The 57671-nt window shown below is 43.1% G+C and carries 43 protein-coding genes and 2 rRNA genes (1 of these 45 running past the window's edge); 20 read left to right on the forward strand and 25 right to left on the reverse strand.

Going from position 1 to position 57671, the window contains the following annotated elements:
* Together rrf and HQ39_RS02845 are read right to left on the reverse strand one after the other, a co-directional pair.
* Window positions 1–109: ribosomal RNA gene (rrf, locus tag HQ39_RS02840) — 5S ribosomal RNA — on the reverse strand.
* Window positions 110–300: 191 nt separating this feature from the next.
* Window positions 301–3172, reverse strand: a 23S ribosomal RNA gene (locus HQ39_RS02845).
* Between the two features lie 1129 nt (window positions 3173–4301).
* Here HQ39_RS02845 and HQ39_RS09150 point away from each other — a divergent pair.
* The 9 genes from HQ39_RS09150 (at window position 4302) to HQ39_RS02890 (ending at window position 15876) form a co-directional block, all read left to right on the forward strand.
* Window positions 4302–4778, forward strand: a complete 477-nt coding sequence (locus tag HQ39_RS09150) for a methylated-DNA--[protein]-cysteine S-methyltransferase (RefSeq protein WP_052079383.1) — start codon at window positions 4302–4304, stop codon at window positions 4776–4778.
* Window positions 4775–6463 carry an alpha-amylase family protein gene (locus HQ39_RS02855; protein WP_036863588.1) on the forward strand — a complete coding sequence of 563 codons (1689 nt, stop codon included), beginning with the start codon at window positions 4775–4777 and terminating at the stop codon, window positions 6461–6463. Before HQ39_RS09150 ends, HQ39_RS02855 begins: the two co-directional genes overlap by 4 nt.
* A 67-nt stretch (window positions 6464–6530) precedes the next feature.
* Window positions 6531–8033, forward strand: coding sequence for a cysteine--tRNA ligase (gene cysS, locus HQ39_RS02860; protein ID WP_036863590.1), 1503 nt, complete (start codon window positions 6531–6533; stop codon window positions 8031–8033).
* Window positions 8034–8042: 9 nt separating this feature from the next.
* Window positions 8043–9086 carry a Holliday junction branch migration DNA helicase RuvB gene (gene ruvB / locus HQ39_RS02865; protein ID WP_369793997.1) on the forward strand — a complete coding sequence of 348 codons (1044 nt, stop codon included), beginning with the start codon at window positions 8043–8045 and terminating at the stop codon, window positions 9084–9086.
* Window positions 9087–9099: 13 nt separating this feature from the next.
* On the forward strand, window positions 9100–10575 hold the full coding sequence (locus tag HQ39_RS02870; protein ID WP_036863593.1) for an oligosaccharide flippase family protein: 1476 nt from the start codon (window positions 9100–9102) through the stop codon (window positions 10573–10575).
* 11 nt (window positions 10576–10586) lie between these two features.
* Window positions 10587–11939: a TIGR00341 family protein gene (locus tag HQ39_RS02875; protein ID WP_036788997.1), complete on the forward strand. Its 1353-nt coding sequence runs from the start codon at window positions 10587–10589 to the stop codon at window positions 11937–11939.
* A 43-nt stretch (window positions 11940–11982) separates the two neighbouring features.
* The gene (locus tag HQ39_RS02880; protein ID WP_036863595.1) at window positions 11983–14079 is read left to right on the forward strand and encodes a S46 family peptidase; all 2097 of its coding nucleotides are present in this window, start codon (window positions 11983–11985) and stop codon (window positions 14077–14079) included.
* A 233-nt stretch (window positions 14080–14312) separates the two neighbouring features.
* Window positions 14313–15545 (forward strand): phosphoserine phosphatase SerB, encoded by a 1233-nt coding sequence (gene serB / locus HQ39_RS02885; protein WP_036863598.1) that lies wholly within the window; start codon window positions 14313–14315, stop codon window positions 15543–15545.
* A 25-nt stretch (window positions 15546–15570) separates the two neighbouring features.
* Entirely contained in the window at window positions 15571–15876 is a 306-nt protein-coding gene (locus tag HQ39_RS02890; RefSeq protein WP_036863599.1) for a Dabb family protein, read from the forward strand.
* 84 nt (window positions 15877–15960) lie between these two features.
* Here HQ39_RS02890 and HQ39_RS02895 read toward each other — a convergent pair whose 3' ends face one another.
* The 8 genes from HQ39_RS02895 to HQ39_RS02930 all read right to left on the reverse strand — a co-directional run bounded on the left by HQ39_RS02895 (window position 15961) and on the right by HQ39_RS02930 (window position 25977).
* Window positions 15961–16968: an ROK family protein gene (locus HQ39_RS02895; protein WP_036863601.1), complete on the reverse strand. Its 1008-nt coding sequence runs from the start codon at window positions 16966–16968 to the stop codon at window positions 15961–15963.
* Between the two features lie 23 nt (window positions 16969–16991).
* The gene (locus tag HQ39_RS02900) at window positions 16992–17765 is read right to left on the reverse strand and encodes an SDR family NAD(P)-dependent oxidoreductase (protein WP_036863602.1); all 774 of its coding nucleotides are present in this window, start codon (window positions 17763–17765) and stop codon (window positions 16992–16994) included.
* A 48-nt stretch (window positions 17766–17813) separates the two neighbouring features.
* Entirely contained in the window at window positions 17814–18557 is a 744-nt protein-coding gene (tsaB, locus tag HQ39_RS02905) for a tRNA (adenosine(37)-N6)-threonylcarbamoyltransferase complex dimerization subunit type 1 TsaB (RefSeq protein WP_052079384.1), read from the reverse strand.
* Window positions 18554–20893 (reverse strand): type I DNA topoisomerase, encoded by a 2340-nt coding sequence (gene topA, locus HQ39_RS02910; protein ID WP_036863604.1) that lies wholly within the window; start codon window positions 20891–20893, stop codon window positions 18554–18556. The genes tsaB and topA overlap by 4 nt, the downstream gene beginning before the upstream one ends.
* Window positions 20894–20988: 95 nt before the next feature.
* A complete protein-coding gene (locus tag HQ39_RS02915) occupies window positions 20989–21618 on the reverse strand; it encodes an HU family DNA-binding protein (RefSeq protein ID WP_036845093.1) in 630 nt (209 codons plus the stop codon).
* Window positions 21619–22514: 896 nt separating this feature from the next.
* Complete coding sequence (locus HQ39_RS02920; protein ID WP_036863606.1) at window positions 22515–23807, reverse strand: serine dehydratase subunit alpha family protein; 1293 nt, start codon at window positions 23805–23807, stop codon at window positions 22515–22517.
* A gap of 107 nt (window positions 23808–23914) precedes the next feature.
* The gene (locus tag HQ39_RS02925; protein WP_036863608.1) at window positions 23915–25411 is read right to left on the reverse strand and encodes an acetyl-CoA hydrolase/transferase family protein; all 1497 of its coding nucleotides are present in this window, start codon (window positions 25409–25411) and stop codon (window positions 23915–23917) included.
* Window positions 25412–25512: 101 nt separating this feature from the next.
* Window positions 25513–25977, reverse strand: coding sequence for a hypothetical protein (locus tag HQ39_RS02930; protein ID WP_036863611.1), 465 nt, complete (start codon window positions 25975–25977; stop codon window positions 25513–25515).
* 277 nt (window positions 25978–26254) lie between these two features.
* Here HQ39_RS02930 and miaB point away from each other — a divergent pair, with 277 nt between their 5' ends.
* The gene (gene miaB, locus HQ39_RS02935) at window positions 26255–27625 is read left to right on the forward strand and encodes a tRNA (N6-isopentenyl adenosine(37)-C2)-methylthiotransferase MiaB (RefSeq protein WP_036863614.1); all 1371 of its coding nucleotides are present in this window, start codon (window positions 26255–26257) and stop codon (window positions 27623–27625) included.
* Window positions 27626–27642: 17 nt separating this feature from the next.
* Window positions 27643–28647 carry a glucosaminidase domain-containing protein gene (locus HQ39_RS02940; protein ID WP_036863616.1) on the forward strand — a complete coding sequence of 335 codons (1005 nt, stop codon included), beginning with the start codon at window positions 27643–27645 and terminating at the stop codon, window positions 28645–28647.
* Window positions 28648–28649: 2 nt separating this feature from the next.
* On the opposite strand, the gene HQ39_RS02945 is transcribed toward HQ39_RS02940, so the two are convergent.
* Window positions 28650–29021, reverse strand: a complete 372-nt coding sequence (locus HQ39_RS02945; protein ID WP_052079385.1) for a YraN family protein — start codon at window positions 29019–29021, stop codon at window positions 28650–28652.
* A 51-nt stretch (window positions 29022–29072) separates the two neighbouring features.
* Between HQ39_RS02945 and HQ39_RS02950 the strand changes: the two genes are divergently transcribed.
* Window positions 29073–29519: a nucleoside deaminase gene (locus tag HQ39_RS02950; RefSeq protein WP_036788970.1), complete on the forward strand. Its 447-nt coding sequence runs from the start codon at window positions 29073–29075 to the stop codon at window positions 29517–29519.
* Window positions 29520–29891: 372 nt separating this feature from the next.
* On the opposite strand, the gene HQ39_RS02955 is transcribed toward HQ39_RS02950, so the two are convergent.
* The 5 genes from HQ39_RS02955 to HQ39_RS02975 form a co-directional block, all read right to left on the reverse strand.
* Window positions 29892–32108, reverse strand: coding sequence for a heavy metal translocating P-type ATPase (locus tag HQ39_RS02955; RefSeq protein WP_052079386.1), 2217 nt, complete (start codon window positions 32106–32108; stop codon window positions 29892–29894).
* Window positions 32109–32119: 11 nt separating this feature from the next.
* Window positions 32120–32401 (reverse strand): hypothetical protein, encoded by a 282-nt coding sequence (locus HQ39_RS02960; RefSeq protein WP_036863617.1) that lies wholly within the window; start codon window positions 32399–32401, stop codon window positions 32120–32122.
* 10 nt (window positions 32402–32411) lie between these two features.
* The gene (gene pssA, locus HQ39_RS02965; protein ID WP_036863618.1) at window positions 32412–33074 is read right to left on the reverse strand and encodes a CDP-diacylglycerol--serine O-phosphatidyltransferase; all 663 of its coding nucleotides are present in this window, start codon (window positions 33072–33074) and stop codon (window positions 32412–32414) included.
* A gap of 17 nt (window positions 33075–33091) precedes the next feature.
* Window positions 33092–33778 carry a phosphatidylserine decarboxylase family protein gene (locus HQ39_RS02970; protein WP_036788964.1) on the reverse strand — a complete coding sequence of 229 codons (687 nt, stop codon included), beginning with the start codon at window positions 33776–33778 and terminating at the stop codon, window positions 33092–33094.
* Window positions 33779–33995: 217 nt separating this feature from the next.
* Window positions 33996–35051 carry a helix-turn-helix transcriptional regulator gene (locus HQ39_RS02975; protein ID WP_152565493.1) on the reverse strand — a complete coding sequence of 352 codons (1056 nt, stop codon included), beginning with the start codon at window positions 35049–35051 and terminating at the stop codon, window positions 33996–33998.
* Window positions 35052–35276: 225 nt separating this feature from the next.
* Between HQ39_RS02975 and HQ39_RS02980 the strand changes: the two genes are divergently transcribed.
* From HQ39_RS02980 to HQ39_RS03015, 8 genes are all read left to right on the forward strand, one after another.
* Window positions 35277–35936 (forward strand): ABC transporter ATP-binding protein, encoded by a 660-nt coding sequence (locus HQ39_RS02980; protein WP_036788960.1) that lies wholly within the window; start codon window positions 35277–35279, stop codon window positions 35934–35936.
* Window positions 35937–35954: 18 nt separating this feature from the next.
* Window positions 35955–37241 carry an ABC transporter permease gene (locus HQ39_RS02985; RefSeq protein ID WP_036863621.1) on the forward strand — a complete coding sequence of 429 codons (1287 nt, stop codon included), beginning with the start codon at window positions 35955–35957 and terminating at the stop codon, window positions 37239–37241.
* A 27-nt stretch (window positions 37242–37268) separates the two neighbouring features.
* Window positions 37269–38540, forward strand: coding sequence for an ABC transporter permease (locus HQ39_RS02990; protein WP_052079387.1), 1272 nt, complete (start codon window positions 37269–37271; stop codon window positions 38538–38540).
* 56 nt (window positions 38541–38596) lie between these two features.
* On the forward strand, window positions 38597–39700 hold the full coding sequence (locus tag HQ39_RS02995) for an efflux RND transporter periplasmic adaptor subunit (RefSeq protein ID WP_036863624.1): 1104 nt from the start codon (window positions 38597–38599) through the stop codon (window positions 39698–39700).
* Between the two features lie 18 nt (window positions 39701–39718).
* Window positions 39719–41266 carry a TolC family protein gene (locus HQ39_RS03000; RefSeq protein WP_052079388.1) on the forward strand — a complete coding sequence of 516 codons (1548 nt, stop codon included), beginning with the start codon at window positions 39719–39721 and terminating at the stop codon, window positions 41264–41266.
* Between the two features lie 103 nt (window positions 41267–41369).
* Complete coding sequence (locus HQ39_RS03005; protein WP_036845060.1) at window positions 41370–41945, forward strand: 30S ribosomal protein S16; 576 nt, start codon at window positions 41370–41372, stop codon at window positions 41943–41945.
* Between the two features lie 492 nt (window positions 41946–42437).
* Window positions 42438–44318 (forward strand): hypothetical protein, encoded by a 1881-nt coding sequence (locus tag HQ39_RS03010; RefSeq protein WP_152565494.1) that lies wholly within the window; start codon window positions 42438–42440, stop codon window positions 44316–44318.
* 146 nt (window positions 44319–44464) lie between these two features.
* Window positions 44465–46021 carry a rhomboid family intramembrane serine protease gene (locus tag HQ39_RS03015; protein ID WP_036863630.1) on the forward strand — a complete coding sequence of 519 codons (1557 nt, stop codon included), beginning with the start codon at window positions 44465–44467 and terminating at the stop codon, window positions 46019–46021.
* A 307-nt stretch (window positions 46022–46328) separates the two neighbouring features.
* On the opposite strand, the gene HQ39_RS03020 is transcribed toward HQ39_RS03015, so the two are convergent.
* The 9 genes from HQ39_RS03020 to HQ39_RS03060 all read right to left on the reverse strand — a co-directional run.
* Window positions 46329–47315 (reverse strand): calcium/sodium antiporter, encoded by a 987-nt coding sequence (locus HQ39_RS03020; protein WP_036863853.1) that lies wholly within the window; start codon window positions 47313–47315, stop codon window positions 46329–46331.
* Between the two features lie 23 nt (window positions 47316–47338).
* A complete protein-coding gene (gene sufD, locus HQ39_RS03025) occupies window positions 47339–48748 on the reverse strand; it encodes a Fe-S cluster assembly protein SufD (protein ID WP_160216102.1) in 1410 nt (469 codons plus the stop codon).
* Window positions 48749–48779: 31 nt separating this feature from the next.
* The gene (sufC, locus tag HQ39_RS03030; RefSeq protein ID WP_036788947.1) at window positions 48780–49535 is read right to left on the reverse strand and encodes a Fe-S cluster assembly ATPase SufC; all 756 of its coding nucleotides are present in this window, start codon (window positions 49533–49535) and stop codon (window positions 48780–48782) included.
* A 62-nt stretch (window positions 49536–49597) separates the two neighbouring features.
* Window positions 49598–51055, reverse strand: a complete 1458-nt coding sequence (sufB, locus tag HQ39_RS03035) for a Fe-S cluster assembly protein SufB (protein ID WP_036788945.1) — start codon at window positions 51053–51055, stop codon at window positions 49598–49600.
* 59 nt (window positions 51056–51114) lie between these two features.
* The gene (locus tag HQ39_RS03040; RefSeq protein ID WP_036863636.1) at window positions 51115–51591 is read right to left on the reverse strand and encodes a CvpA family protein; all 477 of its coding nucleotides are present in this window, start codon (window positions 51589–51591) and stop codon (window positions 51115–51117) included.
* 41 nt (window positions 51592–51632) lie between these two features.
* On the reverse strand, window positions 51633–54638 hold the full coding sequence (infB, locus tag HQ39_RS03045; protein ID WP_036863639.1) for a translation initiation factor IF-2: 3006 nt from the start codon (window positions 54636–54638) through the stop codon (window positions 51633–51635).
* A gap of 101 nt (window positions 54639–54739) precedes the next feature.
* Entirely contained in the window at window positions 54740–56071 is a 1332-nt protein-coding gene (nusA, locus tag HQ39_RS03050; protein ID WP_036788939.1) for a transcription termination factor NusA, read from the reverse strand.
* A gap of 47 nt (window positions 56072–56118) precedes the next feature.
* A complete protein-coding gene (gene rimP, locus HQ39_RS03055; RefSeq protein WP_036863645.1) occupies window positions 56119–56592 on the reverse strand; it encodes a ribosome assembly cofactor RimP in 474 nt (157 codons plus the stop codon).
* A 472-nt stretch (window positions 56593–57064) separates the two neighbouring features.
* Window positions 57065–57671, reverse strand: the 3' portion of a protein-coding gene (locus tag HQ39_RS03060) for a diaminopimelate dehydrogenase (RefSeq protein ID WP_036788935.1). It continues 296 nt past the right edge of the window; 607 of the gene's 903 nt are visible here — the last part of the coding sequence; its start codon lies off the right edge, out of view; its stop codon occupies window positions 57065–57067.

Raw genomic sequence — 57671 nt, forward strand, 5'->3', positions numbered from 1 at the left:
AAGTGGCGGCTACCTACTCTCCCATTTGCATAGTACCATCGGCGTGATCGGGCTTAACTGCTCTGTTCGGAATGGTTAGAGGTGGATCCCCGATGCTATAGCCACCTTTATTGGCTTCGCAAATCCATCGGTTTCTTTGTTTCCCTTGTCTCGTTCGTTTCCCGCTCCGACTTCTTCGCTATCTCTTTTGCATGTCAGAAGTATATCCTCCAACACTTCTTCCACGCTGTATGTCTAACATATACGGAGAAAAGAACATAGTTCTAAAACTACAATACCCTTTGCCTGAGAAAATTCTCTAAATATAAGCGTTCGGGAGATTAGTACCACTCGGCTGAATACATTACTGCACTTGCACCTGTGGCCTATCTACGTCATCGTCTGTAACGTCCCTGATAACGGATATCTAATCTTGAGGTCGACTTCGTGCTTAGATGCTTTCAGCACTTATTCTTCCCGTACGTGGATACTCAGCTATGCACCTGGCGATACAACTGATGAACCAGTGGTACGTCCAACACGGTCCTCTCGTACTAGTGTCAGATCCTCGCAAATATCCTGCGCCCACAACAGATAGAGACCGAACTGTCTCACGACGTTCTGAACCCAGCTCGCGTGCCACTTTAATGGGCGAACAGCCCAACCCTTGGGACCTTCTCCAGCCCCAGGATGTGACGAGCCGACATCGAGGTGCCAAACCGCTCCGTCGATATGAGCTCTTGGGAGCGATCAGCCTGTTATCCCCGGAGTACCTTTTATCCTTTGAGCGATGGCCCTTCCACGCGGAACCACCGGATCACTATGCTCAAGTTTCCTTCCTGTGCGACTTGTTTGTCTCCCAGTCAAGCACCCTTATGCCATTACACTCACGGGCCGGTTACCAATCGGCCTGAGGGTACCTTTAGAAGCCTCCGTTACGCTTTTGGAGGCGACCACCCCAGTCAAACTACCCACCATACAGTGTCCTCTAATTCAAAAGAGTTAGTATCCAAATAACAAAAGGGCCGTATTTCAACAGCGACTCCATGAATACTGGCGTACCCATTTCTCAGTCTCCGGCCTATCCTACACATTCATTACCCAAATACAATGTAAAGCTATAGTAAAGGTTCACGGGGTCTTTTCGTCCCGTTGCGGGTAATCGGCATCTTCACCGATACTACAATTTCACCGAGTTCGCGATTGAGACAGTGCCCAGATCGTTACACCATTCGTGCAGGTCGGAACTTACCCGACAAGGAATTTCGCTACCTTAGGACCGTTATAGTTACGGCCGCCGTTTACTGGGGCTTCAATTCAATGCGTCTCTTGCGATGACATCTCCTCTTAACCTTCCAGCACCGGGCAGGTGTCAGACTATATACTTCAAATTTCTTTTTCGCATAGCCTTGTGTTTTTGTTAAACAGTCGCCTGGGCCTATTCTCTGCGACCGGTATGTCCCCATACCGGCGTCCTTTTTCCCGAAGTTACAGGACCAATTTGCCTAGTTCCTTAACCGCGAATCGCTCGAGCGCCTTAGTATACTCAACCCAACCACCTGTGTCGGTTTACGGTACGGGTGATACATCCTTTATAACGCTTAGAGGGTTTTCTTGGGAGCTTGATTACATCCATATTGGGGCGCCCCGAAGGGCTTCCCATTCTTTCCGGCTTCAACTCTCGAGGCGGATTTGCCTACCCCGATCTGCGTCTTTGCCGTTCAACCCGGTTTTCCGTCTCCGGGCAGGACTGTCACTTCTCCGTCACCTCATCACTGGAATATATCAGTACGGGAATATTAACCCGTTCGTCCATCGAGTGCCCCTTGTCCGGGTTCCTCTTAGGCCCCGACTAACCCTGATCCGATTAGCGTTGATCAGGAAACCTTAGTCTTTCGGCGAGGGGGTTTCTCGCCCCCTTTATCGTTACTTATACCTACATTTGCTCTTCCGGAATGTCCAACCGAAGTTGTCCCTCGATCTTCTGCCACGCCGGAATGCTCCCCTACCGATCACTACTGATCCCACGGCTTCGGTAAACTGCTTATGCCCGAGTATTATCCATGCCACGATCCTCGACTAGTGAGCTGTTACGCACTCTTTAAATGAATGGCTGCTTCCAAGCCAACATCCTAGCTGTCTTCGCATCATGACCGCGTTTGTTTCAACTTAGCAGTTATTTCGGGACCTTAGCCGATGGTCCGGATTCTTCTCCTCTCGGACATGGACCTTAGCACCCATGCCCTCACTCCTTGGTAAGCCTGTAAGCATTCGGAGTTTGTCTGGACTTGATAGGCGGCGAAGCCCTCGCATCCAATCAGTCGCTCTACCTCTTACAGCTCCGCCCAAAGGCTGCACCTAAATGCATTTCGGGGAGTACGAGCTATCTCCAAGTTTGATTAGCCTTTCACCCCTACCCTCAGCTCATCCGAAGACTTTTCAACGTCAACCGGTTCGGCCCTCTATGTGGTGTTACCCAAACTTCAGCCTGGCCAAGGGTAGATCACTTGGTTTCGCGTCTACTTCACGCAACTGTACGCCATTTAAAACTCGCTTTCGCTACGGATACAACTCTTATAAGTCTTATCCTCGCTGCGTAAAGTAACTCGTAGGTTCATTATGCAAAAGGCACGCCGTCACACCACGAAAGTGCTCCGACCGCTTGTAGGCAAACGGGTTCAGGATCTATTTCACTCCTCTGTTCGAGGTTCTTTTCACCTTTCCTTCACAGTACTTGTTCACTATCGGTCTCTAAGGAGTATTTAGCCTTGGGAGATGGGCCTCCCGGATTCACACAGGATTTCTCGTGTCCCGCGCTACTCAGGTCTCTCGTCACTCCAACTTCAAAGTTTCGTATAAGGGGCTGTCACCCGCTTTGGCGATCCTTTCCAGAATCTTCTACTACCTGTCTGTTGTAAAGCTTTATTCGAGATCCTACAACCCCGACACTGCCAAAACAGCATCGGTTTGGGCTCCTCCCCGTTCGCTCGCCACTACTGAGGGAATCACTTTTGTTTTCTTCTCCTATGGGTAATGAGATGTTTTGACATGCTGTCGCATGCCGGGTTGCCCCATTCGGATATCTGTGGATCTTTTCGTATTTGCCGATCCCCACAGCTTTTCGCAGCTTATCACGTCCTTCGTCGCCTCTTAGAGCCAAGGCATCCACCGTCTGCCCTTCTTTTGCTTATATTTTTTTTGCTCTCGCATATCATACCGTTAACGGCATGATACGGTTATTGTAGTTTTATACCATCCCGTATTTCCATACAGGACAATGCTACTATATTCTTCTCTTCCGATATGTCTATGATCTCGTATTCCTCACAGGAGATCCGCTCTCCCGTTTCGTGGGTGCAAAGTTAGAAAGAGTTTTTCATTCTACCAAACTTTACTAACAAAAGATAGACAAACATATCAAACAGCACTCTCAAAACAGCACTTAATCCGCTTGTTATCAAGACTGAAGAGAATCAAACATTTTATCGAAAACCGCTATTTCTACTCTCCAACAGCTCTCGCCTATATATATAAATAATGTATCCCCCTCTTCGGACACATTTCTCTCCAACCCTGAAGGTCATTTTTATATATTCCATACCGATGCCTCTACCCGGTTTTTACTGCTCTCTATTTTGATCGGAGGGGGCGTTTTCGGAGGGGTGCCGGATTTGTTAAATCAACCCGTTTTATTAACACAATTTTCGATACAGGTTCACCCAAAACGCTAAACGAGCATATTCTTTCGGCTTAACGTGTTTAATTTTTCAGTAAACACGTTTACCGATTTCATTAAACACGTTTACCGGATTCAATTAAAGTGTTTAGCCAAAATCATTAAAACGCTACATATCAGTATTTTATCTGTTTTCACCTCAAAAAGCACCCGAAAAGCCGATTTTCTCTATTAGATTTTCTTCACAGATCGCCCTGTTAAAATTCACACCTATTAACGCGAAAACAGCCCATGAAATGCTCTAAGAAATTTTTTTCTCCGAAGATGAGATTTTGCCATATCGCTTTCATTCAAAAGATCTTATCTTAAAACGACTTGACAAATTCGCCTCCTCCAAGCCGAAAATCGCCCCTTCTCCCCTCCATTTTCCGCATGACGTTTTTATATAAAAAGACCGATGCGCTCCTCCAAAAGCACATCGGTCTTCTTCCTTGTTCTTAAAATAATTCTGCCGAACTAAACCAGCTGTTTCGAGTCTTGGATAAACTTTGCCAAGCCGGTGTGTAAAAACGACAGGCAAGACATTTATTCCGAGCAAAATGGATTTTAGTATCTTTACAAACTAAACAAAAAGAGACTTTCTATCATGAATCAAAAGCAACAGAGGCAAGAGATATGGAAAACTTCTTTTGGCTATATGATACCGACATTCGATGGCGATACCATTATTTCTCTTTCTGTTTCGGAGTATGTTCCCATTCGGATTAGAGAAAGAGTTATTTCTAAATCCGACTCTTTCATTCTGTCTTTAATTCATGAGTCTCCCATTCCAAAGACGGCGAATTTACCCGGGACACCGTTCATGCATAAGGTTTGGAGCGCTCTTTTGGAGATACCATTGGGAGAGACCCGCAGCTACAGCGATATAGCTGAACGTGCAGGACATCCGAAAGCTGTACGAGCAACCGGGACTGCCATAGGGCGCAATCCGATAGCTTTTCTCATACCATGCCATAGAGTCCTGGCTAAAGATGGTTCGATAGGAGGTTTTGCTTGGGGAGTCGGGATAAAAAGAAAAATTCTAAAGTGGGAAAAAGAAATGAGTAAACAGATCGAAAAATGAGCATATCCATATATCAATTACTTCCAAGAATTTGGGGCAATACATCTCAAGACAGAGAACCGAACGGAGATATCCGGACTAACGGATGCGGAAAATTCAATGATATTTCTGCCATTGACCTACAATCCATAAAAAAGCTCGGCATCACGCATATTTGGTACACCGGCATTTTGGAACATGCAACCCAAACATCTTACGCCGAATTCGGCATAGCAGAAGACAATCCGTGCATCGTAAAGGGAAAAGCAGGCTCTCCCTATGCCGTAAAAGACTATTATGATGTAGATCCCGACCTTGCAGAAAAAGTTCCTCAACGTATGCAAGAGTTTGAGTCTTTGGTATCCCGGACGCATGATGCCGGACTTAAAGTGATAATAGATTTTGTACCAAATCATGTCGCAAGGCAATATGTATCGGATGCGAAGCCGGAAAATTGTTCCGATTTTGGAGAAAAAGATGATACCGACTTAGCTTTCTCTCCTCAAAACAACTTTTACTACATTCCGGGGCAGCCACTGTCTTTACAACATATATCGAGAGAAAACGGCTCTTCTTATTCTGAATTTCCGGCGAAGGCAACGGGGAATGACTGTTTTGTAAATGCACCATCTTCCGGAGATTGGTACGAGACAGTAAAGTTGAACTATGGTGTAGACTATGCCAACGGAGGGTGTTCACACTTCTCTCCAATCCCGGACACATGGAACAAGATGCTGAAAATCCTTCTTTTCTGGAGCAGTAAAGGGGTAGATGGTTTCAGGTGCGATATGGCAGAAATGGTACCTTTAGAGTTCTGGAAATGGTGTATAGAAAGAGTAAAATCAAGGTATCCCAATATCATTTTTATCGCAGAAATCTATTCCGAAAACAGGTATGAAGAGTTTATTCAAGAGGGAGGATTCGACTACCTATACGACAAAGTGGGATTATACGACTGTCTTATATCCATCCTCAAAAAAGGGGCAAATACATCTTCAATAAAAGATATTGTTTCTCGTCAGCATATCATCTCTTCTCACCTGCTACGATTTATGGAAAATCATGACGAGCAACGGCTTGCTTCCGCTTTCGTATCAAGCTGTGGGGAAAAGGCTTTTCCAGCAATGGTTGTAAGCACATTGGCAGACAGCTCTGCGGTAATGACCTATTTTGTACAAGAGTTGGGAGAACAAGGCATGGACGCAGAAGGATTTAGCGGACAGGATGGTCGCACCACGATATTCGACTATTGGAGTCTCCCCAAACTTCAGAAATGGAGAGCGAACAGAGATCGCGGAGATTTGAATACAAATAGCACATTGAGGGATAAATATAAAATCCTTCTCAATGCGAAGCTGAATAGAAAGGCTTTCAGTTCTCCTCATTACTATGATTTGAATCATATTTTGTCTCTTTCAGTTCAAGAGAAAAACGAAGTGGCTCTATTCTTGAGATGGGACCAGTCCAATCCCCAAGAGGTAGCCATTGTAGCAGCAAACCTTTCCCATTCTCCTATAAATACAACGTACGAAATACCTAAGGATGCACTGGATATGATGGGGCTTCAAAGCAGGTCAATTTGGAACGCGGAAATGCTGTTTAGCGGCAAGGAAACGACCTACTCCATAGCCGAATCCATATACCTGCCTTTACAATTGCAACCTTATGAGGCAAATATCATTGTAATGTCTCGCATTATGGATTAAAACTAACTATCTTTGTAAGGATATAGAATAGAGTTAATAACAAATAGATGAAATAATAGAAAAACATATGAGCACTCCGGAACATACAGAAGCTCCATTGATGCTATATAATACCCTTATAAGAGATAAAGAACGCTTTGTGCCATCTCACTTTCCACACGTTGGGATGTACGTTTGCGGTCCGACCGTTTATGGCGATGCGCATCTCGGACATGCGAGACCGGCTGTTACTTTCGACCTTCTGTTTCGTTATCTGAAGCATATCGGATATAAGGTGAGATATGTCCGTAATATTACGGATGTGGGTCATTTGGAGCATGATGCCGATGAGGGAGAAGATAAGATAGCGAAAAAGGCAAGACTGGAACAGATAGAGCCCATGGAAGTCGTGCAATACTATCTCACCCAATACCATAGAGTAATGGATGCTTTGAATGTTCTTCCTCCAAGTATAGAGCCATTGGCAAGCGGACATATTATGGAGCAGATAGATCTTACTCAGGAGATCTTGAACAACGGATTTGCTTACGAGAGTGAAGGCTCTATCTATTTCGATGTGGAGAAATATCACAAGACTTATAAATATGGAGTTCTGTCTCGACGTAACATCGAGGATATGATGTCCAATACTCGTGAACTGGATGGGCAAGGAGAGAAGAGACAGAGTATAGACTTCGCTCTCTGGAAAAAGGCTCAACCGGAACACATCATGAGATGGAAAGCTCCATGGAGTATCGGATTCCCCGGATGGCATTGCGAATGTACCGCCATGGGACGCAAATATCTGGGAGAAACGTTCGACATACATGGGGGTGGAATGGACTTGATATTCCCTCACCATGAGTGCGAGATAGCTCAGGCTGTTGCGGCACAGGGTAAACCGATGGTTCGCTACTGGGTACACAACAACATGGTTACCATAAATGGGCAGAAAATGGGCAAAAGCCTTGGCAACTTCATTACTCTTGAGCAGTTTTTTACAGGTTCTCATGAGTTGCTTGAACAGCCATACGATGCAATGACCATTCGTTTCTTCATGTTACAAGCCCATTACAGAAGTACTGTGGACTTTAGCAATGAAGCCCTTCAAGCTTCCTCAAAAGGATTGGAACGCCTGTTAGATGCTTACCTTGCTTTGGATTCTCTTAAAGCAATAAGCAGTAAGAGTGTGGATCTTCCCAGCTACAAGGAGCTTTGTTATGAGGCTCTTAACGATGACTTGAACAGTCCGGTCGTCATTGCTCACCTGTTTGATGCAACAAAGGTAATCAATACAGCAAAAGCAGAACCCGGCAAATCTTTAACCGCAGAGCAGATAGAGTCTCTCAAAGAGCTGTTTGATACTTTCCTCTTTGATATTCTTGGAATGAAGAAGCCGGGAAGTGAGGTTTCAAAGGCACATACGGATGCTTTTGCCGGAGCTATGGAACTTTTGCTCCAAATACGGGCAAAAGCGAAGTCTGAAAAGGACTGGGCAACTTCCGATAAGATACGAGACGAGCTGGCTAAGCTGGGATTTGAGATCAAGGATACTAAAGACGGGGCAGAATGGAAACTCCCCGGAATGTAGCAGATACAGATGAACAATATTACGTCTTCGGAATTTGATATCCGTCGTTCAGCAAGTCCAATGGGAAGAGACGATGCAGACCATGCGTTGAGACCTCTTTCTTTTGAAGGCTTTAAGGGACAGGATAATGTGGTTGAGAATCTGAAGGTCTTTGTCATGGCGGCAAAGATGCGGAATGAAGCTCTCGACCATGTTTTGCTGCACGGGCCTCCCGGATTGGGAAAGACAACACTTTCCCAGATTATCGCCAACGAACTTGGTGTAGGTTTCAAAGTAACATCAGGTCCGGTACTCGATAAACCCGGAGATTTGGCAGGTGTGCTTACCTCCTTGGAGGCTCACGATGTCCTGTTTATTGATGAAATACATCGGCTCTCCCCTATCGTTGAGGAGTATTTATACTCCGCCATGGAAGATTACCGGATAGATATCATGATAGATAAAGGCCCCGGAGCACGGAGTATTCAGATAGACCTTAATCCGTTTACTCTCATTGGAGCTACTACAAGGAGCGGACTTCTAACTGCTCCCCTAAGAGCAAGATTCGGGATAAATATGCACTTGGAGTATTATGATACCAATACTCTTTGTGGTATAGTGGAAAGGAGTGCCAATATCCTTGATGTGCCTTGTGATCATGAAGCTGCAATAGAGATAGCATCCCGTAGCAGATGTACTCCACGTATTGCCAATGCTTTGCTGCGTAGGGTAAGGGATTTTGCTCAAGTTCGTGGGACAGGTGCGATAGATAAAGAGATTGCTCACATTGCTCTTGAAGCACTCAATATAGACAAGCACGGACTTGATCATATAGACCACAAAATACTCACATGTATTATGGATAAGTTTTCCGGTGGTCCTGTGGGACTTACCACGATAGCTACTGCAATAGGCGAAGATCCGGGAACGGTTGAAGAGGTGTACGAGCCTTTTCTCATAAAAGAAGGATTCCTAAAACGGACACCTCGTGGACGAGAAGTTACCAAAATGGCATACGGACATTTTGGTCGTATAGTCTCGCCTAAAGAGATGCCCCTATTTAACGAATTATAGAAAGAAAGATTCTATGAGCAGCCTCGGTATGAAGTCTTTGGTTAAGGATACCGTAATATATGGTATGACCAATATCATCGGGCGTTTTCTTAATTGGTTATTGGCTCCATTCTATATACGCGTCCTCTCCACTACGGCAGAATATGGTATGGTAACCAATTTATACGCATGGATAAGCGTTATCTTGGTTGTTCTTACTTATGGCATGGAAACGGGGCTTTTCCGTTTCATGCAGACTTATCCGAGACAACAGGAAGTCTATGCAACTGCCTTTAAGAGTGTTTTTGGAACGACCATATTCTTCACGATTCTTTCTCTGATCTTTGTTCAAGACATTGCAGGAGTCTTGGGATACGCATCACACACGGATTTTATTGCGATTTTCTGTGTGATAGCAGCGATGGATGCTATCTTATCTATCCCTTTTGCTTATTTGAGACAGCAGCACAGACCTAAGCTTTTTGCTTTCTACAAGCTGGCTTTTATAGCTTTCAATATCTTTTTCAACCTGTTTTTCTTTTTGGCTTGTCCATATCTTTTGGAGCATAATCCGGGTCTTGTAGATTGGTTTTATCGTCCGGAATATGGGGTGGGATACATCTTTGTATCTAATCTTCTCTCCACATCATTGCAAACACTGCTGATGCTTCCTATACTTAGACCTGCAATAAAAGGTTTTAATAAGATACTTTGGAAAGGGATGATACATTACTGCTTCCCTTTAATGCTGTTAGGTTTGGCCGGGAACTTTAATAAAATGGCCGGTCCGATACTGCTTCCCTACATGATAGAGGATAGAGATATTGCCATGACACAGCTCGGGATATACGGAGGGTGTCTTAAGATATGCGTTGTCATGGTGATGTTTATTCAGGCTTTTCGCTTTGCTTACGACCCTTTTGTCTTCTCAAAGATGAAGAAGAAAGACGAGTATGGGGCTTACAGAGTAGCTATGAACTTCTTCGTTCTATTCACTTCTTGTATTTTTCTGGGGGTTACTTTCTATATCGATATATTCAAGCATATCGTTACACCCCAATACTATGAAGGGCTTAGAATTGTTCCTCTTGTTCTTTTAGGTGAACTCTTCTTCGGAGTCTACTACAATCTCTCCATTTGGTATAAGCTTAGCGATAAAACATACTTTGGGGCTATATTCTCTTTTATCGGACTTATCGTAACTGTTGGTATTATAGTCTTGTTTACTCCAATGTATGGATATATGGCTTGTGCTTGGGCATCATTGGCTTGTAATACATTGATGATGATTCTTTCCTATGTGATAGGACGAAAAGTTTACAGGATAGAATATGACGTAAAAAAGCTACTCATTATCGGCTTGGCCTGCACTACTATTTATCTTATAGGGTTCTCTTTTCCAAATGAAGCCAATAGTGTTTTCGTACTATCCGTAAGAACAATTCTCTTATTGGCCTATGCTGCAATAGGTTTAACTCTCGAATATAAACAAGTTCAAAAAGTCTTATAACAGCTATTGACATGAACACTGAAAAGCAATCATTTATCCAATATATACGCTCATATTTTGATATAAAAGGAGAAAGAGAGAATGAATACGAAACCATAGAGTCTCTCAAAAATGATGTAGACTTTAAGGGCACAAAAATGTGGATTCTAATCTGTGCTATTTTCATAGCTTCATTGGGGCTTAACACCAACTCTACCGCTGTGATTATAGGAGCCATGCTTATTTCTCCTTTGATGGGGCCGATAGTCGGTTTAGGATTAGGATTAGGTATTTCCGATTTTGATCTTCTTAGAAGAAGTGTTAGAAACTTCCTCATGGCGACTATTTTTGGGATTCTTACCTCTACGATTTTCTTTTTTATTTCTCCCATTTCTTCTGTTCAAAGCGAACTTCTTGCTAGGACACAACCCAATATCTATGATGTTTTGATAGCTTTTGTGGGAGGTATGGCAGGTCTAATAGCAGGTGCAACAAAGTCAAAAGGGAATGTTATCCCCGGTGTTGCCATTGCGACAGCTCTCATGCCACCACTCTGTACTGCCGGATATGGTATTGGTACAGGCCAGCTGAACTTCTTTTTCGGAGCATTTTATCTCTATATCATAAATACCGTTTTCATCGGTCTTGCCACTTTTTTGGGGGTAAGGATTATGAACTATCCTCGCAAAACATTTGTAGATAAGGCAAGAGAAACACGAGTAAACAGAATGGTTCTAAGCATCGTAATATGTACCATTGTTCCGAGTGTGGTTTTAGGATACCAACTGATTCAGCGAAACTATTATGAAGAGTCTCAAGTGAAGTTTATAAAAAATGAATTTCAGTTTGATGGCACTTATCTTCTAAGCTATGAAACTTCTAAAAAGAAAGATGGGAATGTTCTTTCTGTATCTCTCCTGGGGAATGAGCTTTCGGAACAAACCATTGCAGAACTTCGTGATAAACTGAGCGAGTATGGACTTCGTAATACAACTCTCGTCGTGCGTCAAGGATTTGGTAAAGCTGATATGGCAGGCCTCAAGAGTAGTATCATAGATGACGTAAAGCAAGATAACTCTTCTGTAATAAAATATCAACAACTTAGAATAGACTCTTTAGAATATCAACTTGCTTCTGCAGAGCAGTTGGCTAAAGATATTGATCAAATATCACGAGATCTCCGAACACTTTATCCGGAAGTTACCAGGGCAACATTCGGTAAAATGTATCATATCAGCTTGGACTCCTTAAAAAGATCTCAAATAGTAAGAATAGGTCTCTATACAAATGGCAACAAAATTTCTGATGAGAATAGACAAAGACTAAAAAGCTGGCTCAATGAAAGATTGCCCGGAGCAGAAATAGAGATCTCATCTAAAGAATAACAAACGTAAAAACTATTTTCTAACTACTTAATACTAACTCAGCATGAAAAGAACATTTCTTCTCTTAGCGGCTCTATTCCTTTTAGCTCCTGCTGCAAAAGCAGACAAGGGTATGTGGATTCTGAAAGAGCTGAACAAAGAGAATCAAGACAGAATGCGTCAGCTTGGTTTTACCATGGCATTCAACAAGCTTTACAACGAAAGCGCTCCTGCGCTACACAATTCGGTTGTAATATTCGGTCGTGGATGTACCGGTATTACTGTATCTAATCAGGGGCTAATATTTACAAACCATCACTGTGGGTACTCTTCCATTCAGCAGCTCAGCTCGGTAGAACATGATTATCTTCGGGATGGATTTGTTTCTCATGCCCTAAATCAAGAACTTCCTGTTCCGGGTCTTACAGTCCAGTATCTTAGAGGAACAGAGGATATTACCGACAAGATTTTGAAGGCAGTAGAAGGCATTACTGATGAGATGGATCGTATCAAAGCTATTCAGGCAGAAATTGCAAAGATTGAGAAAGAAGTAGAAAAGGAGCCAAACACTACGGCAAAAGTATATCCTTTCTACAACAACAATAAGTACTATCTCATCTCATACGATGTTTTTAAGGACATTCGTATGGTATTTGCCCCACCTTCTTCTATAGGTAAGTTTGGAGGTGATACAGACAACTGGATGTGGCCTCGCCATACAGGAGACTTCTCTGTCTTCAGAGTATATGCTGATGCCAATAATCGGCCTGCAGCATATAACGCCAACAACAAACCATTCAAGCCAAAAGCATTTGCAAAGATCTCTTTGTCTGGTGTTAACGAAAAAGATTATGCCATGACCATTGGTTTCCCGGGAAGAACCAACAGATATCTCAGCTCTTGGGGAGTAGAAAATCTTATTAAGAATGAAAACACTCCGAGAATAGAAGTTCGTGGTTTGAAGCAGGATGTTTGGAAGAGCTTCATGGAGAAAGAACAAGCTATCCGTATTCAATACTCAGATAAGTATGCACTCAGTTCAAACTATTGGAAAAACTCCATCGGTATGAATAAAGGACTTCGTCGTCTTAATGTCGTATCTGAGAAACAAAAAATAGAAAAAGACTTTGCTCGCTTTGCAGCATCGACTACTGAACGCAAAGCAAAATATGGATTCGTATTGGATAGTCTTCGCATTCCTGTCGAGAAGATGGGTGAATACACTAGAAATCTACAATATATAAGCGAAGCATACAGTGGCTTTGAAGTGGTTAGATTTGCCATCAAACCTGAAGCTGCTCGCAAGGCTAATCTTGATGCTATGTATAAAGACTTCTCTCCAAAAGTGGCGAAAGCAACACTGCCTGTCATGCTTAGAGTAGTGAAAGAGAATGTTGCTCCAGAATATCTGCCAAGTATCTACAAAACCATAGACACAGACTTTGGAGGAGATTTGGATAAATATACAGCATTCGTGTATAACAACTCTGTCTTTGTAAGCAAGGAACGTTTCCAACAAGCACTTGCCAATCCGGAGTTTAATGATGAAGCCTACGAAAAAGATCCGTTAGTAGCTCTTCGTACAAGCTTTATAGATGAGATGCATAAACTTTCTGATATGATGGCACCTTATAGAGGATCTCTTCTTAAAGGGGAAAGACTATTCTTTGCCGGATTGAGAGAAAAGGATCCTAAGAAAGCTCTGCCGTCTGATGCCAACTTTACCATGAGAATGAGCTATGGTAGTGTATCCGGATACAAACCTTATGATGCAGGATGGTACGACTACTACACGACATCAGCAGGGATCTTTGAAAAACAAGACCCTTCCGTATCCGAGTTTAGAGTGCAACCTGAAATCTTGGATCTTCTTTCAAAGAAAGGCTTCGGACGCTATGCAGATAAGAAAGGCAATCTCCGACTATGCTTCTTGTCTGATAATGATATAACCGGTGGTAATTCAGGTAGCCCTGTCTTCAATAAGAATGGAGACCTTATCGGTCTTGCTTTTGACGGCAACTGGGAAGCAATGAGTGGGGATATTGAGTTCGAAGCTAATATGCAACGTACTATATCTGTTGATATCCGCTATGTTATGTGGGTAATAGACATGTGGGGCAAGAGTAAATATCTTGTGGATGAAGTCTCTTTTGTGAAATAAAGCATATAAGATTCGTTATCTAAAGACGTTTGTCATCTCTCGGATGGCAGACGTCTTTTCTTTATAAATGATATTTCTCGGCACTTTGTTAGAAGAATGTAACCAGAATAGTTTTTATTGAAACTATCTACTTTTGTAATACAATCTTAGCAAAGTATTCATCTTTTCTTGGATCTTAATGCGAATAAAATGCCTAAATTTGGTGAGTAACTGAAATAAAACAATCAAAATCTATGAATACAAACACCCAAATCATATTGGCTATTTTCAGTGGAAAGGACAGACCAGGAGTTACAGCAGGATTTACTTCTATTCTGGCAAGCCATGAAGCTACAATTCTCGATATTGGTCAGGCAGATATTCACAGTCATCTCAGTTTAGGGATAATGTTTCTTACCGAAGAGCATCGTTCCGGGGATATACTGAAAGATCTTTTGTTTAAAGCCAATGAGATGAACATCCACGTCAACTTTACTCCCGTGAAGATAGAAGACTACAATCACTGGGTCGGCATGCAAGGCAAAAACCGATATATCATCACTATCCTGGCAAAGAGAATTACAGCAGACATGGTAGCCAAGATTACGGATGCTATCGCGCTGCAAGACATGAATATAGATAATATAAAGCGTCTTACAGGTCGTATCCCTCTTGAAGAGAAGGAACGAGTACCGAAAGCTAGTATAGAAATCTCTGTTCGAGGAACACCTAAAGACCTTGGAGCTCTTCAGAAAGAGTTTATGAATATCTCAGCAAATCTTGGTATAGATGTCTCTTTTCAGCAAGAGAGCATGTTCCGAAGAATGCGCCGCCTAATCTGCTTCGATATGGATTCTACTTTGATAGAGACTGAAGTAATAGACGAACTTGCCGATCGTGCCGGTGTTGGAGAGGAAGTCCGAGCAATTACGGAATCAGCCATGCGTGGTGAGATAGATTTCAACGAAAGTTTTATCAGAAGAGTGGCCTTGTTGAAAGGTCTTGATGTATCTGTAATGGCAGATATCGCAGAAAATCTACCTATCACGGAAGGTGTGGACAGAGTAATGAAAATACTAAAAAAGGTCGGATTTAAGATTGCAATACTCTCCGGAGGATTTACCTACTTCGGCCAGTATCTTGCCAATAAATATCAGATAGATTATGTCTATGCGAACGAACTTGAAATAAAAGATGGTAAGCTCACAGGCAGACATCTTGGAGACATTATTGACGGAAAGAGAAAAGCCGAACTGATGAAGCTTATAGCTCAAGTGGAAAAGGTAGATATCCGACAAACTGTGGCAGTGGGAGATGGTGCTAACGATCTTCCGATGATTGCAACAGCCGGTCTCGGTATTGCATTTCATGCTAAACCAAAAGTAAAAGCGACTGCCAAACAGTCCATCTCTACCGTAGGATTGGATGGCATTCTCTACTTCTTGGGTTATAAAGATTCTATCATTGACGAAGTAGAATTTATGTAAACATTCATAGATAAACAGTACAGATATGGCTCTGAAACACTATGTCCTCTTTGAATTTCAAACCGAAATATCAGAGGAAAAGAAACGACAAATACTGATAGATATTCAGAAAGACTTTCATAATCTACCTGAACAAATAGCGGAATTACAAGATCTTCGGATAGAAGTCAACGTCAATCCGAATGAACAATACGATTTCATCTTAATTGCTACAGTGGCGGACCTTAATGCTCTCTCCATCTATGCAAAACATGAGGCTCATCAAACCTTGGTACAGAAGTATATCAAGCCCTACTGCTCCCTTCGAGCCTGCGTAGATACACAAGAATAAATAGAAAACACAAAAAGAAAACGTTCTCTTGCAAGATATCACAAGAGAACGTTTTTTACACCGTCTTAGGAAGATTTCTCTTTCTTATTCGCCTGCTACACTACTTGCTTTACGAAGAGCCTTATCTGCCTCCCAACCAAGAGCACTTGCGCCAAGTACAGCCGCATCACTCTCTTTAAGCTCTGATGTCAAAAGCTTTGTCTTTCCTTTATATATCTGAAGCATATTAAGTTCCATATGACGCTTTATAGGATCCATAAGCAGGTCGCCCGCTTTGGTAAGACCACCAAATAGAATAATAGCTTCGGGTGAAGAGAATGCCACAAAGTCGGCAAACGCCTCTCCGAGTATTGCTCCGGTAGCTTCAAATATTTCAAGAGAGAGTTTATCCCCCTTCATTGCTGCGTCATACACATCTTTAGAAGTAATATCTTCGATATTGAGCTCTCTTAGCAGAGAGTCATCCTTACGAATCTCAAGATATTCACGAGCAGTTCTCGCTACTCCTGTTGCCGATGTATATGTTTCCAAACATCCCTTCCGTCCACAGCCACAAATACGACCATTACGTCTAATGATAGTGTGTCCCAACTCTCCTGCAAAGCCATCGTGTCCGTACACAAGTGTTCCATTCACAACAATACCACTGCCGACACCTGTACCTAATGTAATCACAATAAAGTTCTTCATACCACGAGCGACACCATAAGTCATCTCTCCGATGGCTGCTGCGTTGGCATCATTGGTTAGGGCTACCGGTATTCCCATCTTTTCAGAGATAATATCTGCAAGCATAATTCTCCCTTTCCACGGAAGATTGGGAGCAAAGTCTATGGAGCCGGTAAAAAAGTTTCCATTAGGAGCTCCTATACCTATACCTTTAATCATATCTTTACCTCCGACTTGGTCTATCAAGAGTTGCATTCCTGCAGTTAGGTCTCGGATATAATCATTGATATCTAAGTGTGTGGCAGTCTTTATGGAGCCATTTAGCACAATATTGCCTCTTGCATCTACTATTCCATAAACGGTGTTGGTGCCACCTATATCAACACCGAGCACGTAAGGCTTTATAACATCTTGTTTAATCATATTCTTTTGTGTGTTAGGTATAGTTATAACTCTTTGTGGATCATTCTGGAATCGGCTTGAGATTTAGGAAGAATTGTCATATCTGCGATATTAACATGATCCGGTGCTGTGAGAATAAACAGAATACACTCTGCAATATCTTCGGCATAAAGTGGATCAAAACCGATGTAAACTTTATCTGCCTTCTCTTTATCTCCATCAAAGCGTACTTGAGAAAACTCTGTATTAACAGCTCCCGGAGCGATGGAAGACACTTTAATATTATAAGCAACCAACTCTTGGCGCATTGCTCTGGTAATAGCCTCCACTCCAAATTTAGTAGCACAATACACCGCGGCACCGGTATAAGCATCTTTCCCGGCAACAGAAGAGAGATTGATTATGTGTCCCGTTCTCTTTTTCTTCATGGCAGAAACGATCGGCTTTGATACGTAAAGAAGCCCCTTTACATTTGTATCTATCATTCTCTCCCAATGATCTATAGAACCTTCATCTACTGTGGAAAGCCCGGCTGCAAGACCTGCATTATTGATCAGGATGTCTATATCTTCCAACTTAAACTCCTTGTTTGAAGAGAGTTTTTCCTCTACATCTTTCTGATTTCGGACATCTAAACTCAACGTAATACATCGAGAAGATGTTTCGGACTCTATTGTCTGCTTTAGCTCTTGCAGACGCTCATCTCTTCTTCCGGCCGCAATGATGGTGCACTCCGGTATTCTTTGAGCCAACAATATGCAGGTAGCTCTTCCGATTCCTGATGTTGCTCCCGTTACAAGTATTGTAGGTTTGTTCATATTTAGATTACAAATAAATTGAGTACTATGGTTGTAAAGATAATAAATTTATGCGTCGGGAGTCAGGCTGTTAGGCATCGTTCCGATTACCTTATTACTTGTTACGACAGCATTGTATTCTTTGAGATAATTCGGTGTCCAGTAGGCAAGATCTACAAAAGAACCGCTATCCCAACACTTAAGCGCAGTAGAAGCCATGTTTGAGGCATGAAGCTTAACGGAGTCTACATAAACTGCTTTTTCTGCAAATAAGTTATTGAACAGTGGTCTGATCTTTTCTGCTCCGTCTCCTCCATAGAAGATCATCGAAGCTTCTTTCACCAATCTTTGAAATCGGTTGATATCCTCCTCTTTGTCCATCACAAAGCTTTGAGGAGTAGCATCCTCTTCTTCCCGATAGAGAGCCGAATAGATTTCCATGCGTCTGGCATCCAGCATGGGAGTTATAGCATAACCGGAGGGTAGTTCCAAACATTTAGAACGAATGTTCTCCTCCAAGATCTTAAGAGAAGAGATCGCAATGAGAGGCACATTCAGGCTGAATGCAAGACCTTTAGCCAAAGAAGCAGATATACGCAATCCGGTATATGACCCCGGACCATCTCCAACAGCAATGGCACTTAATTGCTTGCCCTTAGGGATCAAGGCGATAAGTTCATTTGCAAAAGCGGAGAGATTGGCATTGTGCCCGCCCTCTGCTGCTTCCCTGCTTACCACGACATCTTTTCCGCACAACAAAGCCATCGAACACTCCTTGGCGGCAGATTCTATACATAATATATATGGTATCATCCGTTTTTCTTACTACTCTTCTTAGAAGATTTTTTCTTTGAACCTTCTTCCACCAGTTCCAGACAAGCTTCAAGGGAAAGCTCTTCGGGCTTATATGCCTTCGGTATCTTATAGTTCTTCTTGGCATACTCTATATAGGGGCCGTATCTGCCGTTTAAGATGAGCAACTCTCCTTGAGGAGTATCAAAAGAGGCTATTCTTTTATTCTTCTCGGACTCTATCTTCTGCTCGATGAGAGCCACAGCCTCTTCCATTGTTATGGTGTACAGATCCATGTCTTTCGGGATGGAAACAAACAGCTTATCCCACCGGACATAAGGGCCGAATCTGCCGTTGTTTGCTTGTACTTCTTTCTCGTTCCACTCACCAAGAGTGCGAGGAAGTCTGAACAGCTCCAGTGCTTCTTCCAAAGATATTGTCTCAATAGACAGAGAAGAAGGTATCGAAGTGAATGTCGGCTTTTCCCCTTCAGCCTGAGCATCACCCAGCTGCAACAGAGGGCCAAATCTTCCGATCTTAGCATAGATCGGTCTGCCTGTTTTAGGATCATCTCCTATGTAACGCTCTCCGACTCTGCGTTCTGTCTTCGCTTCCATGACTTCCACCACATTGGGGTGGAATATCGAGTAAAACTGTTCTATGACGCCTATCCACGGCTTCTCTCCTTCGGCGATGGCGTCAAACTCCTGTTCGACATTTGCCGTAAAGTCGTAAGAGAGAATCTTAGGGAAAGCGTCCACAAGGAAGTCGTTCACCACTATTCCTATATCCGTAGGGACAAGCTTGCCCTTATCTGCTCCGTAGGACTCCTGCTTGGTCTTGGCGGATATTTTATTGCCTTTCAGAGTGAGCACACAGTACTCTCTCTCTACACCCGGTATGGTACGCTTATCCACGTACTCTCTCTTTTGGATGGTCTGAATGGTTGGGGCATAGGTACTTGGTCTTCCTATACCCAACTCCTCCAGCTTCTTCACCAGAGCCGCTTCGGAATATCTTGCCGGACGTTGTGTAAACTTCTGGGTTGCTTCCACGGAGGTTGCCGAGAGTGCATCGCCGACACTCATCGCCGGGAGCAGAGCATCTGTCTCTTCCCTATCGGCGGATGTGCCGTTATCGTCATCTGTTCCTGCGAGATATACCTTCAGGAATCCATCGAATCTCACCTGTTCTCCGCGTATATAGAAAAGGTATGGAGACGCTGTCTTCACCGCCACTACGGTACGTTCAAGCTCTGCATCCTTCATCTGCGTGGCCATTGTCCGTTTGCGTATAAGGTCGTAGAGCTTCTTTTCCGCACTTGTTCCGGAGATGGTATCGTGTTCTATGTTTGTAGGTCTGATGGCTTCGTGTGCCTCTTGTGCTCCTTTTGTTTTGGTCGTAAAGTTTCTCTTCTTGACATAGCTCTTGCCATAGAGCTTTTCGATGGTCTCTGCCGTTGTTGCGATGGCAAAAGAAGAGAGATTCACCGAGTCCGTACGCATATAAGTGATATGACCATTCTCGTACAGACTTTGTGCCACGACCATTGTCTGAGTAACGGAAAATCCGAGCAGACGAGAAGCTTCCTGCTGCAATGTGGAGGTCGTAAAGGGGGGAGGCGGTGTCCGTTTGCCCGGTTTCACCTGAATATCGCTCACCACGTAGCTCGATCCGATCAGATCACTCAGCACCGCTTCCGCCTGTTCGGGCTGCGACGGTCTGTGCTCCATTACTGCTTTCACGCTTTGCCCCGATGCGTTTTTCAGCTCTGCCACTATTCGGAATCCGCTCTCCGGCTTGAATGCCTGAATCTCGCGCTCTCTTTCGACAAGGATTCTCACGGCGGCACTCTGCACACGTCCTGCGCTGAGAGCCGGACGCACCTTATGCCACAGGATCGGAGAGAGTTCAAAGCCGACGATTCGGTCCAACACCCGTCTTGCCTGCTGGGCATCCACACGGTCATAATCTATATCTCTTGGCGACTCCAAGGCTTCAAGAATAGCCTTTCGCGTGATTTCGTGGAAAGCGATTCGCTTCGTCTGTTTGTCCTTCAGCCCCAATATCTGATACAGATGCCAGGCGATGGCTTCTCCCTCGCGGTCTTCATCGGAAGCGAGCCAGACCGTTTCTGCCTCCTGCACGGCTTTTTGCAGCTCCTTCACCACTTTGACCTTATCCTCCGACACCTCGTATTGCGGAGCGAACCGATGCTCAATATCTATCCCCAGTCCTTTCTTCTTCAGGTCTCTGACGTGTCCGTAGCTGGACATCACCTTATAATCTTCTCCCAGTATTTTACTTATAGTCTTCGACTTTGCGGGCGACTCCACTATCACCAGGTTTCTTGCCATAGAATTGATCCTTACTTAATATCTGTTTTTCGTCCAAAAAAAAACACAACGAGAGGCTGCGAAAAGCCCTTCGAGTTGGCAAAATTAAACATAATCTACTCACGAGCAAAATCTTCGCCCGCCCTGAGGAATATCAGGCTCGGTCCTTTTCCTCTCCGAAAGATTCGCTTATCGCTCTCCCACTCTCCCAGCTCCTTTCTTGCCGACCGCTTCGACATCCTCGTCATCACCGCATACTGCTGCAGCGAGATGCAGGAATGTCTCTCCAGAAAACCGAGCAACATCTCCAGCCGCTCCTCCTTACCCGCCGTCGGATCCGCATACTTCTGCCCCTTTGTGCGCACCAGCCGGCACCGGTTGTTGGCTCTCCGGAGCAGCTCCTTGTCCGCCCTGAAGTTCAGCCCCGCTATCTCGATGCTCGCCGCATTGGGCATGCTACCGCTTTGTCGCCGAAGCTCTGCGCCCTTCTTCAAGCCGAGCTTTGCCGAAAACGACCCCAATCCGTCTATCTTGACAGAATAACCATCGGCGATCCGCCCCGCGAGAGCATCCGCCACAGAGAGCATCAAACCCTCCACTTCGCCCACCGAAAACGTCGATCTCTTGGCGATCTCCTCCGCCAAATCTCGCAGCGAGTATTGGTGTTCGACCACCATTTTCGGGACCTTTCTCCTTGCTCCCTCTCCCAAAAGTCCGGGATTTTCTCTCATCACATACTTAGCCATAGTAAAGGAGTGATTTGGTACAGATAAAAAAATGAGTGAATATAAATTCTGTTACAACCGACCCAAAGTCAAGAAACAACCGACCCGAAGTCAAGAAACAACCGACCCAAAGTCAAGAAATAACCGACCCGAAGTCAAGAAANACCGACCCGAAGTCAAGAAACAACCGACCCGAAGTCAAGAAACAACCGACCCGAAGTCAAGAAATAACCGACCCAAAGTCAAGAAATAACCGACCTAAAGTTAATAAATAATTTACATAAAATTGATTTGTTACCAACCAATTCTATATTTCTCGCCGTGAAATATTCGTTTCTCGCCGTGAAATATTCGTTTCTCGCCGTGAAATATAGAATTGATCAATAATAACAGAACTATTACTCATTATCTTTCAAACTTTTACTCAATAACTTTCAATTTAATGTTCAGGTGCTTTCAGATTGATGTTCAGGAACTTTCAAGGAAATCCTTAAGAGCTTTCAAGGAAATCCTTAAGAGCTTTCAAGGAAATCCTTAAGAACTTTCAAGGGAATCCTTAGGAACTTTTGCCTGAAACCTTTAGTGCTTTCCTACCAATCCTCTGTTACTCTCCTGCTAATCCTTTACTACTTCCCCGATAATCCTTTACTGCTTTCCCGACAATCTTCTGATACATCCCAAGCAATCCTTTAGATTTTTTTCTGTGCCTACACGCAAGTTTTTTTCGTACGTACGCAAGTTTTCTCCCTCTTATCCACGAAAAAAATTCCATGCACATAGACTTCTCTATGCGCATGGAATTTTCATGGTTGGCGGAAGGTGTTTCGGATGCTTCCGCAAGGATGTTCTGGTAAGTGAAAGCGACGGAGCAATAGGATCCACAGAAGATTGCTCACGCGAATTGGGACTCCTCCCCCCTACTTCGTGGTCATGATGTCGAGCACGACCTTGTCCACCTGCTGCATCGCATCGGCACCGATGAGGGTGAGGTTACGGATGGTTTTGTCCACGTCATTGTCGATGATGCCTTCGGTGGAGGTTACCACTCGCTGCTCTATTGCCATCATCGCAGCCAGCATGGCGGACGATACTCCGGTGGCTACCTTGAGGGCGCATCCGGGCTTGGCTCCGTCGCACATCATACCGGTGATGTTGGCTATCATGTTTTTGATGGCATACCCGATCTGCTCTTTGGTGCCTCCCATGAGGTAGGTGATGCCGCAGGCGGATCCGGTGGCTGCCACGACGCATCCGCAAAGGGCGGAGAGCCTGCCGAGAGACTGCTTGATGTAGATGACCATGAGGCTGCTGAGCATGATGGCTCTCGCCATCTGTTCTTCAGAGGCTCCGATCTCTTTGGCGTAGCTGTAGACGGGGAGCGAGGAGGCTATACCTTGGTTGCCGCTGCCGCTGTTGCTCATGACGGGGATGGGCATGCCACCCATGCGGCCGTCGCAGGCATTCGCGGTCATGGAGAGTACCCGGGTGTAGACGGTGTCGCCCATGAGGTGGTGCGCCAGTGGGGAGGTCAGCATCTTGCCGATGCCGTGCCCGAAGTCGCCCTGTGAGGACTCCTCGGATGCTTTCTTGTTCATCTCGGCGGCTCCTATGATGTAGCGGATCTCTTCGAGGGGCGCTTCCATGGCGTAGCGGTAGACGAGGTCGTAGTCGAGCATGATGTGTCCGTCTGTCTCTTCTTCTCTCCCGCCGGAGGTCTCTTCGGAAGATCGGGAGAGGAGCGTCTCGCCGTTTCTGATGAGTTTTATGATGTTGGTATGGAGATGCTCCACCACGGCGGAAGCTGTTCCGCTCGGCGTGGTGATGACGGTCTCGATGTAGAGCTTGTCCACGGGCTCTTGTTTCAGCCCGATTTTAATGGATATGTTATCAAGGAGCTGCTTGCCTTTTTCGACCAGCTCCGGAGAGATGCCGCCAAGGATGTTGAGCCCCATGGAAGAGTCTCTTATTATGGCTCCGAGCGCAATGGCAATGGGAAGACCTATCATGCCCGTGCCGGGAATGCCCACTCCCATCGCATTCTTGAGGACATTCGTGCTGAGATAAACGTCTATCTGCGTGGGGGCATCGTCCAACAGCTCTGCCGCAGCAGCGGTGGTGAAGGCTACGGCAATGGGTTCCGTACAGCCCGTTGCCGGCACTATCTCACTCTGTATGAGAGCATCTATCTCTTTTCTTGTCTCTGCTTTCATAAATAGTAATAGCTTCGTTTAAGAAAAAATATACCCACCTTCTTCCGAAAAAGAGATGGGTATATCTTTCTGATGGTATATCATATAATGTATAAATACAAGCGCGGTTATCTTGTGTAGTCTGCCCACTTGACATTCTTCATGCTGCCGGTCTTTGCAAACTGTTCGTGGAAGGCAAATGCGGCACTCAGGCACTGAGGTGTGTGTCCCTTTACGCCCAGCTGCAGATACTCGCGCAAAACGGGACGATAGTCCGGATGTACACAGTTTTCGATGATCGCTTCAGCTCTTTCTCTCGGTGCTTTCCCTCTAAGATCGGCAACACCATACTCGGAAATAATGATGTTCACCGAGTGCTCGGAGTGATCCAGGTGAGAAACCATCGGAACGAACGCGCTGATGTCTCCGTCCTTTGCCGTAGATGGTGTGGTAAAGATGGAAAGATATGCGGAACGGGTAAAGTCTCCCGACCCTCCGATACCGTTCATCATCTTTGTGCCCAGAACGTGAGTGGAGTTTACGTTACCGAAAATATCCGCTTCGAGAGCCGTATTGATGGTGATGAGTCCTAAACGACGAACGATTTCGGGATTGTTGGAAATCTCCTGCGGACGAAGAACGATCTTGTCCTTGAAGAAGTCGAGATTGGCATAGATCTCCTGTATCACATCGCGGGAAACGGTAAGAGAACATCCGCTCGCATACGTTACGCGCCCTTTCTTCATAAGGCTGATCACGGAGTCTTGAATCACTTCGGTGTAGACCTCGAAGTTTGGAACATCGGGGTTGTCTCCCAAAGCTCCAAGCACGGCATTGGCTACATTACCCACACCGCTCTGAAGAGGTAGGAAGCCCTTAGGCATACGACCCTCGCGCATCTCTTTCACAAGGAAGTCTGCAACATTCTTTCCGATGGCTCTTGTTACATCGTCAAGGGGAGCAAAGCCTCCTTCGTCATTCGGCTCGGATGTCTTGACCACTGCAACGATCTTTTCCGGATCTACCTTTATGGTGGTCGTTCCTATCCTGTCTCTTACATTATATATAGGTATCTCTTTGCGAACAGGAGGGTCTGCCGGCTCGTAAAGGTCGTGCAAGCCGCGAATCTCTTTCGGGTGTTTGTCGTTGAGCTCCACGATGATCTTGTCTGCCAAACGACAGATGGTAGGAAGGATTCCCACCGCAGAAGTCGGCACGATCTCCCCTTCTTCCGTTACGTCGCAGGCTTCCACAATGGCAACATTGACCTTTCCCAGATAACCATAACGAAGATATTGAGGGAGCATTGAAAGGTGCATATCGACGTAAGATGTGCCGTTACTGTTGAGTAGATTGCGAAGATCCTTATTGCTTTGGTAAGGGGTTCTGAACTTTATCGCATTTGCTCGTGCCAACTCTCCATCCATTCGGTCTCCCGATGACGCTCCGGTAAACATTCCTATGCGGAAAGGACGTCCTTCTTCATGCTCTTTTCTTGCATGGTCCGCTATTGCCTTAGTAACAACCTTAGGACAACCGGCTGCAGTGAATCCGCTAAAACCTACGTTGTCGTTGTCTTTTACCAATACCGCAGCCTCTTCTGCGGTCATGAATTTCAATGCCATAAGCTAATTTAATAATTGATATATGGTTATGTCTATGTATTATTCTTCTACTTTATGAGGCTTTGTCTCTCCTCTCTTAGTCTTTCTGTGGTTTTGTTGAGCTAAAATCTGCGCTTCAACAACTCGGAAAAGATAATGGCGCGTCTCCACTCCTCAATGTTGTCAGGGATATAATCCTCTCTCTCCGATCGGGCTTGAAGACTTTCCGGTCGCTTCTCTTCCTCCGGCTCGAATCTGTATTCTGCTCGAAAACTTTTCCCTTCTGTCTCCGCCTTGAAGTCATACTTTTGCCGGATCGAATGAGATGGAACTACATCCAAAGGGGGTTGCTGAAAGACCTCTTTCGTATTGCCTGCAATATCAAGACTTGGCTTTACACTCTTCTCTTTGAGTCTAAAGATCTCATCAGACAAGCCCTTTACGCTCTTTTGACCGAAGAAATTCCAGTCAAAGACATCGTCCGTTCCAATCTCTTCGTCCTGTGCTTTCTCTTTCTGTTTAGAAACTTGCTTCACGAAGAATCCGATCAGCCCGAAGATTGTAGCCAGCATTATAAAAGCACCCATACCTTATTATCTTATAGGAGTTTATTCGTACATTTGCCCCCAAATGTATGAATTGTTTTATCCCCTCGCAAATAATTCTATTTATTTCCCTACAAAGATAAAGAAAAAAGGGCTCAAACCTCACGGTCTAAGCCCTTCATGTAATTAACCAAAACCTTAACTATGAAAAATCTTATGCGTTTGCGTGCAAAGTTAATAATAATATTTTGATCCAACAAATACTTTGAATATTTTTATTTCGCAAATAGAGATAAGACAAAAAATTTAATTTCATCCCATGATTAATACAAAAAACAAAGGCTATAAAAACTCAAACAACGTAAAATTACTATACATAGAAACCTATGGATGCCAGATGAACATCGCAGACAGTGAGGTTGTGGCATCTATTATGGAGACTGACGGATATGGTTTAACAGAGAACATGGACGAAGCAGATGCCATATTCATCAACACTTGTTCGGTCAGAGAAAATGCCGAAACCAAAGTCTTGAACAAATTGGAGCAGCTACACCACATGAGAAAGAAGTCCGGGAGGAAAGTTGTACTTGGTGTGCTTGGATGTATGGCCGAGCGAGTCAAGGAAGATCTTATCAATAATCATAACGCAGATCTCGTAGTAGGTCCCGATTCTTATATGGATCTCCCGAACCTTGTCGGTGCTGCGGAGAAAGGAGAGAAAGCAATAAACGTAGAGCTTTCCACTCAAGAGACATACAAGGATGTAATCCCTCTGAAAATGAGCGAACTTCACATCAGCGGATTTCTATCCATCATGAGAGGGTGCAACAACTTCTGTACTTACTGCATCGTACCTTATACTCGCGGCAGAGAGCGAAGCAGATCTATCCAAAGCATACTGAATGAGATAGATCACATGAAAGAAAAAGGATATAGAGAAGTTACTCTTTTAGGACAGAATGTCAACTCCTATCTCTATACCACTCCGGAAGGAGAGGAGATCAACTTTGCGAAGTTGTTGGAATTGATAGCACTCCGAGCTCCCAATATGAGAATCCGATTTACTTCTCCTCATCCCAAAGACATGAGCGACGAGACACTGCTTGTCATGAGCAAGTACCATAATATATGTAAGCATATACACCTGCCGGCTCAGAGCGGAAGCAACAAGATCTTGAAGGTAATGAATCGAAACTATACCAGAGAATGGTATCTGGACAGAGTAAGTAAAATAAGATCCATAATGCCGGACTGTGGAATTTCTACAGATATGTTTTGTGGCTTCCATTCGGAGACAGAAGAAGACTTTCAAGAGACTCTCGACCTCATGAGAGAGGTAGGATACGACTCTGCTTTTATGTTCAAATACTCCGAAAGGCCAGGTACTTATGCAGCAAAAAGGCTTCCGGACGATGTTCCGGAAGAGGTGAAGTTGGATCGTCTTCAGAGAATGATCAATCTACAAAACGAACTTTCCGAAAAAAGCAATAAGCAAGACATCGGAAAAGTTTTTGAAGTACTCATAGAGGGATTCTCAAAAAAGTCGAGAGATCAACTCTTCGGACGTACCCAACAAAACAAAGTGGTCGTATTCAATAAAGGCTCCTACCGGATAGGTCAGCTTGCCCAGGTACGCATAACAGAAGCAACATCCGCAACCCTGAAAGGTGAAGCCATAGAAGTTTAACACCAAATAAATTCCGTATGAAACACTCTTACATTCTTTGCTTTATAGTACTCCTACTCGCTTCCTGCTCTGCTCCCAGACAGGTCGCTCCCCCACCAACACCGCAAGGGACAAGAGGTATCAACTCCAAATATGACGCCTACATACAACGCTATGCGCCTTTAGCCTACAAGCATCAGCGTCAATACCGCATTCCGGCGAGCATAACTTTGGCACAAGGACTCTTGGAAAGCGGAGCCGGACAGTCTACATTGGCAAGGAAAGCCAATAATCATTTCGGTATCAAATGCCACAACTCCTGGAGAGGAGCCAAAACATTTCATACGGATGACAGACCCAACGAGTGTTTCAGAGCCTACAACTCTCCGGAAGAGTCCTTTGCAGACCATGCGGAGTTTCTAAAAAGAAAAAGGTATGCTCCCCTATTCCAGCTCGATGTCAGCGACTATAAAGGCTGGGCTAAAGGTCTGCAAAGAGCGGGATATGCCACGGATAAAGCGTATGCCAATAAGCTCATCAAGATTATAGAAGACTATCGGCTGTATCTTGTAGACCAAGGAAATGTGAGCAGATATTACGAATACAACAGACCTCAAAAGGAGATAGAGAGAGTCAATCCATATCTTCCGGAACAGAAGACAAGCAGACCTGTGGTTGAAGAAAAAACGAGAAATGCAAAAGGAGAACGTCAGCCCTATCTCAACGGCAATCTTCTCTACATCATTGCAGAAAGAGGAGACAACCTGGCTTTTATTGCTCAAGAGTATGAGATCTCCGAACAAAAGCTCTCCGCTTACAACGATTTTCCGGCAGGTTATCCGCTTGCTGCCGGAGACATTGTATATCTTCAACCGAAGCTTTCCAGAGCACAGCCTCCACATTTTGAACATATTGTCTCCGTTGGAGAAAGCATCCATACCATTTCGCAAAGATATGGCATCAAGCTAAGCAGCTTGTACAAGCTAAACAAGCTGAACGATGAATACCTGCCGACAGAAGGAGATATTCTGAAGCTGAGATAAGATCAGACAAAAGGCATTAGAGCATTACGAACGTGTAGATACTCTAATGCCTTTATATCATTATCGCAGACAAAGAAATAGTCTATCCTGACATCTCTATACTCTATGGTAGAAGAGTGCAAATAGAGATCCACTGCAGATAAGATGTGGCGCTGCTTACCGGAAGGTATAATTTCTTCAATCCCAAGAGCCGAAGGCAGACTGTTTCTGGACTTCACCTCTATAAAGACAAGCACATCCCCTTCCATTGCGATAATGTCTATCTCATACCGCCCGATCTTAACATTGGTATCGAGGATATTGAACCCTATATCCGTCAAAGTATCTATTGCATACTTCTCTCCGATACTACCATATTGATTGTGCCTTGCCATTATCCGAAGTCTTATTCCGAAAGGCAAATGTAAATATAAAACGTATAAAATATGCAAGACAACTTACTTTCCGATGAGTTTTTTATGCGTGCGGCTCTGCGAGAAGCCACTGTCGCATACGAAGAGAATGAAGTTCCTATTGGAGCAGTGATAGTCTCCAACGGAAAGATCATTGCATCCGAACACAACAGAACGGAGCAGCTATGCGACGTAACGGCACATGCAGAGATTCTTGCCATCACTGCTGCCCAAATGCATTTAGGAGCAAAGTTTCTTACGGATTGTACTCTATACATTACCATAGAGCCTTGCGTCATGTGTGCCGGAGCCATCAAATGGGGCAGACTTGGCAGAGTGGTTTTTGGCGCTCCTGAGGCTAAATTCGGATTTCGTGCCGTTTCAGATAAAATTCTTCACCCCAAAACGGAGCTTACAACAGGCATTCTTGAGGAGGAGTGTGCTGCTCTGATGAAAAGTTTTTTTGCCAAGCGTCGGTAAGCGTATTACTCTCGTGGCTCTTCTGTTGTCCGTTCTCTCTTTTTCGGCAACCGCTTTTCTTTCTCATCTTAACCCATTCATAAAATGTTGTTATCACGCTAAAAAAGGGAGATAAAGCTTAACAATTCTGCAAATCAAGGTTCGGTCTGCAACCATCGCAGCTTGATTGCCGGAAACCAAAGCATGATTTGAGGGATTCGCACCTTGATTTCAGATTCTATAAAGGTTCATGCAAAGAAGTAAACGTGTACAACAAATAAAATAGATATGGCTACGACAAGAAAGATAAGAGTTGGAAAAAATCAAGGGAGGTAAAATTCAGAAAAAGAATTTACCTCCCTTTTTATTTATGATCAAGCTGATCTTTCTATCCTAAAGTTTTACTCTTCTCAAGCGGAGACTATTGGCAACGACAATAATCGAACTCATCGCCATGGCTCCGGCTGACCAGAGAGGAGAGATATAGAGTTTCGGATAGAACACTCCCGCAGCCATCGGAATGGCAACAAGGTTATAGAGAAATGCCCAAGCGAAGTTTTCATATATGATTCTCTTCGTTCTCTTGGAGAGATTGATGAATGTAGATATCGGTGTAAGAGTAGTACCTATGACCGTAAGATCGGAAACCTCTTTGGCAATATCACTTCCGGTGGCCATGGCTATGCTGATATCCGCAACAGCCATAGAGGGAGAGTCGTTGACACCATCGCCAATCATCGCCACCTTTTTACCTTTTCCTTTTAAGGCTCGAAGATATTCCGCCTTGTCCTCCGGTGTTAAACCTCCTTTATATTTATCTATCCCCAGCTTAAGCGCAAGTGCTTTTACAGCTTCTTCTCTGTCTCCGGAAAGAAGATGAGGCGTGATGTTACCGGACTTCAAATCCTGTATAAATGACGTTGCGGTAGATTTCAAACAGTCTTCAATAGCCCATACAGCCGTAAGATAGCCGTTTCGGGAAAGATAGATAAAGGTGGCATTGGGATGCGAAAGCAGAAAACCCGAAAGGACGGACTTCTCCGATGGATTCTTCGTAGGAGCATCGGCATACTCCGCACTGCCGATCTTGTATCTTATTCCTTGTACATCTTCAAACTCAAGTCCCTTGCCGATCTTTTCTTCAAAGCCGGTAAGAGAGACCTCTTTTCTCTCTGTGAGTCCTACGGAGAGCCGTTCTATAATGGCTTCTGCCAATGGATGAGTGCTTCTCCGTTCGGCTTCTATCACCACTCTCTTTATTGCTTCTTTTTCTCCCCACCACAGAGAAGCCACGACCTGAGGGCGTCCCAAGGTAAGCGTGCCTGTCTTATCCAATACCACATCAGTAACTCCGGACATATTTTCCAATGCGACCACGTTTGAGATCAGCAGGTGTTCTTTGGCAGCTCTTCCCACTGCAACCGTAATCGCCGTAGGTGTTGCCAATCCCATTGCACAAGGGCAAGCAATGGCAAGTACCGAAACTGCAAAAAAGAGTCCTAAGGATACAGAGCCGGGGATAGAGGATACACTCCATAGCACAAAGGTGAGTAGAGCCAAAAGAAGAATTACGGGAACAAAGTAAGAAGCAATCTTATCCGCAATGCGTTGAATAGGTGCCTGCATGCCTTGAACCCTTTTAACCGCCTCCAATATCTTGCCGAAAAGAGTCTCTTTCCCTACTACTTCTGCCCGATACTCCAGTAATCCGGATGTGGAAACCGTTGCTGCAAACAGAGCATCACCGGCATCCTTCAGCTTTGGAATGGGTTCGCCCGTTATGGTGCTCTCATCCACTGTGGCAGTCCCTTCCATGACAACACCATCGACAGCCACATATTCTCCTTGTCTAAGACGTAGAATATCTCCTACCACCACTTCGGAAATTGGAACAGAAACAAACTCTCCATCCCTTTTTACAGAAGCCTGTTGCGGCACTCTACCCATAAGCTCTCTATAAGCCACGGTAGTCTGCTGCTTTGCTCTCTCTTCCAATCTTTTTCCAACGAGTACAAAAGCCACAATCATACCCACGGCATCAAAATAGTGCATCGTATCATGAGAGGCCTCTCCCCGTAAGTGAGAAGAGAGTATGATATATATGCTAAAGAAGTATGCCACGGAGATGCTCAGACTTATGAGCGTATCCATATTGGTTGTCTTTAACTTTAGCATCTTTAAGGCCCGTTGATGGTATGGCAATGCGCAGTAGGCAAACGAAACAGATGCAAAAAGAAGTGCTGCTGTATCTTCTACCACTTTTGGAAGAGGATGCCAATGAAAACCATGCATCAGATGAATTCCCATGAGCAGTACTGCCATAACAATGGCGGTAATCATCCTGATCAGAATACTTTTATCTTCAAGAAGCTCTTCTTGAGGCTGACCATCCCATGTTACATCATAACCTGCCTCGTGGAGTACACTCTTTACGGTATCTGCCTGCTCATGTTTGGCAACGGAAATCTCTATGGTTTTATGAAGCAGAGAGATGTTTACCTCCTCTACTCCCTCTATTTCCTGTGCTGTTTTTGTAGCAAAGGCTACACAGCCTGCGCAGTGTAGCCCTTCTATATGACCTTTGTGAATTTTATTTTGTTTCCGACTCATATCAATATCTTTTACAATTCTTCATATTCGGCGTACTCAGCATTTTTTTTGTCCATACCGGCACTTCGAATCACAGAAACAGAGTCTTTCGGCTTCTGTGTCTCTGTGTTCTGCTGCCTTCGTCCTCTTTTTTGAGACTCTCCTGCTTGAGAATATCTGGAGGCTTGCTCTGCAAATCGTTTTGCCAGACGGCTGATAAAAAATCCCTGTATAGATCCGTATTTCTTTTCTATGATATATCTTACAAGGTAGTACAAGCATAGTGCTGTGAATATGCCTAATATTATCTCCATAATCTTTGTCTTACTCGTATATGTGTTTACATAATGCTAACGAAAGAAGAATGTACAAGAATATTGCCAGAGAGAATCCAAGCATACCAAATACAAAAATCAGACCGACAGATATGACAAGTAAGGCATAAATCCAGACACTTCTTTTCTTTAGAGACAGCATTGGTATTTCAGAAACCAAAAGGTAACTAAATAGTACGGCTATACCAATGACCAAATATGGCATATAGCCTAAGTTGAGCCACTGAGAGTTGTCCTTAAAAAACATCACCATACCAATCCAGAACATTGCATTGGCAGGAGTTGGCAAACCCATAAATGTGGAGCTTTGGCGTGGATCGTTATTAAACTTTGCCAGTCTGTATACAGAAGCAACAACAATGACCATAACCGAAAGAGCTGTCCATCCCACATACGGCTCTAAAATCTTGAATAACATAAATGCCGGAGCTATTCCGAAAGAGAGCAGATCAGCAAGAGAGTCGAGATCTTTTCCAATAGGAGAAAAGGCCTTTAGCATCCTGGCAGCGAAGCCATCCAGAAAATCCAATACGGCTGCAATGGCAATGAGTCCGACAGCACAATGGAAAAGCTCTGCACCGGCCATAGCCACAGCCATGGCTCCACACAGAGCATTGCAAAGCGTAAGAAGGTTAGGTATATGTTTCTTCATGGTTTTTCAATTGAATATTAAGACAACTCTGCCAAAAGAGTCTGATTACCTGTGACGACTTGTCCTATTTCTACTTTTACGGTACTGTCCAACGGGACATAAACATCCACACGAGAGCCAAACTTAATAAAGCCCATGTGTTCGTCTATATAGCACTCCTCTCCCTCTTTGGCGTAGGTTATGATTCTCTTGGCTACCGCCCCTGCAATCTGCCGAGCAAGAATCATCCGTCCGCATTCAGTCTCTATCACTACCGTAGAACGCTCATTCTCAACACTGCTCTTAGGGAGATAAGCAGCCATAAATCTACCTTGATGATGACGGACCAATCTGACAAAACCATCGACCGGATACCAGTTGGCATGAACGTTAAATACAGACATAAAAACCGATATCTGAATACAGTTGCACTTCAATACTTCAGGTTCATAAACTTCTTCCACAGCAACAATTTTACCATCAGCAGGCGCTACAATCTTTTTGGCTGTATCCTGACCATATTTTCTCAATGGAGAACGAAAAAAGTTGACCTCCAAGAGAAATAAAATAAGAGCTATGGGAGTAACAATATAGAATGCCAGCTTATTCTCTACAAAGGCATACAGATATGCCACAACAAAGAAAAATAGAACAAACGTGCCTGCAAGAAGTCCAACTCCTTCTCTATGCAGTTTTATTTTTTTATTGCGTCTAAGCTTCATGATGATATATTACGTCTCTTAATTGTGGTACAGCAGGATTTTTCCTACTAAATACAAAGATACATTTTTTGAGAGAATTACGTGGCAGCCGAGATATTTAAGAAAAAAGCAGGTATATCTTTCTTCCTTTTTTATTCCGGTCAGCAGCTTTTTTCAAAACCTACTTCTACAAAAAAGTCATCCCGTAAGAGATGACTTTTCTTCTTTTGGAGAGTAGAGCCTAACGCTTGAACTTTCGGGACACAAGCTGTACCACGTTATAGATCTCTCTGATGTCATTCATCTCTATCTTGATGTCTTCAAACATCGGATTGAGAGATGAGAGTACAAAGTATCCTTTATCTATGTTTTGTTCTTTAATAGATTTAAGTACCAATCCCTCTGAAACAGTTACAAAAAGAAAGTAGGGCCAATGATGCGTGTGCAGCTTCGATAGCCAATATTCCGGTTTGATGCTTCGGCAAAGTAAAATATCTTTATCGAGGATGGAGTTCATAGATCCATCCGTCATAGAGTCGCCCTTGACCTCAAATAAGAGATAATGCCCAAAATACTTCTGATCCGCCAATACAGGTTTATGCTCCAAACTTTCCAAAAAAACTTCGTCTTCATACGAATTGAGTTTTCCGGCATAGGCGTGAATAGGGACAAAAGGGACATACATCTGATGTACATTGTCATAGAAAGTGGCATTGCTCCTCAGGTATTCTCGTTTAGAGTCGTCGATGTTAGGGATAGCATCATTCCACTGAGCGTTATAGATAGGTCCGCTGCCATGCAGCAGCCATAGTCTGCTATAGTATGGATAAGCCTCCAGAAGCTTGTCGCAGGTCTTTTCGTGTGGGATACTCTGCCTTTTTGAGATACGATAAAGCGTTGTTTGAGAAATACCTGAAAGTTTTTGAGCTAATGTTTGATAATTCTCCCCTTCCTGCTTCATAATGTAGGTAAAACGCTCACTACGTGTGGCTCCTTCCTTAGAAGATTTTGCGGTGTAAGGCTGTGGCGTTTGTGCCAAAAGCATCTCTCCCACTCCTTCCATAACCCATGCCTTAGAGAATGTACCCGGAAAAACGCTCAAAAAAGAGTCTATAAACTTTTCACTAAGAAAGCGAGAAGAGTCGTGAAAAGCTGAGCGCACACTTCCCGGAGGCAGAGAAAGCCTGTCTGCCAACTCCTTGAGGCTGGGAACCTTGCCCTCTTCTTTAAGGTATGTAAGGCAGGTCCGCATACGCTCTTTTCGTTGTAGGATATGTTCGGGAATAGAATTAAGCACTTTTTGTTCCACTATTTTTAAAATTTTTTCTCTGCTCTATTGAGCAAGACAAATATAGCTATTTATTCTATAAAGTATTATCAATCAAAGCTATTACATTCTTTTAGGTCTTAATATCTAAACTAATAAGAGTACAAAGTATTACTAATGTAATAAAAATATATCCGTACTATGTATTGCATAATTCATTATGATATTATACCTTTGCATCAAATACCAAACATCATGATACAGATAAAAGATCTACACAAAACCTATCCGGGAGTTCAACCACTACATGTACTTAAAGGTGTCAGCCTTGAAGTGGAAAAAGGAGAGATGGTTGCCATAATGGGCGCGAGCGGTTCAGGCAAAAGTACATTGCTGAATATACTCGGTATCCTGGACACTTACGATGAGGGATATTACAGACTCAATGGAAAACTTATCCAAAACTTATCCGAAAAAGAAGCTGCAGCCATACGAGGGAAAGATGTAGGATTTGTATTTCAGAGTTTTAATCTCATTCCGTTTAAGACTGCTGCGGAAAATGTTGCACTGCCTCTGTTTTATCAAGGAATCGGGCGAAAAGAAAGAATAAAAAGAGCACACGAATACTTGGATAAAGTAGGCTTGCTGGACTGGAGTCATCACAAACCGAATGAAATGTCCGGAGGACAGAAGCAACGTGTAGCTATTGCAAGAGCTTTGATCTCCAAACCATCTGTCATCTTAGCGGATGAGCCGACAGGTGCATTGGATAGCACTACGACCACAGAGGTGATCAACTTACTGAAAGAGATCAATGCTTCGGAAAATATGACCATGATCATTGTAACGCACGAACGAAGCGTGGCAGAAGAAACCCAACGTACCATATATATACGTGACGGGCTTATCATCTAATCTTAAACAATACAAGATATGATCTCTTTCTTTCAAGAGTTATTCCACTCTCTACGGAACAATAAGCTAAGAAGTGCTCTTACCGCATTCTCTATTGCTTGGGGAATCATCATATTGATTCTTCTCTTGGGTTCCGGAAAAGGAGTTGAAAATGGAATTCGCAAAACAGCGGGAGAGTTAGGACAGCTTGAAGCAAATGTCAAAGTCTATCTATGGAGTACGGAAGAGCCTTATGCCGGTTATCAGGCAGGCAGGTCTCTTTCTCTCAAACCGGCACAACTGGATCTCCTGAGAGAGATGAATAAAAATATTTTCTATGCCATAGAACCGGTGCAAGATAACTTTACAAGAATAAGTACAACCTATGGTGTTTGCGATGCGAAGATAACAACCCTTTCAGTTGCAGAGCGTGAAAAGAACTCCGAAACAATAGTAATGGGGCGAACGTTCACTCCTCAAGAAATGAAAGAGGGACAAAAGGTGATTCTTTTATCCGAAAAGGATATTCTTAAAATCTTTGCCAATAAGGACGAGTGTCTAAACAGCTCTGTTCTTATAAATGGTATAATGTTTAAGGTTATCGGAGTAAGACAAGACATAGATGCATACAGCAGAGGAACTCATAAGATCCCTTTTGCTACTTATGCCAATACGTATCCGAACAATGTCCTCTCTTTCTCAACCCTTATGGCTTATCCACATCCCCACATATCATCAGAAAAGTTGGCAGACTACGAGGATGAGTTTCGATCTCAGATTTGTAGGATTGTAAAAGCATCCCCTGACGATTACGGAGCCATGTTTATAGACAATCCGTCTCAAAACGCCAAAACAATACAGAAAGTCTTTTCAGGTATTCAAATGTTGCTTTGGGTTATAGGTATAGGTACGCTGACAATAGGAGTTGTAGGGGTATCAAATATTATGCAGGTAACTGTACAGGAACGCTTCAAAGAGATTGGAATTCGAAAAGCACTCGGAGCAAAACCTTACAATATATTGGCACTTGTCTTGGGAGAGTCTATTATACTCTCTGTCTTTTCGGGGATGATCGGGCTTCTTGCAGGAGTTGGGTTATTAGACCTGATCGGAGATCTTTTTGAGCGAAATGGTTGGGGTAAACAAATCATTCCCAATGACAATAATGATATGTCAATGTACATATTTTCCGACCCTCAAGTGGATCTTCAAATAGCATTCGGAGCACTCATTGTTCTCATTATTGCCGGTATCGTAGCTGGGTATGCTCCTGCAAGAAAAGCGATCAAAATACCTGCTATTGTGGCAATGAGAGATATGAAATAATGGTGTGAGATATAAAGATATACAGTTATGATACACTTTTTAGACAAAGAAAGACAGACCGAAATATGGTACACCATACGCACCAATAAGCGTAGAAGTGTAATGACTTCCATGGGTGTCTTCTTCGGGATGTTCATCTTTACAGTACTGCTAAGCATAGGTATCGGGATGGAGAATGGGATGAACAGACAGATAGAGTCCGTTTCGAGCAACCTCACAGCTTATATGCTCTCCACCACCACTCGCCCCTATCAAGGATATAAAAACAATAGAAGGCTGGAGACAACCTATGATGATTATTTGCAAATCAAAAAACAGAGCAAGACACTAAGCAACGTGGTCTGCTCCATGATCTGGGAAAATCAGAACGGAGGCTGGATGAGTACGATAAACTCTACTCAAAAGAAAGGCAGAGGCTATATGATGGGTGTCTCAACAGGATACTTGGAAGAAAACCGCCCGACATTGATTGCGGGCAGGCTTCTATCGGATAGAGACATAGTGGATAAGAAGAATGTCTGCGTCATTGGAATGAATGTCTTAAAATCTCTCTTCGACTCTCCGGAAGATGCTTTAGGCAAACACATTTTTGTTTCAGGAATGTCTTTCCGGGTGATTGGAGTAACAGGGGAAGCGAACATGCAGGTTTTTGGCCCTAATTCGGCATACTCTGCTTATATTCCCCTTCCATTCGTGGCAAATGATAACCCCGAAGCAAATGTTCTTTTATTGGGAACGCCCAAACAGGATATTTCGGAAGAGGAAGTAAAAGAGGAGCTTTTCTCTTATTTCTCAAGAAAGTACCACATCCATCCGGAAGATAAAGATGTGCTTATCTCTGCCGGGATGAGAATCATCTTTGGTCTCTTCGGCATGATTACGGGAGGCATAAAGATCTTAGTCTGGCTTATAGGGATGGGAACTCTCATTACCGGTATCATCAGTGTTTCCAACATTCTTTTGGTAACGGTAAGAGAAAGACAGAGAGAGATAGGAGTGCGCCGAGCTTTGGGAGCCAAGCCGAGAGATATATTCGAGCAGTTTATCTTGGAATCTGTTTTTATCATCTCTCTTGCAGGCTTTACCGGCTTATTCCTTGGTCTGCTTGTAGCTCTCGGCATCGGAAGTGTGGTAGAAAATATAAACGGTATCAGAGAGTTTATCGTCTCGCCTTACCCTCAGCTTCATATCCTGATCATTTCAATACTTATTGTCTTGGTCTCCGGTATTCTTGCCGGCCTTCTTCCGGTTTACAAAGCCCTTGAGGTGAAAGCCATAGATGCAATAAGAGATGAATAAAACAAATCACATACTATTATAATCCGAATACATTAAACACAAAAACATAAACCATCATGAGCAAGAAAAAAAGAGTATTAAAAGTGATACTGGGCGTTGTGATTGCCTTAGTAGTCATCTCTGTTGTAGGAACCATTATTTCCAAAACCGGGAACAAGACTGTTGCCTACGAAACCCTAAACCCAACCACCAATGACACTGTGGAGCTGAACACGATCCTTACAGGAAGTATCGAGCCACGAGATCTTGTCCTCATCAAACCTCAAATGACCGGTATCGTTGCCGAGCTTTTGAAGCAACCCGGAGAGATGGTACAAGCCGGAGAGCTTGTGGCCCGCATTGCGATGGTCCCCGATATTGCCACCGTACAAAATGCACAGGCAAGAGTCGAAACAGCGCTTATACAGCTGAATCAGGTAAGAGAAGTTTACGAGAGAGACAAATCTCTTTACGAGCAAAAAGTACTTGCCACAGAACGATTCCAAGAGAGCAAAGCCGCTTTTGATCGTGCAACCATCGACTACAACTCTGCCAAAGAGACTCTCGAACTGGTAAGCAAAGGATCCAGTGCATCCACCAAAAGCTCCAACAACACCCTTGTACGCGCCACCGTTTCGGGTCTTATCTTGGAACAACCCGTAAAGGTCGGTCAGAGCGTCATACAGTCCAACAACTTCAACGAAGGTACCACCATCGTAAGCATTGCAGACCTCAAAGATCTTCTCTTCATAGGTAATGTGAACGAAAGCGATGTGGCAAAGATCAAGGTGGGCGCCGATGTTACCATCAGAATAGGAGCAATGCCGAAGAAGACATTCCCTGCGACAGTAGAGTATGTATCTCCCAAAGGTGTGCAGACATCCGGCTCTGTAATGTTTGAAGTAAAAGCTGCTCTGGACAAAACAGACCTGACAGGCATACGTGCCGGTTTCAGCAGCAATGCCGAAATCATTTTGGAAAGGAAAGAAAACGTGATGACCATCCCGGAAAAATGCGTTTACTACGAAGGCGACAAAAGCTTTGTCTACGTCTCCAAAGGGGGTAGCAAAGAAGAAGACTTTGAAAAGAAAGAAGTTCAGCTCGGAATATCGGACGGACTCAAAGTGGAAGTCCTTTCCGGTCTGACCGAAAATGAGATCATAAGAGGCAATAAGAAATAAAGATTTTAAGCACAAGTCATGAAACCGACATACCTTTTCAGAGAGACCAACGCTCCTTTTTCCAAAAAACCTCGCCCCCTTTTCAAGAGCTCTTTATTGCTTTCCTCAAAAAGCTTTAGAGCTTTCTCCAAAAAGCTTTATTGCTTTCTTCAAAAACCTTTAGTGCTTTTTCAAGAAACCTTTAGTGCTTTTTCAAGAAACCTTTATTGCTTTTTTAAGAGACCTTTATACCTGCCATTTTTCTCCCTTATTTTGGCTCTGTTTTTACCCCTGAATCGGGCAGAAGCTCAGGAGAAAAAGCTGTCGGAATGTATCGAATATGCCAAGCAGCACAGCCCTATGTTGATAAACCTTCAAAACAGGATAGATGCCATCGAGATCGAACTGAAAGACTCCAAGATGGCATTCACCCCCAATCTTGGCGGGTCTGTGGGAGAATCCCTCTCCTTCGGACGCTCTCAAGACAAATCGGGAGTGTTCAAAGATGTCAGCTCCGGTAACACGTCATTCTCCATTGGAGCCGGGCTATCGCTGTTTGAAGGTGGAGCCCAATGGTATCACTACAAGAAAAGCAAGCTCGCACACGAGCAGACACCATTCATCATACGAGAAGCAGAAGACAGAGTTGCCCTAAAAATAGTGGAAGGCTACATCAACCTGCTTCTTGCCAAAGAGATCGTACAGGTTGCGGAAGAACGCCTTGCACTGACAATGAAAAACCTGAACGAAACAGAAGCTCGCGTGAAGGCAGGAAAGCTCCCGGAATCCAAGCTGATGGAACTCCAAACCCAAGCAGGATCGGACAAGTTGAGCGTAGCAGAAACCAAAGCCGATGCAGAAAGAGCTAAAGCCAACCTTCTCTTCGACATGGGAGCAGGCAAAGATCCCAACATCGACATCGCGACCACTTCTGCCGAAGAAATCCTCGGACGTCTTCTCCTGAGCGATGCAGAGACAAAAAACTTCAACTGGGTCTCCCCCACCATCGCTCTAGCACAAGGAGAAGTAGACAAAGCCGAATATGACATCAAACGCGCAAAAGCCGCTCTTTGGCCCTCACTCTCCATGAATGCCGGATACAGCAACGGATACTACTTCTCTCTCGATAAGAATCTCAAAGGAGTGAACATCCCGTTTGCAGATCAGATGAAAAGCAACGGACGTACATACATAGGACTGTCTCTAAACATCCCGATATTCTCGAAAGGACAGATCAGAAGCGGTATCAAGCGTGCAACTCTGCAAAAACGGCAGATGGAGAACGACCTGAAGATAAAGCAGGCAGAAGAAGAGCAAAACATATCTCTGGCAAAAATAGACCTGAACAAATCCATCGAACAGCACAAGCAAGCCAAATCCAACGAAGAATATGCCAAAGAGAGTCTTCGCCTTGCAGGATTGGAGTTTGATGCGGGGAGGATTAGCAGCTACGAATGGGAGATCGTCAAGAATAAATATGCCGAAGCAAAAGCCACGCATATCCGAGCTATCTACAACCGCTTGATGCGTACCATCACCCTTAAATACTTCAATACGGGAGTGATAGATCTTTCTCTTGCAGAATAAAAATTAAAAACGTACCTTTGTGCCTGATTTCCTCCGAGTTACGCGTAGCTCACGGGAGGAAGCCGTACAAATCAATTATTCACATTCTTAATTTTCAAAATTAATGGCAACTAAGATTAGATTGCAAAGACACGGTCGCAAGGGTTATCCCTTCTACAGAATCGTGGTGGCAGATAGCAGAGCACCGCGTGACGGTAAATTCATTGAGCGTTTGGGTACTTACAACCCAAATACCAATCCTGCTACAGTGGATTTGAACTTTGAAAGAGCATTGTATTGGCTGAACGTAGGCGCACAACCTACAGACACTACAAGAAACATCCTCTCAAGAGAAGGTGTTCTGCTCATGAAGCACCTCCTTGGAGGTGTTAAGAAAGAGAAGTTTACTCTTGAAGAAGCACAAAGACGTTTTGACGCTTGGAAAGAAGCAAAGGTAAAAGGCTTCCAAGCAGAGCGACAAAAGCTTGTGGAAGCAAAGAACGCTGAAGCAAAGCAACGTCTTGAAGCAGAAAAAGAAGTAAACAAGGCTAAAGCCGAAGCTCTAAGAGAAAAGAAGGCTGCAGAAGAAAAGGCTAAACAAGAAGCAGCAAAAGCTGCTGCTGAAGAAGCCGCAGCTGAAGCAGAAGGCACAGCAGAAGAAGTGGCTGCTGCTGAAGAAGAAGCTCCTGCAGAAGCTTAATCTCAGAGTTTATCTCTCAACACTCGAAGCTATTTAGAGAATAGAAGCTATTCTAAATAAATAGAGCCACAAAGAGGCTGTATCAAATGCAAGTTTGGTGCAGCCTCTTTTTTTTATTCTAAAAAGATTAGGTACTTTCCTCGAAACCTTTAGTGCTTTTCCCCGAAACCTTTAGTGCTTTTCCCCGAAACCTTTAGTGCTTTTCTCCAAAACCTTTAGTGCTTTTCTCCAAAACCTTTAGTGCTTTTTCCTGAAACCTTTAGTGCTTTTTCCAGAAACCTTTAGTGCTTTTTCCAGAAACCTTTAGTGCTTTCGGGAAGAAAAACAAATCATTTTTTCTTGGATCGACACTTTTAATTTTGTATTCTTGTGGAGATTATACTCTTCAAGAAGAACATATCACCTTGAATGCCAATGAAAATATTCGACATATTTAGTAGGACCACTAAAAGAGAATTCCTTCCAATTGCCTTTTATTCAGAATATAAGATAATGGGAAAATCAGCTAACCCTAAGGATTTCCCTAAAGAGTTTTTCGATAACATTATCTTAATGACCAAGCGTCTTCATAAAATGGGCATATATACGGAAGAAGAAATAGTCTGTTTTTCTATTCCCAAGATGCTTGAGATGTTAGAACTAAAAGGAATACTTTCCGGAGTTTCACTATCTACGCTAGACACAGCACAGGTTCTCTTTGGAGAAAACTATGCAGGATGGCGGTATAAAAATGAAGAAGAGAGCCCCTCTTCCCTTTATCTTACACCATTGCAGCTGGCTTTTTATCACAGTAAGAAGCCTGACAATTATTTTCTCTCTTTGACGAAAGAAGGGCTTGACTTAAGACAGAATAAAGTTTCCGTCACCAACAGACATGACGTAGCCAATAACCTCCGTAAGACCAAAGGTATAAAGCTGGGAATAAAAGGTATGGCGGAGCTGAGAGCAGCATATCATCTTTTATTCACTCATCTTAAATATCAGATGCTTCTGAAGATGAATAAGCTCGGTTACCTGTCATTTATGGAGAATATCACGGCTCATTTTTGTCCGACAGAAGATCAAGAGGGGTTCATATCCTATGCGAAGCAATATTTTGCTTTGAACACAGAAAAAAGAGAAGAATATCCTTTGGCGCATGATGCACTCTCTTTTCAAGATTTTTTCTACACGCTTTTGGTGAGACAATCTCTCGGAATAACACTAAGAAAGCATTCGTTTGCCGGTATTATCGAATGGTTGGAGAAAAGAACGAATATGGTTTTTAACACTCAAAAGGTGTGCTCAGACCATTTTGACTTGCTAAACCATGCTTCAGACATTCTTAAGCAGAAAGGGTATTACCTGTGGCTCCTGATCAAAGATAACCTTTTGGAAGAAACCATGATTTTACTTACCCAAGAAAAACATCTCTCTAAAATTGAGACGAACTTAGGTTTTGAATTAGTGCCGTTTAGTGCGGATTTGATAGGTCGTTATGAAGAAGATATTCGTCATGAAAGGAAGGTTCGAGAAGTTGCAAAAGAGTTTTACAATGCTATCGGCGTCTACGATATTGACAATATGATGATGAACATCATAGGAACAAAAGTCTTAGATTGGCAGCTTTTCAAGAACGATCATTTGATGTTTTTCGATAGTGATAATGATATTGGTATCGAATATCTGTTAGATGCACTGCTGTCAAAACACGGATTATCCTATATAGTAGAAGAAAAATCCAATGATGGGTTTACTTTGGATGAAATATTCTTCCAGGATCATGAAGATGTCAATCCGTATGACAGGGTTATTCTCTATGCCGGTCCTATCAGAAAAAAGGGCTACTTGCTGTTTTCTTTAGAGACCGGCTGTGATATGTATCATTTTGGCATCATTGAAAATACACCGGAAGCAAAAAGAAGGCTTATCAACTCCCTGAACAAAGTTATGGGATGTGATGAGTTTGAAAACTATGTCATATTCGATACAGAAGAGAAAAGGCTGTTCATCAATCTTCTTAACGACATAAAGTGGACATTGGGCGACAAAAATCTATTCACGGAGAGAGAGGTAAGAGAGACGTTTTACAAAGAAAATTCCGACGTCATGACTCCCCAACAGGCGGATCAGTATCTATCAAGGATTTCATTAGTAAAACCTGAAATAGCTATATGTGTCGAAGATCCGGACGGTAAAGAAGTTGACATTATAATAAAAGCAGAGAATGGAGTCCATTTTACAAACTCAAACCTGCTGTTACAACTACACCAAAAGATCTTCAACAACAAAGATTTTAGAGACCTTTTCATGGAGAGCAAAACGGTTACTTTTGGGCTAAGGTTAAGTATAAATAGAGAAAAATATTATTTGTATTACGACTGCTCTATATAGTTCATAATGCCGTAAAGGGGAAACAGATAAGAGGCTTTAAGACCTTAATGTACTCACAACACATAAAGAGCCGGCAAGATACTTGAGAGCAAAAACAGATACTTCACCAACTTCCGCTATCTCGATAAGATGCTATACATAAAACCATGGCGATAAGAGAAAAACTGAACATCGTTTTCAAACCCTTCTTAACAGCCCTCTTCGGGCTGATGATCGGCTACTCACTCATACATTGGGTACTGTTTATCAGGCTCGGAATCTTTCAGCTGAATGAGAACATCACAGAAACACTTCTGCCTATTATACTTGCCGGAATAGTAACAAGACTCTTCATCCATAACAAAGTCAAAGCATTGCGCTTACGAGTGCCTTTCATCTATTCCCTCATTGCATGGTTCAGTCTGACAATTCCTACCATAATTGCACAGAAATATATGGTTACAGCTACCGGTAAGCTGACCACACTACCCTCCGTCGAAGAAATTCATGCGCATGAATCTACCAAATACTACAACATCGACTCATATCATATCAATACAAAAGCCAAATACTATCACACCACGTATGACATAAGCGGGAGAAACTCGGAACATTTCAATATGTATCTGTATGTTCTCATGCCCATATACAAAACCTCGACAGATGTTTCTCCTCATACTCCTTCCGCATGGCTGGGTATCTCTTATAGAGATCGTGTTTCCAACAGAATGAGCCATGAAAGAAAGGAAGAGGCATTCAATCAATTCATCAGACAGAACCGGATTCAAGTAGAACAAAAGGATTTTTTCTCATTCCCCTGCTTTGAACGAATTGGTAAAACATCCGAAGATTTCAAGAACTTCCAAAGTCTTCTCAACCGGAATGATCTTGGCATATCTGACGCTGTGATATTGGTGGGCATGAGTGAACCATACGAACATAGAAACGGGGATAACCTGAAACGTCTGCTGACGGCTGTTCTCATCGTAACGCTGTTATGGCTCCTGATGTCCATCATACCCAAAGTAAATGACAAGGAGTTAAAGAGAATCAAAGCCGGGAAACCGGATAAGATGGAACAGATAATATGGAAAGAAAACCTCCTCTCCGCAATACCTCACAAAGGCTTCTTTATTACGCCTATTCTTATCTACATCAACATTGCGGTATTCCTGTTGATGATGTTTTTCGGAGCAGGATTTTTCTCCTTTCAGGCAGATGATCTGATAAATTGGGGTGCTTGCTATGGTCCCATGGTGCGTGATGGACAGTGGTGGCGACTGCTTACAAGTATTTTCCTGCACAGTGGTATAACACACCTGATAGCCAATACAGTCTGTCTTGCCATCATTGGTATAGACATTGAAAATAGAATAACGCGTTCTCAATATCTGTTTATCTATCTGCTTTCGGGGCTTATTGGGAGCATAACAAGTGTACTGTGGCACACTCCTCCGGTCGTGGGTATTGGAGCCTCCGGTGCCATATTCGGCCTGTATGGAGCGTTTATTACCCTGATACTGACCAAAACTTTTTCATCAACTTCTGCAAAATCTCTGTTGATAGAGTCCGCTATCTTCGTTGGTGCAAACCTGTTGGTGGGAATAACTCCCGGTATAGATAATGCGGCGCATATAGGAGGATTATTGGGCGGAGTGGCACTGAGTCTGATCTTATCTCCATTCATTAAAAACCGGAAACAAGGCAGAGAACTTGATCTGTAAACTTTTTAGAACAATGTTTTGGGAGAAGAAAAGTCGATTTAAGGCATTAAGAAAAGAGATTTAATATGGTCAAAAAACAGCATAACCGGAATAAAAAATTAAAAGCAGGCTTGGAATCGTAAGAACCAAGCTTTGATAACCAAAAAGCAAGGCTTGATTGATACCAATCAAGCCTTGTTTCCTAATATATTTCGGCGTTATGCCAACTTATTAACATGTTAGAAAGAACTTCTAAAGCTATTGAGGAGTATTTCTTATCATGTATCTTTCAGCTTCTCTTCTCAATCTCTTTAGCCGATGAGTATGCTTACGCTCCTGCGTAAATAAGATAGAGCGTATAAGCCACATATATAAGGAACAGGACTGCTCCTTGCCAACGCTTGATCTCTCCCGGAAACAAGAACTTTGCAAAAATCCAGACAGCTGCCATAGAAAGGATTTGCATCCAAACATCTATGTTGGTGAAAGAGAGCCCCGACATCGGTTTGATAACAGCCGAAGTACCTAAAACGATAAAGATGTTAAAGATATTGCTTCCAACCACATTCCCTACCGCAATCTCAGGTTTACCTTTCATTGAAGCTACAATAGAAGTAGCCAATTCGGGCAAGGATGTTCCGGCTGCAACCAAAGTAAGTCCGATGACTGCTTCACTCACACCCAAGCTCTTGGCTATGAATGTAGAAGCCTCTACAAACAAATGCCCACCATATATCAGAGCAGCCAGTCCTCCTACGATATATACTATACTTTTCCAAACAGGCATGATTGCAATAGACTCCGCAGAGGGGATATCTTCTTTTATTCCTTCTTTCAGCTTGCTCTTTCTGTACTGCTGGGAGAGCCATACAGTATATATAACAAACGCCAAACCCATGATAAGCAGCAACAACCCTTCTATTCGAGTAACATCCTCGACAGCACCGGGAGCCCAAGGTGCCCAAACTATTAAGGCTAACAACACAGCAGCAAAGAGAGCAAAAGGCATCTCCTTATTACGTGTTGTCTTACCAATAGCTACGGGAGTAATAACAGCTGTTAGCCCCAGTATAACCAGAATATTGAAGATATTACTTCCCATTACATTTCCAAGAGCAATATCGTTACTTCCTTTCAGAGCAGAGATAATACTTACACTCAGCTCCGGAGCCGATGTGCCGAATGCAACAACGGTAAGCCCTATCACCAGATCGGAGATATTAAACCGTTTAGAAACAGCAGAAGCCCCTTCTGTGAGCCCATTTGCCCCGACAACTACAAGAACAATTCCGGCTATCAATAAAAGTATTTGCAGTATCATTAATCTATCTCACCTATTTATTGTAGAAGACTCTTACGATTGTGGCAAAAAGAATTTCCTCCTCTATAACGCTGTTCGAGTACATCTTGGAGCTTTTCGCGTAAAGGCTCTAAATCTATATACTCCAACACATCTGCCATAAAGGCTATGGTCAAAAGCATCTTTGCCTCCCAATAAGGGATACCACGCTGACGCATGTAGAAAACAGCACCATCGTCTATCTGTCCGACAGTCATACCATGAGAACACTTAACATCATCCGCATAGATCTCTAACTGTGGTTTGGAGTACATGGTGGCTTTACCTGAAAGATTCAATCCCCTATTGTTTTGGTAAGCTTGCGTTTTTTGTGCATCCTTTGCCACGTAAATTCTTCCCGTAAAACTACCTACGGCGGTATCATCCATAGTGTACTTGAACAGCTGATCACTATGGCAGTGAGGGACTGAGTGATTGACCCAAACATAGTTGTCCGCTCTCTTGCTGCCATCCAATACGACAAGACCTGCAGCGGTAAAGCTGGAGTGTTCTCCCTCTATGTAACCATAGATATTATTACGTGTCTTGCCATTGGTTAATGTCAGAGGACAAACCTTTGCCGTGGCATTTGCAGCAAGATGGTAGTGCGCATTGGATATACGAATATGATCCTCATGTGTCTCCTCCATATCGTATAGAGTGAAAGAGGCAGAGTTTCCAACATAAACCTCCAACAAGGTATTATTGACAGAAGAAGAGTCCGCAACGGAATGATCACAAATAAGAAGAGAAGCTTTTGCTTTATCTTCTACGATCACCAACACTCTGGAAGAAATCAGTGCATTTTTATATCCACCGCTAAGCATGATGAGCTGAATGGTCTGCTCCAGCTCCACACTCTCAGGAATGTGAACAACAAATACGTCTTTTGCAAACAGAGTATTGAGAGCCGCCAATGTATTGCGCTCCATATCCGCTATCTTTCCGTAGTATTTCTGCAATATATCCGGATGTTTCTCAGCAAATTCGACTATGCTTCCTATAAAAACACCTTTCTTCAGGGCTTCGGTATAGCTTCCATCGGGTGTTGCTCTATCTTCTTGAGGAATGGAGTACACTTCATCATCGTGCATGTAGAAGCGTAGAGGGGCTATCTCTCCCATGCTGCAACGGCAAGAGCAGTATGGGTTTGCTTTATTTTTCAGTGTGGAAAGCTTTATGCCCCAATCTTTTTCTAAAATAGCTTGAACATCGAATCTTTTGTAGTCTTCACTCAAACTCTTGGGAAGACCATGCTGTTCGAGAATATTCAATGCCTCTTCTCTCCTCAAATTCATCACTTCCGGAGAGTTGGAGTTGCATAAATCCTTATATTTCCGATAGAAGTCTATGTATTGCGCGACATATCTATCTTCCATCGGAGTAGTTGTATTACTGATTCTTGTCATGGTATCTTGCATAAATTAAACTGGAACAGTATTACTCAGTCTCCTCACCGGTTCTTAGCCAATCATAACCCTGCTCCTCCAACTTTAGAGCAAGCTCCGGGCCACCGGACATTACAATACGTCCTTTTAACAATACATGCACAAAATCAGGTTTGATATAGTCCAAAAGTCTCTGATAGTGGGTTATCACAAGTGTGGCATTCTCTTTTGTCTTCAGAGCATTCACACCATTTGAAACAATCCGAAGTGCATCAATATCCAATCCGGAGTCTGTTTCGTCCAAGATAGCCAGCTTCGGTTCTAACATTGCCATCTGAAAGATCTCGTTGCGCTTCTTTTCTCCTCCGGAGAAACCTACGTTTACGGGACGATTGGCAAGATTGGAATCCAACTCTACCAATGCTCTCTTTTCTCTCATTAACTTAAGAAATTCTGTCGCCGACAGGGGTTGTTTTTTCTGACTTTTACGAAGTTCATTGAGAGATGCCCTCATAAAATTAACCATGCTCACACCGGGAATTTCTACCGGATACTGGAAACTCAAAAATATTCCCAAATGAGCGCGTTCTTCCGGCTCTAACTCCAATAAGTTTTGTCCTTCAAAGAAAACTTCCCCTTCGGTAACTTCAAAAAGAGGATTCCCTACAAGGACTGAAGAGAGAGTACTTTTTCCAGATCCATTAGGTCCCATTATTGCATGGACTTCCCCGGGATTTATGTTTAGGTTAATACCTTTGAGTATATGTTTTCCCTCCACTGAGGCATGAAGATTTCTAATACTTAACATTGTTTTTGATGTATATTTTGATTGTATATATTACAGAAATAATTGTTACGATACCGATAGTATCATCCGACAGACCCTTCCAAAGAGATGGACAACAACTTTTGGGCTTCAACGGCAAACTCCATCGGTAGTTTGTTCATCACCTCCTTGGCATAGCCATTCACGATCAAAGCTACAGCCTCTTCGGTATTGATACCTCTTTGATTGCAGTAGAAAATCTGATCTTCACTAATCTTAGAGGTAGTTGCTTCATGCTCTATGATAGCTGTATCACTCTGAATATCTGCGTATGGATACGTATGAGCACCACATTTATCACCAAGCAGCAAACTGTCGCATTGGGAATAATTTCTTGAGTTATCCGCATCCGGAGCCACTTTTACAAGTCCCCTGTAACTATTTTGGCTATATCCGGCAGAAATTCCTTTGGAAACAATACGGCTTTTGGTATTCTTGCCCAAGTGAATCATTTTAGTTCCGGTATCTGCCATCTGGTAATTATTGGTAACCGCAACAGAGTAAAACTCTCCCACAGATTCGTCTCCTTTAAGGATACAGCTTGGGTACTTCCATGTTATAGCAGAGCCGGTCTCAACCTGTGTCCATGAAATTTTGGATCTGAACCCTCTGCAAATTCCTCTTTTCGTTACAAAGTTGTATATTCCACCTTTTCCGTTTTTATCTCCCGGATACCAGTTTTGAACAGTAGAGTATTTAACCTCTGCTCTATCTTCGGCTATGATTTCTACAATTGCGGCATGAAGCTGGTTGGTATCTCTTATGGGAGCTGTACATCCCTCCAAATAAGAGACATAAGAGTCTTCATCTGCGACGATAAGAGTTCTTTCAAACTGTCCGGTATTGACAGAATTTATACGGAAATAAGTACTTAGCTCCATCGGACATCTGACTCCTTTCGGGATATAAACAAAAGAGCCGTCACTGAAAACTGCAGAGTTAAGAGCCGCAAAGAAGTTGTCTCTAAAACCTACAACCTTGCCCATATATTTTTTTACAAGATCCGGATACTCCTGAACAGCTTCTGAAAACGAGCAGAATATAATCCCTTTCTCCGCCAAAGTCTCCTTAAAGGTGGTTTTTACGGAAACGCTATCCATAACGGCGTCTACTGCCATTCCTGTAAGAGCTTCTCTTTCGTGCAATGGAATACCTAACTTATCGAAAGCTTCCACTAACTCCGGCAAAATTTCACCGTCTTCCGTAAGGTTGGGATTCTTTGTCTTAGGTGCTGCGTAATAAATAATATCTTGATAGTCTATCGTTGGAACATTCAAATGAGCCCATGTAGGCATCTCCATCTTCGTCCATGCCTCGTAAGCTTTTAGGCGATATTCGAGCAACCAATCCGGTTCGTTCTTTTTCTTTGATATCAGACGGATAATATCCTCATTGAGTCCTTTAGGAATAGTCTCTGTCTCTATATCTGTAACAAAACCATACTTATATTCCGAAGAGGTTACATCGGAAATAATTTTATCTGAGTCTTGTATTTCTTCCATGAAGTCTAAAAGTGTAATAAAGTTTTTGGTGTTTTTATTTATGGTATGTGTTGATGATGTTATGAGGTAAGTCTAAAGACTGAAAACTCACGTATAAGATCATATAATAATGTCTTTTGTTCGGGATTATAGAGATCGGGGAAACCGAATTTTGACCTCCCCATTTCATACAATCCAATAAGAAATGAGAGTATCAAACCTGTAGCGACAATAGAAAACAGGCCACCCAAGAATTTGTTTATAAATCCCAAAGGAGTTGAGTTTACAGTAGAAGATAAAATCTTACTGAGCATTGAGAAAAGAAGCAGAACAATAGAGGATGTTACTATCCAAGCGACAATCCACATAGCTATAAAGGCTCCTCCCTCCGGCTTTATAGGAATAAAGTTTATCAATACCGGTGCTAAACTTATACCTAAAATCATAGCAGCCAATAACCCTAAAACTGAGAAAGCTTGCAGGATGAAACCATCCCGCAAGCCTTTTATAAAAGCAATAATTAGAATTATTAGTAAAGCTATGTCTATACCTTGCATATCCACAAAGCGCTATACTTAATCTTGTTCAAGGAGAGCTATTAGAGTTTTTTCTTTACCTCTACAACCTCATAGGCTTCTATGATATCGCCTACAAGAAGATCATTATAGCCTTCAAGATTCAGACCGCATTCATATCCATATCCGACCTCTTTCACATCATCCTTAAATCTCTTAAGAGATGCAAGCTCTCCGGAATATAGTACGATTCCATCTCGTATCAGACGCACCTTATTATGTCTGTTTATCTTACCATCCTTGACTATACAGCCTGCAATAGTACCCACCTTGCTTATGCGGAATGTTTCTCTTACTTCCAAATTGGCTGTTACATTCTCTTCATATTCAGGTTCAAGCATACCTTCCATAGCTGCTTTCACGTCATCCAGTGCATTATAGATAACAGAGTAAGTACGTATCTCTACTCCTTCACTCTCCGCTAAGCGTTTGGCTGAAGCCGAAGGACGTACTTGGAAACCAATGATAAGACCTTCCGAAGTAGCGGCCAGCATCACGTCGGAATCCGAAATCTGTCCGACAGCCTTATGGATTACTCTGATACGGATAGTATCCGTAGAAAGCTTTTCAATAGATCCGGAAAGAGCCTCGACAGAACCGTCAACATCTCCCTTAACAATAACGTTAAGCTCTTGAACGTTACCATCTTTGATTCTTGCTCCTAAGTCTTGCAGAGTCGGAACTTTATGCATTCTTTCTCTCTGTTCTCTCTGAAGTTGCGTACGTTTAGCCGCAATCTCTCGTGCCTCATGCTCTGATGGCATAACGTTTAGAGCGTCCCCCGCTTGAGCAGCTCCATTAAGTCCTAAAACTTTTACAGGAGTAGAAGGACCTACGTTATCGACATTTTGTCCACGTTCATTGAACAAAGCTTTTACCCTACCGTAGTGCATACCGGAAAGGATATAGTCTCCCACTCTCAAAGTTCCCTCTTGCACAAGAACCTTTGTAGTATAACCGCGACCATGTTCCAATGTAGATTCGATAACGGAGCCGGCAGCTCTCTTATTCGGATTTGCCTTAAGATCCAAAAGTTCTGCCTCCAAGAGAACTTTTTCCAAGAGTTCATCTATCCCGATATTTCCTTTCGCCGAAATATTTTGAGACTGATACTTTCCTCCCCAATCCTCTACAAGGTAGTTTAGATTTGCAAGTTCCTCTTTTATTTTATCCGGATTTGCAGAAGGCTTATCTATTTTATTTATTGCAAAAATAATAGGAACACCTGCCATGGACGCGTGATTTATAGCTTCTATAGTCTGAGGCATAACACCATCATCGGCAGCAACCACAATTATCACAATATCCGTAACCTTGGCTCCCCGTGCACGCATCGCGGTAAAAGCCTCGTGACCCGGAGTATCCAAGAAGGTAATTCTTCTTCCATCGCTTAGCTTTACACTGTATGCACCCACGTGCTGAGTGATACCACCGGCTTCTCCGGCTATAACGTTAGTCTTCCTGATATTATCGAGCAAGGATGTTTTACCATGATCCACGTGCCCCATAACGGTTACAATAGGAGCTCTGGGAACCAAGTCCTCTTCTCTCTCCTCTTCATCCGAGGAGATAGCATCTATTACCTCTGCTTCGACATACTCCGGAGTATATCCATACTCTTCGAGTACGAGATCTATTGTTTCTTTCTCTAATCGTTGATTGATCGAAACAATAATTCCGATATTAAAGCAGAGCATGATAATCTCATTCACCGGAACGTCTATCATCGAAGAAAGGTCGTTGGGAGTAACATACTCCGTCAAGCGTAAGACTTTGCTTTCTGCATTTTCTCTTTCCATCTCATCCGCTTCACGGCGATGAGCTTCTCTTTTATCTTTTCTATACTTAGCAGCAGTAGCACCTTTTCTTTTCTGATTCTGCATTTGTTGCAGCGTCTCTTTGATCTGCTTTTGTATCTCTTCTTGAGAAACTTCAGCCTTAGCTACTACGGCTGCACGCTTAGCCTTCCGGCCAAGTTTACCATTATTATTGGAAGATGATTGGTCTGGTCGTCCTTTCTGACTTTGACTACCATTATTGGCAGAAGCATTTTTCTTCTGATTGCCCTTTGTTTCTTTAGACTGATTCTCAGGAGAAGTTATATCCACCTTCTGTTTACCGATTCTTTTACGTTTTTTCTTCTCAACATTGATATCGGCTTCCCCACCATCCTTACCTTTTTTCTTTTTTCTCTGTCCGGCACTTGAGTATCCTTCTATTGTAGAGAGATCTATCTTGCCTAAGATCTTCACGCCCGGCATTTGAGCTTCCACAGCGGAAGAGACGGAAGTCTCCTCTTTCTTTTCTGTACTTATAGCCGATGAAGACGTTGGTGCCACCTCTTGGTTAGGCTTTTCTTTCTTCTCGACAGAAGGTTTTTCAGAGACCTCTTTCTTATTTGGGGTATCCACCGGTCTTTTCTCTTCCACCTTTTGTGGCTTTTCAGAAACTACCTTCTTATCTTCTGTCTTCTTCTCCGGAGCTGTCTTCTCAGGCAACGGATTCTCCTTAATCGTAACCGGCGTAGCCTGTACTTCCTGTTTTTTCTCTACCACGGGGGCTTGCTCTTCCTTATTCTTTTGGGGTTCAACCTTATCCACAACAAGTTTGCTTTCCGCTTCCTTTTGTGAACTTCCTTTTGAAGGATGTCCGTCAGACAAGTCTATCGAACCCTTAGAAACGATCTTAGGCTTAAGATCTTCCGGGACAGAAGCTTTTATTACCTCTTCTTTCTTTGGGAATGACTCCTTAGAGGGAACAACCTTATGCTCCTTCTTCAGCTCTGCGGAAGTAGTTGCACCTTCACCTCTATTTGCTTTTGGGGATGTGTACTTTCTTATCAGATCGTCTTTTTCTTCTTGTGAAAGAGATTTTCCCAGCTCTTTTACACAAGCCACTCCATCCTCCGGAGAGACACGTGTATTGGGACCGAAATCTTCCACAACACCTTTCTTTTGCAGGAATTCAACTACCGTGTTAACTCCGACCTTTATGTCTCGACTAATATTTATGATCTTTATACTTGGCATATCTCTGATACTCTCTTTTATTTCATTAAATACATCCCCATCATATCCTCACAGATGTTTTACAGAAAAGAAATCCGAAACATCTTGTAAGCTAAATAAGCTTATAGGTCTTTACTCTCATTAGAAGTTTGGTCCTCAGCTTCGCGCTTATCTTCTTCTGTTGATGGCTGTACAGTATCTTGCTCAAATTCCGATCGAAGCACTTCCAACACGAAGTCTATTGTATCTTCTTCAAGATCTGTTACACGGATAAGTTCTTCCCTACTCTTGTTAAGGACAGACTTTGCGGTATCGCATCCGACACTCTTAAGAAGATCTATCACCCATGGTTCTATTTCGTCATCAAACTCTTCAAGGTAAATATCTTCCTCATCAATGCTGTCGGCATCATCCCTGAAGATATCTATTTCGTGTCCTAAAAGTTGAGAAGCAAGCTTTATGTTTGCTCCACCTCTACCTATTGCCAAAGAGATTTGATCTTGTTTCAAATAAACCTCTATATGACCATTCTCCTCATTAACATGATAGGAGGCTATCTTTGCCGGACTTAAGGCACGTTGTATAAACAGTCCAAGATTGGAAGTATATTGTATCACGTCTATACTTTCATTCTGAAGCTCTCTCACAATGCCATGAATACGGCTTCCTTTGACACCAACGCAAGCACCAACAGGGTCTATTCTGTCATCAAAAGACTCGACGGCAATCTTCGCTCTCTCTCCCGGTATTCTGGCTACACGACGAATAGTGATAAGCTCATCGGCGATTTCAGGCACTTCCAGTTCAAAAAGGGCTTTTAGGAAATCGTTGGATGTTCTGGAAAGTATAATCTTGGGGTTATTATTGTTGTTTTCAACCCTCTCTATAATAGCTCTTACACTATCTCCCTTTTTGATACGATCTCTGGGGATAAGGTATTGTTTGGGAAGAATAAGTTCGTTGCCATCGTAGTCCAACAGCAGCACCTCTTTCTTCCACACTTGATACACCTCAGCAGTGATGATCTGACCTACTCTCTTGATATAATCTCCATAGAGAGCATCTTTCTGAAGCTCTAATATCTTTGAAGTTAATGTCTGGCGAAGATTCAATATGGCACGGCGTCCAAAGTCTTCAAAGTAAACCTGATCTGTAAGCTCTTCGCCCAACTCTGTATCCGGATCCAGCTCCAACGCTTCGGATAATTCTACTTGGGTCATGGCATTGGTAGCTTGGCCGTCTTCGACAACCTCCCTGTTTCTCCAAATTTCCAAGTCTCCCTTCTCCGGGTTGATAATAACGTCAAAGTTACTATCAGAGCCAAACATCTTAGCTATAACGTTACGAAACGACTCTTCCAAAACCTTCACCAAGGTTTCACGGTCGATATTTTTCAGACTCTTAAACTCCGAGAAAGAGTCTATCATGCTCATCGTCTCTTTTTTCTTAGCCATACTTCTTGCCTGCTATTGTGTGTATACGTTTTTTATTTCTCTTCCTGTTACTTGAACGGAACAATATATTTCGTCCATTTTATCTCATCGAGAGAGAACTTCATCTCCTCTTTATAAGCTTTCTTTCGCTTGTCTCCCTCCTTTTTCAGCATCTCTGTTACCTCTACCGTAACGGTCTGTCCGTCAAAAGAGACAAGAGTACCCTTTTTCTTCTGTCCGTTCTTCAACAACACTTCGACCGTCTCTCCGAAAAACTTACGGTACTGCAATGGATGACGAAGCGGGTCTGTAAGCACCGGAGAACCCACTTCGAGCTCGAAGTCTTCCACTTCTCGATCCAGCCCTTTCTCTACGTACTTGCTTAGTGCAACGCATTCATCTATGGAGACACCATCCATGTGGTCAAATTCTATGGAGATTGCATTACCGGGATGAACAGCCACCTCTACAAGGAAGTACTCTTTCCCGCTCTCCTCTATAAAGCGTTCTGCCAGTGCGACAACGTCTTGCTTATCTATCATGTTTCAGCATTACATTTAGATCAGAGCTATTTTCTCCGAAATATTATTTTCAACAAAAACGAAGGAGAAGGCATACGCCCCCTCCTTCCATTCCGCTTGCAAATATAAGCATAATTATCCATATTATCGGCTTATACTTATAATAAATATTCAAAAAGCGGATATAAATTTTCTCCGAACCTGTTTACAAAAAGAGTTCAATGCATTAAAAAACTCCCCTGAAGCCTAACTTTTTGATAAACCGAGTCTTGACTTTTACAAATCAAACCATGAATGGAGCAAAGCAAGGCATGAAAGAGACAAAGCAAGCCTTGAATGCTATTTTTTATCGTATTAAACATAAAAAATGAACGTGAACAATGAAAATTTTGAACACGTTCATTCTTAAATTATAACAGATAGCAAAATCAGGAATTTCGCTTATAGTTTTAACGTTTGATTTTGTTCTGAAAGAGCGGAAAAGAGTATCCTCTTAAACCAGTTTGGATATCCACTCCTCTCTATCCCCCGGCAGCAAATCAATCGGAGCAATCTCCGGAAGAGTGTAACAGCCGGGAGAAAGTCTTGTAGCTGCTCTTGCACATGCCACCAGTATCTGTGAAGTGAGAGCCGGATTATTGATCCGCATGGAGAAATCCAGCATTTGGTTGTGCGTGCAACCGCTGACACCCTTACGGCTCATTACCACTCCATGCCCGACATCTTTAAGATCAGCCACACACTTTACGGCTATAACATGAGTTTCATCATGGACAAAGTAAGGGTCAGACTTTATAGAAGCAGAGACCTGATCAGGATCATACCCTTCTTCCAGCTCGACATAGACTATTCTCCGATGTACAGATGTGCCGAGAGGAATAGTCATGGAAAGAGCGTCTTTTACTCCGGGTATAGATTTTGCAGCAACAGAGTGCCCCATACTCATACCGGGACCAAAGTTGGTATAAGTGATTCCTTGAGGCACCATTGCCTGCATGAGAATACGCACAACGCTATCGCTTCCCGGATCCCAGCCTGCTGCAGTGATGGCTACGCGCCCTGTTTTTTTTGCCACTTCGTCTAAAGAGCGTCTGAGAGAA

It is taken from the genome of Porphyromonas sp. COT-108 OH2963, from assembly GCF_000768895.1.
Lineage (GTDB): Bacteria > Bacteroidota > Bacteroidia > Bacteroidales > Porphyromonadaceae > Porphyromonas_A > Porphyromonas_A canoris.

What these genes read in the sequence shown, in the direction of transcription:
- HQ39_RS09150 (WP_052079383.1), top strand. Translation starts at nt 4,302, where the DNA reads ATGAATCAAAAGCAACAGAGGCAAGAGATATGGAAAACTTCTTTTGGC.
- HQ39_RS02855 (WP_036863588.1), top strand. Translation starts at nt 4,775, where the DNA reads ATGAGCATATCCATATATCAATTACTTCCAAGAATTTGGGGCAATACA.
- cysS (WP_036863590.1), top strand. Translation starts at nt 6,531, where the DNA reads ATGAGCACTCCGGAACATACAGAAGCTCCATTGATGCTATATAATACC.
- ruvB (WP_369793997.1), top strand. Translation starts at nt 8,043, where the DNA reads ATGAACAATATTACGTCTTCGGAATTTGATATCCGTCGTTCAGCAAGT.
- HQ39_RS02870 (WP_036863593.1), top strand. Translation starts at nt 9,100, where the DNA reads ATGAGCAGCCTCGGTATGAAGTCTTTGGTTAAGGATACCGTAATATAT.
- HQ39_RS02875 (WP_036788997.1), top strand. Translation starts at nt 10,587, where the DNA reads ATGAACACTGAAAAGCAATCATTTATCCAATATATACGCTCATATTTT.
- HQ39_RS02880 (WP_036863595.1), top strand. Translation starts at nt 11,983, where the DNA reads ATGAAAAGAACATTTCTTCTCTTAGCGGCTCTATTCCTTTTAGCTCCT.
- serB (WP_036863598.1), top strand. Translation starts at nt 14,313, where the DNA reads ATGAATACAAACACCCAAATCATATTGGCTATTTTCAGTGGAAAGGAC.
- HQ39_RS02890 (WP_036863599.1), top strand. Translation starts at nt 15,571, where the DNA reads ATGGCTCTGAAACACTATGTCCTCTTTGAATTTCAAACCGAAATATCA.
- HQ39_RS02895 (WP_036863601.1), bottom strand. Translation starts at nt 16,968, where the DNA reads ATGATTAAACAAGATGTTATAAAGCCTTACGTGCTCGGTGTTGATATA.
- HQ39_RS02900 (WP_036863602.1), bottom strand. Translation starts at nt 17,765, where the DNA reads ATGAACAAACCTACAATACTTGTAACGGGAGCAACATCAGGAATCGGA.
- tsaB (WP_052079384.1), bottom strand. Translation starts at nt 18,557, where the DNA reads ATGATACCATATATATTATGTATAGAATCTGCCGCCAAGGAGTGTTCG.
- topA (WP_036863604.1), bottom strand. Translation starts at nt 20,893, where the DNA reads ATGGCAAGAAACCTGGTGATAGTGGAGTCGCCCGCAAAGTCGAAGACT.
- HQ39_RS02915 (WP_036845093.1), bottom strand. Translation starts at nt 21,618, where the DNA reads ATGGCTAAGTATGTGATGAGAGAAAATCCCGGACTTTTGGGAGAGGGA.
- HQ39_RS02920 (WP_036863606.1), bottom strand. Translation starts at nt 23,807, where the DNA reads ATGAAAGCAGAGACAAGAAAAGAGATAGATGCTCTCATACAGAGTGAG.
- HQ39_RS02925 (WP_036863608.1), bottom strand. Translation starts at nt 25,411, where the DNA reads ATGGCATTGAAATTCATGACCGCAGAAGAGGCTGCGGTATTGGTAAAA.
- HQ39_RS02930 (WP_036863611.1), bottom strand. Translation starts at nt 25,977, where the DNA reads ATGGGTGCTTTTATAATGCTGGCTACAATCTTCGGGCTGATCGGATTC.
- miaB (WP_036863614.1), top strand. Translation starts at nt 26,255, where the DNA reads ATGATTAATACAAAAAACAAAGGCTATAAAAACTCAAACAACGTAAAA.
- HQ39_RS02940 (WP_036863616.1), top strand. Translation starts at nt 27,643, where the DNA reads ATGAAACACTCTTACATTCTTTGCTTTATAGTACTCCTACTCGCTTCC.
- HQ39_RS02945 (WP_052079385.1), bottom strand. Translation starts at nt 29,021, where the DNA reads ATGGCAAGGCACAATCAATATGGTAGTATCGGAGAGAAGTATGCAATA.
- HQ39_RS02950 (WP_036788970.1), top strand. Translation starts at nt 29,073, where the DNA reads ATGCAAGACAACTTACTTTCCGATGAGTTTTTTATGCGTGCGGCTCTG.
- HQ39_RS02955 (WP_052079386.1), bottom strand. Translation starts at nt 32,108, where the DNA reads ATGAGTCGGAAACAAAATAAAATTCACAAAGGTCATATAGAAGGGCTA.
- HQ39_RS02960 (WP_036863617.1), bottom strand. Translation starts at nt 32,401, where the DNA reads ATGGAGATAATATTAGGCATATTCACAGCACTATGCTTGTACTACCTT.
- pssA (WP_036863618.1), bottom strand. Translation starts at nt 33,074, where the DNA reads ATGAAGAAACATATACCTAACCTTCTTACGCTTTGCAATGCTCTGTGT.
- HQ39_RS02980 (WP_036788960.1), top strand. Translation starts at nt 35,277, where the DNA reads ATGATACAGATAAAAGATCTACACAAAACCTATCCGGGAGTTCAACCA.
- HQ39_RS02985 (WP_036863621.1), top strand. Translation starts at nt 35,955, where the DNA reads ATGATCTCTTTCTTTCAAGAGTTATTCCACTCTCTACGGAACAATAAG.
- HQ39_RS02990 (WP_052079387.1), top strand. Translation starts at nt 37,269, where the DNA reads ATGATACACTTTTTAGACAAAGAAAGACAGACCGAAATATGGTACACC.
- HQ39_RS02995 (WP_036863624.1), top strand. Translation starts at nt 38,597, where the DNA reads ATGAGCAAGAAAAAAAGAGTATTAAAAGTGATACTGGGCGTTGTGATT.
- HQ39_RS03000 (WP_052079388.1), top strand. Translation starts at nt 39,719, where the DNA reads ATGAAACCGACATACCTTTTCAGAGAGACCAACGCTCCTTTTTCCAAA.
- HQ39_RS03005 (WP_036845060.1), top strand. Translation starts at nt 41,370, where the DNA reads ATGGCAACTAAGATTAGATTGCAAAGACACGGTCGCAAGGGTTATCCC.
- HQ39_RS03010 (WP_152565494.1), top strand. Translation starts at nt 42,438, where the DNA reads ATGGGAAAATCAGCTAACCCTAAGGATTTCCCTAAAGAGTTTTTCGAT.
- HQ39_RS03015 (WP_036863630.1), top strand. Translation starts at nt 44,465, where the DNA reads ATGGCGATAAGAGAAAAACTGAACATCGTTTTCAAACCCTTCTTAACA.
- sufD (WP_160216102.1), bottom strand. Translation starts at nt 48,748, where the DNA reads ATGACAAGAATCAGTAATACAACTACTCCGATGGAAGATAGATATGTC.
- sufC (WP_036788947.1), bottom strand. Translation starts at nt 49,535, where the DNA reads ATGTTAAGTATTAGAAATCTTCATGCCTCAGTGGAGGGAAAACATATA.
- sufB (WP_036788945.1), bottom strand. Translation starts at nt 51,055, where the DNA reads ATGGAAGAAATACAAGACTCAGATAAAATTATTTCCGATGTAACCTCT.
- HQ39_RS03040 (WP_036863636.1), bottom strand. Translation starts at nt 51,591, where the DNA reads ATGCAAGGTATAGACATAGCTTTACTAATAATTCTAATTATTGCTTTT.
- infB (WP_036863639.1), bottom strand. Translation starts at nt 54,638, where the DNA reads ATGCCAAGTATAAAGATCATAAATATTAGTCGAGACATAAAGGTCGGA.
- nusA (WP_036788939.1), bottom strand. Translation starts at nt 56,071, where the DNA reads ATGGCTAAGAAAAAAGAGACGATGAGCATGATAGACTCTTTCTCGGAG.
- rimP (WP_036863645.1), bottom strand. Translation starts at nt 56,592, where the DNA reads ATGATAGATAAGCAAGACGTTGTCGCACTGGCAGAACGCTTTATAGAG.